Raw genomic sequence first — 57,018 nt, 5'->3', positions numbered from 1 at the left:
CGGCTCCCGTGCTCGCCCTTTCCGAGGCCACCGGGGACCACCACGGCGCCGCGGCCGACGACAAGAAGTCCGACGACACCGCCGGGTCGGCCGAGAACGCCTCAGCCGAGACCTCCGCGGCGTCCGACGCGGGCGACTCCGGCGGTACCGACACCACCGCCCGTGTCCTGGGCGTCGTCGGCATCGTGGTCGGCGCGGCGGGCGTCGCCTACGGCGTGCTCGCCGGGCGCCGGCGCACCACCGCCTGAGCCCTCCACCCCTTCGCGGCGCGCACCGGGACCGTCCGCGGTTCCCGCGGCGTCCCGGTGCGCGCCGGAGCACTCACTCTCAGGAACCATCCATCATGCGTAAGAAGACCTTCGCAGCGGCGGCCCTGCTCGCCGCCGCCTCCCTCACCCTTTCTGCCTGCGGCAGCGACGACGGCGCCGACGGCGGCAACCCCGTCGCCCTGGTGTCCGAGGAGGCCGGCTCGCAGAAGGCCGCCACCGTCCTGGACAGGCCCTTCGAGAAGCCGGATCTCGTCCTGACCGATACCCGGGGCAAGAGCTACGACTTCCGTGAGGCGACCGCCGGCCGCCCCACCCTCATCTACTTCGGCTACACGCACTGCCCCGACGTCTGCCCGCTGACGATGAACAACCTCGCCGTGGCGAAGAAGCAACTGCCGCAGGACCAGCAGGACGAGCTGCGGATCGTGTTCGTCACCACCGACCCGCAGCGGGACACCTCCGCCGCGCTCGGCTCGTGGCTCAAGGGCATCGATCCCCAGGTCGTCGGTCTGACCGGCGACTTCGACACCATCCAGGCCGGGGCCCGTACCCTCGGCATCTCCATCGACCCGCCGCGCAAGGACGACAACGGCAAGACCGTCTCCGACCACGGCACCCAGGTCATCGCCTTCTCCCCGAAGACCGACGGCGGTTACGTCCTCTACGGCGAGGACGCCACCGTCGAGGACTACACCAAGGACCTCCCGAAGCTCATCAAGGGCGAGAAGCCGTGAGGTGCCCGGCGGTCGCGGCCGTGGTCGTCGCGGGGGCGCTGGCCCTCACCGGATGCGGCGGCTCGGACGGCTCGGGGTCCGGCGACGGCAAGGCACACCTGTCCGTGGACTCCGCCTACATGCCGCAGCCGGTGTCGGACATGGCGGCCGGCTTCCTCACCATCACCAACGACGGTGGCGCCGCGGACCGCCTGACCTCGGTCAGCAGCAAGGCCGCCGGCCAGGTGACCGTCCACGAGACCGTCGACGGCGCCATGCAGGAGGTCGAGGCCCTCGAGATCCCGGCACACGGCGCTCTGGTGCTGGAGAGCGGCGGCAACCATCTGATGTTCGAGCAACTGAAGCGGCAGCCGAAGCAGGGCGAGAACGTCTCCGTCGAGCTGCACTTCGACCGGTCCGACCCCGTCACGGTCGAGATTCCGGTCAAGCCGGCCACGTTCACCCCGAAGACCGGACACTGAGGGAGACACCCCCGTGACCCAGACCATCGCCCCCCGCGTGCGAACCCTGGTGCTGCTGTTCCTGGCCGTCACCGGCGCACTCCTCGCCGGGGCCGCTCCCGCATCCGCGCATGCCGCGCTGACCGGCAGCGACCCCGAGCGGGGGACGGTGGTCGAGACGGCCCCCGCCCAGATCTCGCTCACCTTCTCCGAACAGGTCGCGGTGAGCGACGACGCCGTGCGGGTGCTCGACCCCCGGGGCAAGCGGGTGGACAAGGGCGACCCGGTTAACCCGAGCGGCACGACCTACACCGTGCGGCTGCTCGGCGGGCTGCCCGACGGCACGTACACCGTGGCCTACCAAGTGGTCTCGGCGGACAGTCATCCCGTCGCCGGCGCCTTCACCTTCTCCGTCGGCGCACCCTCAGAGACCTCCGTCTCGGTCTCCGCGCAGGGGCCCGACGGCGGGCTGGTGGGCGTGCTGTACGGCATCGGCCGGTACGTGTCGTACACCGGGTTCGTGGTCCTGGCCGGCGGTGCCGCCTTCGTACTCGCCTGCTGGAGGCGCGGTTCCGGGGTGCGGGCCGTACAGCGGCTGGTCGTGTCCGGCTGGCTGGCGCTCACCGCGTCGACGCTCGGGCTGCTGCTCCTGCGCGGCTCCTACACCACCTCCGGCAAGGTCGGCGACGTCTTCGACCTCTCCCTGCTCGGAGACGTGCTCCAGACCAAGACGGGCGCGGCGCTGGTGTCCCGGCTGCTGCTGCTCGCCGCGGCGGCGCTGTTCATAGCCGTGCTGTTCGGTGCCTACGCCCGCCCGTCGTCCACCACCCTGGACGACGACGGCGCACGTCGGCAGAACGATGCGCGGGAGGCGGAGGAGAAGCGGGAGGCGGAGGAGAAGCGGGATCTGACCTTCGGGCTCGCGATCGGGGGGACGGTCGTGGCAGCCGGCCTCGCGGCGAGCTGGGCGATGTCCGAGCACGCCTCCCAAGGGCTCCAGCCGGGTATCGCCATGCCGGTGGACGTGGTGCATCTGCTGGCCGTCGCCGCCTGGCTCGGCGGGCTCACCACGCTGCTCGTGGCGCTCTTCCGGGCGCCCGCCGAGACGCCGGTCGACCGGGACGCCGTCCAGCGCTTCTCGCGGCTCGCCTTCGGCAGCGTGATCGCGCTGGTCGTCACGGGGATCTACCAGAGCTGGCGGCAGCTCGGCTCCTGGTCGGCCTTCACCGACACCCGGTACGGGCAGTTGCTGCTCCTCAAGATCGGGCTCGTGGCGGTGCTGGTCGGGGTGGCCTCGGTCTCACGGCGGTGGACGGCACGGCTGGCGGAGGTGCCCGCGCAGGTGGCCGAAGCGGGCATGTCCGGGGCCCGGACGTCCGACACCGGGGAATCCGGTGTCCGGAAGGACACGGCCTCTGCCGGACGGACCGCGAAGGCCGCGGGCACTCAGGACACCCGCGACACAGACGGCACAGACGACACAGACGGCACAGGCGACACGGACGGCGCGCAGGACGACGCGCAGGAGACGGAGGCAGCAGGATCCGGGGCCGGAGGGGCAGCCGGTGCGGGGGCCGCCCGGGCCGCCCAGCTCGCCCGTCAGCGGACCGCTGTGGAGACCGCCCGGAAGAAGCGCCTGCGCGATGCCGACCCCCACCGCTCGGGCCTGCGCCGCTCCGTCATGGCCGAGGCCGGCATCGCCGTCGTACTGCTCGCCGTCACCACGGTGCTGACCCAGACCGAACCGGGACGCACGGAGCAGGAGGCCAGGGCGGCCGGTGCCTCCTCGTCCTCGGCAGCCGCGGAGACCGGTCAGGGCACCGGCGCGGTGACGCTGAACATGCCCTTCGACACCGGTGGCGGCGAGAGCGGCAAGGGCGTCGTCACGATCGACCTCGAACCCGCGCGGGTCGGCGACAACGTCATGCACGTCTATGTGGAGGGGACGGACGGACGGCCCGTCGACATCCCCGAGGTGAAGGTCGCCTTCACTCTCTCCGCCCAGGACATCGGGCCGCTCCCCGTCACCCCCGACCGCATCACCACCGGTCACTGGTCCGCAAGCGGGGTACAGCTTCCCCTCGCGGGCGACTGGCAGGTCGAGGTGACCGTGCGCACCTCCGACGTCGACCAGGCGACCGTTTCGAAGAACGCGCAGATCGGCTGAACCACCATGGCAGAACAGTCCGCCTCACAGGTCCGCACTCCAAAGCCGCCTCAGGGTGCCCCGGCCGGCCGGTCCGCCGGGGAAGGCATCTCCCGCCGTCGGCTGCTCGGCACGGCGGGCGCCACCGGGCTCGTCCTCGGGGCGGCGGGTGGCGCCGCCGGATACGCGTCGGCGCCCGCGGGGGCCACTCCGCTGACGTCAGTGGGCGACAAACGGGTGCAGTTTCACGTGAAACATCAGCCCGGCATCACGCAGCCGCTTCAGGCCCGGGGCCATCTGGTCGCCTTCGACCTCGGACCCGGCGCCGGCCGCAAGGAGGCGGCCGCCCTGTTGCGCCGCTGGTCGGACACGGCTCACCGGCTGATGTCGGGGGAACCGAGCGCGCACGGCGACACCGGTGTGGCCCGCGACGCCGGCCCCTCCGCACTGACCCTCACCTTTGGCTTCGGCCACAGCTTCTTCGGGCGCACCGGGCTGGAGAAGCAGCGTCCGGTCGCCCTGGACCCGTTGCCCGACTTCTCCTCCGACCACCTGGACAGGGCGCGCAGCAACGGCGACCTCTGGGTGCAGATCGGCGCCGACGACGCTCTGGTCGCCTTCCACGCCCTGCGCGCGGTCCAGAAGGACGCGGGCTCGGCGGCCAGGGTCCGCTGGCAGATGAACGGCTTCAACCGTTCGCCGGGCGCCACCGCGCACCCCATGACCGCCCGCAACCTGATGGGCCAGGTCGACGGCACCCGTAATCCCAAGCCTGCAGACTCCGACTTCGACCAGCGGATCTTCGTACCTGAACAGGGAGAACCCGCCTGGATGGCGAACGGCTCCTACGCCGTCGTACGGCGTATCCGGATGCTGCTGGACGACTGGGAGAACCTGTCGGTCAAGGAGCAGGAGCATGTGATCGGGCGCCGCAAGTCGGACGGGGCGCCGCTGTCCGGCGGCGGGGAGACCTCCGAGATGGACCTGGAGAAGACCGACGCCCAGGGCAATCTGGTGGTTCCGTTCAACGCCCACGCGAGGATCACGCGGCCCGACCAGAACGGCGGGGCGGCGATGCTCCGCCGCCCGTTCTCGTACCACGACGGCATCGGCCCGGACGGGGTGCCCGACGCGGGTCTGCTGTTCATCTGCTGGCAGGCGGATCCCCTGCGCGGCTTCGTACCGGTGCAGCGCAAGCTGGACCGGGGCGACGCACTGGCGCCGTTCGTCCGCCATGAGGCGAGCGGGCTGTTCGCGGTCCCGGGTGGCGCGGCGGACGGAGAGTATGTGGGGCAGGCGCTCCTGGAGGGATGAGAACGGCCCGGCGTCACCCCTGGACGCTCTCCGGGCGCTGTCGTCGGCGTGGGCCCATTAGGGTGAGGACATGCCAGCGAGCTATGCGTATCTCGGCCCAGAGGGCACCTTCACCGAAGTCGCCCTCCGCACGCTTCCCGAAGCGGCGACGCGTGAGCTGAAGCCTTACGTGTCGGTGCAGTCCGCGCTCGACGCGGTGCGGGTGGGCGAGGCCGAGGCCGCTTTCGTCCCCATCGAGAACTCGGTCGAGGGCGGGATCACCACGACCCTCGACGAACTCGTCGCGGGCGCCCCGCTGATGATCTACCGCGAGGTGCTGCTGTCGATCACCTTCGCACTGCTGGTCCGTCCGGGCACCAAGCTGTCGGACGTCAAGACGGTCACCGCCCATCCGGCCGCCCAGCCGCAGGTGCGCAACTGGCTGAGGACACATCTTCCGGACGCCGTCTGGGAATCGGCCGCCTCGAACGCGGACGGTGCCCGCCTGGTACAGGAGGGCCGGTACGACGCCGCCTTCGCCGGTGAGTTCGCGGCGGCGCGGTACGGCCTGGAGATCCTGGAGAGGGAGATCCACGACGCGGAGAACGCGCAGACCCGGTTCGTCCTGGTGGGCCGTCCGGCCCGGCCGGCCGCGCCCACGGGTGCCGACAAGACCTCCATCGTGCTCTGGCAGCGGGACGATCACCCCGGCGGCCTGCGCGACCTGCTGGGCGAGTTCGCCACCCGGGGGATCAACCTGATGCTGCTCCAGTCCCGCCCGACCGGCGCCGGGATCGGCAATTACTGCTTCTGCATCGACGCGGAGGGCCATATCTCGGACCGCCGGATGGCCGAGGCGCTGACGGGGCTGAAGCGGATCTGCCTTCAGGCGCGGTACCTCGGTTCGTACCCGCGCGCCGATGTAAGGCCGGGGGAGGTACGGCCTCCGTTCCCCGGGACGTCGGACGAGGAGTTCGTGGGAGCGGCGGACTGGGTGGCACGGTGCCAGGACGGCCGGTTCTGAGAGGCTGCGGTGGGACGGGCGAACCCGGTCCTACCTGCTGATTTTCGTTATCCACAGAAGTTATCCACAGGTCTGCTTCTCGACCTGGGGACAAGTCGACACCGAAGCCCCATTCGGTCGACAAATCCCCCTCCTGCCATGATCGTGCACATCGTTCAGCCCCTCACCCTTCGTCCGCTGTTTCCCCTTGGTCAACCCTTTGGGGCGAACCCTTTCCACCCAAAAGTAGGGATGGGCGGGTTTTATCCCGGGATTCCCCGAGGCCGGCGGAGCGTTTCGGAGTGATCAATTCCGAAGTCCACAGATCTTCCCCACACCCTGTGGATAACTTAGACAGGAAGAAGGGTGCCTGTGGACAACCGAGCCCCAAGTGCCGCCCGACGCAAGGGATTCCAGTCAACCGGCAGCTCAGGACTGACCCGTTCCAGGGGGCAGGGTCTCCTCTATTGACCGCACGGAACGCAAGGCGCATTTCCCCCCATAACGGAAGTGATCCGTTCGCTCTCCCCAGTCGGTCGTGGGCCGTCGTCCCGCACCGGTAGCCTTGACCGCGTGATTGACCTTCGCCTGCTTCGTGAGGACCCCGACCGTGTGCGCGCTTCACAGCGTGCCCGTGGAGAGGACGTCGCGCTCGTCGACGCCCTCCTGTCTGCCGACGAACGGCGCAGGTCGTCCGGCGTCCGCTTCGACGAACTGCGCGCCGAGCAGAAAGCGCTCGGCAAGCTCGTCCCCAGGGCGGCAGGCGACGAGAAGGCCGAGCTGCTGAAGAAGGCCGAGCAGCTCAAGGCCGACGTCAGGGCAGCCGACGCCGACCGGGACGCCGCCGCTGCCGAGACCCAGGAGCTGCAGCTCAAGCTGAGCAATCTCGTCCACCCCGACGTGCCCGTCGGCGGCGAGGAGGACTTCGTCACGCTGGAGACGCACGGCGCCCTGCGCGACTTCGGCGCCGAGGGCTTCGAGCCCAGGGACCACCTCGAACTCGGCCAGATCCTCGGCGCCATCGACGTCGAGCGGGGCGCCAAGGTCTCCGGCTCGCGCTTCTACTTCCTGACCGGCGTCGGCGCGCTGCTCGAGCTCGCTCTGGTGAACGCGGCGATGGCGCAGGCCACGGCGGCCGGCTTCACACCGATGCTGACGCCCGCGCTGGTCCGCCCCCAGTCCATGGCGGGCACCGGCTTCCTCGGCCAGGCCTCGCAGGACGTCTACCACCTCGAGAAGGACGACCTGTATCTGGTCGGAACGTCCGAGGTGGCGCTGGCCGCCTACCACATGGACGAGATCATCGACGCCGACCGGCTGCCGCTGCGCTACGCGGGCTTCTCGCCCTGCTTCCGCCGCGAGGCCGGCTCGCACGGCAAGGACACCCGGGGCATCTTCCGCGTGCACCAGTTCGACAAGGTCGAGATGTTCTCGTATGTCGCCCCCGAGGACTCGCAGGCGGAGCACCAGCGGCTGCTGGAGTGGGAGAAGCAGTGGCTGACCTCGCTGGAGCTGCCGTTCCGCGTGATCGACGTGGCCTCGGGCGACCTGGGCTCCTCGGCGGCGCGTAAGTACGACTGCGAGGCGTGGATCCCGACCCAGGGCAAGTACCGCGAGCTGACCTCGACCTCCGACTGCACCGAGTTCCAGTCGCGCCGGCTGTCCATCCGGGTGCGCGAGGACAAGAAGGTGCGGCCGCTGGCCACGCTCAACGGCACGCTGTGCGCCGTACCGCGCACCATCGTGGCGATCCTGGAGAACCACCAGCAGGCCGACGGCTCGGTCCGTGTGCCGGAGGTGCTGCGTCCGTACCTGGGCGGCCGGGAGCTTCTGGAACCGGTCGCCAAGTGAGCGCGGCGTTCCCCTACCGGCTCATCGCCACCGATCTCGACGGCACGCTGCTGCGGGACGACCACTCGGTCTCCCCGCGCACCCGTGACGCGCTCGCCGCGGCCACCGCGGCGGGCGCCGCGCACATCGTCGTCACCGGACGCGCGGTGCCCTGGACCCGCCCCATACTCGACGACCTCGGCTACACCGGGCTCGCCGTCTGCGGCCAGGGCGCGCAGGTGTACGACGCCGGAGCACACCGCCTGCTGACCTCGGTGACGCTGGACCGGCAGTTGGCCGCGGTGGCGCTGGCCAAGATCGAGGCGGAGGTCGGCCCGCTGCGCCTGGCGGCCAGCCGTGACGGCCTGGACGGCGAGGTGCTGGTCGGGCCCGGTTACGAGATCGTGGGCGCGCTGCCCGCGACACCGTTCACGGACGCCTCGGACCTGTGGACGGCGCCGCTGAACAAGCTGTACATCCAGCATCCGGACCTGACGTCCGACGAGCTCGCCGAGGCGGCCACCCGCACCGCGGGCGGTTTCGTCACGGTCACCATGGCGGGTGAGGGCATCGTCGAACTGCTCCCGCTCGGGCTGTCCAAGGCGACGGGGCTGTCGCTGGCGGCCCGCCGGATCGGCGCGAAGGCCCCGGAGACGATCGCCTTCGGCGACATGCCCAACGACCTCCCGATGTTCGCCTGGGCGGGACACGGCGTGGCCATGGCCAACGCCCACCGGGAACTGCGGGCGGTGGCCGACGAGGTGACGGCCTCCAACGAGGAGGACGGCATCGCGGTGGTCGTGGAGCGACTGCTGGGCTGAACTGACACCCGGCGTTCGGCGTTCGGCGTTCGGCGTTCGGCGTTCGGCGTTCGGCGTTCGGCGTTCGGCGGAGGATGCACGGATCGAACGTGCGCGGGCTTTCCGGGCCCGACCACGGCTTGAGTCAAGCCAGTGCCTTACCACTCGGCCAATCCTCCGGGTGGGCGGCCCACGCGACAGATGCGCGTGCTCGAAGCGGCCGCCCCGGGCAGCTCCCGTACGGGCGTACTCGACGGAGCGGCAGGGCTACTCCGGAGTCCGCCGCGGGCTGCCCTGAAGGGAGCTGGACGTACTGCCGTGCATGGGCATCGCCCCGCTCCTCTCCCGGCGCGTGGTCGCCGGACGTTCCCGGCGATGCGGACATCACCACTCTGCCCGCCGGGCGCACGGGACGCCACCGAATAAAACGGGCGGCGCCGCTGTGCTGTCAGCGGCGCCGCCCTCCGCGTCGGCGGAACGTGCCCAGGGTGTGGGCTCCCCGTCAGGAGCGGACGGTGCTCACTCCTCGCCGGCGAGCGTCAGCGAGCGCAGCTTCTGACCGGCGTACCAGGTGGCCAGCACGGTGACGACGGCGAGCAGCACCGTCGCGGTCGTCAGACCCACGTCCGAGGTGACCAGGTCGTTGCCGGAGACCTTCTGCGCCACGGACAGCGACCACTGCTGGACGCTCAGCGTGCGCGCGCCGGGCACCAGGGAGCCGAACAGCGCCTCCCAGACCAGCGCGTAGACCAGGCCGAACACCACCGCGTGCCGCGAGACCGTGCCGAGCAGCAGGAAGAGCGCCGCGTACGCGATGGAGGCGACCAGCGCGGCCACCGTGTAGGCGACGGCCACCTGCTGGCCGTTGCCGTTCAGGATGAAGCCCGCGATCAGCGTCGGCACCGCCGAGAACACCATGGTGACGGCGACGGCGACGATCAGCTTGGTGTAGATGATCGTGGGCCGCTTGATCGGCTTCGACAGCAGGTACACCACCGAACCGTCGTCGATCTCGGGGCCGATCGCGCCGGTGCCCGCGATGACACCGATGATCGGCACCATCGTGGCCAGCGCCAGCCCGCCCAGCACATCGGCGGCGGTCTGGTCGTCGGCGCCGGCGAGGGCGCGCACCGCCAGGGAGATCGCGATCAGCAGCAGGGGCAGCGCCCCCAGGATGAGGGCCCGGCGCCGGCCGAGCAGGGCCCGGTAGGTGAGCCGGGCGACTGTGGGGTCGTACATCAGGGGCCTCCTACGCCGCGACGAGATACGAGAAGACGGACTCGAGGGACTCGTCGGACGGCGAGACCGTGAGCAGCCGGATGCCGTGCTCACGCGCGACCTTCGGCAGCAGGGACGTGAAGCGGCCGAAGTCGACGGCCTGGATGCGCAGGGCGCCCTCCGCCACGTCCACCTCGATGCCCGAGGTCGACGGGTCGGCGATCAGTGCGGCCGCGAGCGCACGGTCGTCGCTGGACCGCACCAGATAGCGGTGCGGCCGGTCCGTCATCAGGCGGCGGATCCGGCGGAAGTCGCCACTCGCCGCGTGCCGGCCGGCGACGACCACCTCGATGTGCCAGGCGAGCTGCTCGACCTCTTCGAGGATGTGGGACGAGAAGAGCACGGTACGGCTCTCGTCGCCCATGCGCCGCAGCAGGTCCATCAGCTGCATGCGCTGGCGCGGGTCCATGCCGTTGAAGGGCTCGTCCAGCAGGAGCAGCGACGGCTCGTGGACCAGCGCGGAGGCCATCTTCACGCGCTGCCGCATGCCCTTGGAGTACGTGGCGATCTTCCGGTCCTGCGCGTACTCCATCTCGACCGTGGCCAGCGCCCGCTGGGCGGCCTTGGCGCCCAGGCCGTGCAGTTCCGCGTTGGCGACGACGAACTCGCGGCCGGTCAGGAAGTCGTACATCGCCTCGCGCTCGGGGACGATGCCGATGTGCTTGTAGATGGCCTCGTTGCGCCACACCTGCTGTCCGTCGAGGGTGACGGAGCCGGTGGAGGGGGCGAGGAAGCCGGCCATCATGTTGATGAGCGTGGACTTTCCGGCGCCGTTGGGGCCGAGCAGGCCGGTGACGCCGGGTCCGATGGTCATGGTGATGTCGTTGACGGCGACCACGTTGCCGAACCAGCGGGAGACGTGGTCGATGCTGAGCGTGGTCACAGGCCCACCTTCTTGTAGCGGCGCACCAGGAGGCCGTAACTGGCGGCGATCAGGCCGAGGGTGAACAGGACGTAGACGACGCCCTCGGCGTTGCCCGGGCCCACCCCTCCGGGGAAGGCGGAGTTCGCGCCCAGGAAGGCGGACTGCACTCCGTCGATGAGGGTGATGGGCGAGAAGAGGCCGATCCAGGTGATGGCGGCGTCGTCGCTGCTCTGGACCTGCGCGATCGCCTGGAGGGTGGAGACCGCGCCGTAGGAGATGGTGAGTACGGCGATCACGGCCGCGATACCGAAGCCGCGGCGCGGGGTGACCGACGCGATGACCAGGCCGATCCCGGCGAAGAGCAGCGAGAGCAGAGCCACGGAGACGAGTCCCTGTGCGAATCCCTTGGTCTGGTCGGCGAAGTCGAGCTTGGCCAGCAGTGCGCCGACGTACAGCACCAGCAGGGGAGCGGCGGTGAGGATGAACAGGGCCGAGGCCAGCGCGGCGAACTTGGCGCGTACGTAGTCGGCGGTCTCGATCGGCCGCGAGAAGTACAGCGGTACGGTCTTGAAGCGCAGGTCGCGCGAGACCGACTGGGGCGCCTGCGAAGCCACGTACAGGCTGATGACGGCCTGCATGACGATCGCGTAGCGCGTGTAGTCCAGGGGGAGGTCGTTGGCCTTGGTGGCGACCGCGACGGCCACCATGATGGCGGCGGGTACGCACATCACCACGAACAGCAGCATCGGCAGCACCTTGGTCTTCACCGAACGGCCGAGGCCGTAGGAGCCGCGCAGGGACTGCGAGTAGAGCGACAGCCGCGCGTAGCCGCGTCCCAGGCGGGGGCCGTCGTAGGAGCGGTAGCCGATGTTGTGGATACGGGTGTCACCCGGTGCAGTGGCTGGTGTCTGCATGGACTGCTCAGCTGCCATGGCCGACCGCCTCCTTCCGCTGCTCGTCGCGCTGCTCGTCACTGTCGGTGAAGACCTCGGAGATGTGGTGCCGGCGCTGCTCCATGCGCACCAGGCCGAGGCCCAGGTCCGCGATGATGTCGCGGACCAGGTCGTACGTCTCCTCGCCCTGTGCGGTGAGCAGCAGGACGTGTCCGGCGCCCGGCAGCCCGCTGCCGTCCTTCACGCTCACCCCGCGCTCACGGAGCGCGTCGCGCACCGCGCGGGTGCCGTCCGGGTGCTCGTCTGTGTCGGTGACCTCGATGGCGAGGGTCGTGGTGGTCTGGGTGAAGTCGGTGGTGGAACTGGAGCGCAGCAGCTTGCCGCCGTCGACGACGACGACGTGGTCGCAGGTGCGCTCGAGTTCGCCCAGCAGGTGGGAGGTGACCAGGACGGAGATGCCGAAGTCGGTGTAGATCCTGCGGATCAGACCGAGCATCTCGTCGCGGCCGACCGGGTCGAGGCCGTTGGTCGGCTCGTCCAGGAAGACCAGCTGGGGGTCGTGCACCAGGGCCTGCGCGAGTTTCACGCGCTGCTTCATGCCGGTGGAGTAGCCGCCCATGGGGCGGTAGCGCTCCTCGTACAGGCCGACATGGCGCAGGGTGTCCGCGGTGCGCTCCCGCGCGGCGGTGGCCGGCAGGCCGGACATGCGCGCCATGTGGACGACGAACTCGGTGGCCGAGACGTCCGGTGGCAGGCAGTCGTGTTCCGGCATGTAGCCGACCCGCTCGCGGATGGCGGGGCCGTTGGTGACGACATCGAGTCCGAGCACTTCGGCTCGGCCCTCGGTGGCGGGGGACAGACCCAGAAGGATCTTGATCAGTGTGGACTTGCCGGCTCCATTGGCTCCGACGAGTCCGGTCACACCGGGCCCGACGTCCACGGAGAGCCGGTCAAGAGCGGTCACCCTGGGGAACCGCTTGCTCAGGCTTTCGGTCGCGATCACAGTCACATCCATGACGGTAGTGAGCCGTACCACTTGAGTCGTCAGCCCGGAGAGCCGTCTTGTGGTCCCCCTGGAGTCGTACGGGCCCGTAGGGGAAGCCCTGCCTGAGAGCTATACACAGGGCCGGGGCGCCGTTGACGCGTCCTCCGCCGACTGCCACATTCGCCGGTGTGACGCGAATGAGTGGTGCGCGGGAGCGCCGGGTGCGTGCGGGCGGGGTCGAGCTGTGTGTGGCCGAGCTGGGTGATCCCGGCCGGCCGACCGTCGTCCTGGTGCACGGCTATCCCGACAGCAAGGAGGTGTGGTCCGAGGTGGCGCCGCGGCTCGCGGAGCGCTTCCACGTCGTGGCGTACGACGTCCGGGGCCACGGCCGGTCCACGGCACCGCGTCCGCTGCGCGGCGGCTTCACCCTGGAGAAACTGACGGACGACTTCCTGGCCGTCGTGGACGCGGTGAGTCCGGACCGGCCGGTGCATCTGGTGGGGCACGACTGGGGCTCGGTGCAGTCCTGGGAGTTCGTGACGGTCGGGCGCGCCGAAGGACGGATCGCCTCCTTCACCTCGGTGTCGGGACCCTCGCTCGACCACTTCGGACACTGGATCGACCGCAGGGTGAAGCGGCCCACCCCGCGCCGGGTCGGCCAGGTGCTGGGACAGGGCGCGAAGTCCTGGTACATCTACCTGCTGCACACACCCGTGCTGCCGGAATTGGCCTGGCGCGGGCCGCTCGGCAGGGCGTGGCCGCGGATCCTCGAGCATCTCGAGAAGGTGCCCGGCGACGGCTACCCGACCCGCTCCCTGCCGTCGGACGCGGCACACGGCGCCTGGCTCTACCGGGACAACGTGCGCCGTCGGCTGCGCGACCCGCGCGCCGACGCCTACGCGCACGCGCCGGTGCAGCTCATCACGCCCCTGGACGACGTGTTCCTCTCGGAGCGGCTCTACGAGGATCTGGAGCAGTGGGTGCCGCGGCTGACCCGGCGGACGCTGCCGGCCAAACACTGGGTGCCGCGCAGCCGCCCGGACCGGCTGGCGATGTGGATCTCCGACTTCGCGACGTCCGTGGAGAGCGGCCGGCCGGAGACGAGGGCACGGGGCCGGTACGCCGACCGGTTCGGCGGGCGGCTGGTCCTGGTGACCGGAGCGGGCAGCGGCATCGGACGGGCCACCGCGCTCGCGTTCGCCGAGGCGGGCGCGCGCGTGCTGGCGGTGGACCGGGACACGGAGGCCGCGGCCCGCACGGCCGGGGAGGCGCAACGCCGCGGTGCGGTGGAGGCCTGGGCGGAGACGGTGGACGTGTCCGACGCGCAGGCCATGGAGAAGCTCGCGGAGCGGGTGACCGCCGAACACGGGGTGGTGGACATCCTGGTGAACAACGCGGGCATCGGACTCGGCGGCTCCTTCTTCCACACCACCACGGAGGACTGGGAGAAGGTCCTCGACGTCAATCTGTGGGGAGTGATCCACGGCTGCCGGCTCTTCGGACGACGGATGGCCGACCGGGCGCAGGGCGGCCACATCGTGAACGTCGCCTCGGCGGCCGCGTTCCAGCCCTCCAGGGCGCTGCCCGCCTACAGCACGTCGAAGGCCGCGGTGCTGATGCTGAGCGAGTGCCTGCGCGCGGAGCTGGCGGGACAGGGGATCGGCGTGACGGCGATGTGCCCGGGATTCGTCAACACCGCCATCACCTCCACCGCGCGCTTCGCGGGCGCGGACGCCGAGGAGGAGCGGCACCTGCGGAAGCGGACGGCACGCCTGTACGGGCTGCGGAACTACCCGCCGGAGAAGGTCGCCGCAGCGGTCCTGCGAGCGGTGGTGCGCGACGAGGCGGTGGTACCGGTCACCCCGGAGGCCCGCACGGCGTACGCGCTGGCGCGGTGGATGCCCGGGATGCTGCGCAGGATCGCGCGGGTGAAACCGCCGGTGTGAGGCGGCGGGATACGCCGGGGCGGGCGGGGCGCGGGCTGCGGGTGCGGGTGCGGGTGCGGGTGCGGGCCCATTGTCCACAGCGTCTGCCCCTTGGCCTGTGGATAACCACACTTGGCTGTGGATCAAACCCGCTCGACAAAATCGATCGCGTGATGTGTGCTGCGCCCGGCAGTCTGAGCGGATGGACGAAAGACGCACCGTCAAGGTGTCGAAGTACCTCGCCAAGCATCTGCGCCATCAGCCCGAGAGGATCGGGCTCACGCTGGACGAGGGTGGCTGGGTCGAGATCGAGGCGCTGATCGCCGCGGCTTCCGCGCACGGCTTCCGGTTGACCCGGGAGGAACTGGACCACGTCGTCGCCGCCAACGACAAGCAGCGCTTCGCCGTCGAGGGCACCCGGATCCGCGCCAGCCAGGGCCACAGCGTCGCCATCGACCTCGGTCTGCCGACGGCCGCCCCACCGCCGTACCTGTACCACGGCACCGTCGCCCGGACCCTGGGGGCGATCCGGGCCGAAGGGCTGCGGCCCATGAACCGCCACGCCGTGCATCTCTCCGCCGACCGTGAGACGGCCACCCGCGTCGGCGCCCGCCGGGGACGGCCGGTCGTGCTGTCCGTGGACGCGGGCGCGATGCACCGCGACGGCCATGTCTTCCAGATCAGCGCGAACGGCGTATGGCTGATCCCAGCCGTACCGAGCCGTTACCTGCGCTTCCCCGACAGCCGCTGACTCCGCGTGATCGGCCGCCGGGACCACCTCCCCGGCGTCAGGGCCGCCGTCACCACCCGCCGGGTCATCGCCGACCACGGACGTGAGATCACGGTCACCCCTGGCCGTCATCGCTGATCCGGCCGCGCACCCGACCGCGGCGGCGTCCTGTGCCACCCCGGCTGAGCGCACGGCGCGCGCGTGGGCCGGCGTTTCACGTGAAACCTCCGGCGGCGCATAGGCTCGACGCCATGAGCCTGCGTCTGAGCACCGTGATCCTCCCCTATCGCCGCTGGCACGAAGGCAGCCGTTCGGCCTGGATCCGTGCCGAGGAACTCGGTTTCCACACGGGGTACACCTACGACCATCTGTCCTGGCGCAGCTTCCGGGACGGACCGTGGTTCGGCGCTGTCCCGACTCTCACCGCCGCCGCGGGGGTCACCGACCGGATGCGTCTGGGCACCCTCGTGACCTCACCGAACTTCCGGCACCCGGTCACCCTCGCCAAGGAGCTCGTCACCCTCGACGACCTCTCCGGCGGGCGGGTCACGCTGGGCATCGGAGCGGGCGGTACCGGATTCGACGCCACCGCGCTCGGCCAGGAGCCGTGGACCCCGCGCGAGCGTGCCGACCGTTTCGCCGAGTTCGTACCGCTGCTGGACCGGTTGCTCAGCGAGGACTCGGTGTCGTACGAGGGCGACTTCTACGCGGCCCACGAGGCGCGCAACATCCCGGGCTGTGTCCAGCGGCCCCGACTGCCGTTCGCGGTGGCGGCGACCGGGCCGCGCGGACTGAGGCTCGCGGCGCGTCACGGTCAGGCCTGGGTGACCACGGGTGACCCGAGGCTCTACGAGAACGGCACGCCCGAACAGTCGGTTCAGGCCATTCGCGGCCAGGCGGAGAAGCTGGCCGACGCCTGCGCCGAACTCGGACGGGACGTGACCGGCCTGGACAGGATCCTGCTCACCGGTTTCACCCCGGACCGGGCCCGTCCGCTGGAGTCCCTGGACGCCTTCGTCGATTTCGCGGGCCGCCACGCCGAGCTGGGGTTCACCGAGATCGCGGTCCACTGGCCCATTCCGGACTCGGACTTCGCCGCGGACCAGAAGGTCTTCGAACGCATCGCCATGGAGGCCCCGGCGCAGCTGCGCTGACCCACGAGCGGGGCAAGGACCGCTGGTGGGGGGCGGTAACCACTCAGATGTGCGGAGTGCCGCACGGTCGTGCGGGCATATGCGGGACAATGGCCGGGTGACCTCAGCGACCCGACAGCCCGAGACCCCGGCAGCCGCCACTCCACCGCGGCTCATCGCCACCGACCTCGACGGCACGCTGCTGCGTGACGACAAGTCCGTGTCCCCGCGTACCGTCGCCGCGCTGGCCGCCGCCGAGGAGGCGGGCGTCGAGGTCTTCTTCGTCACCGGCCGCCCGGCCCGCTGGATGGACGTGGTCAGCGACCATGTCCACGGGCACGGTCTGGCCATCTGCGGCAACGGCGCGGCCGTCGTCGACCTGCACGGCGGCCCCGGCGACCACCGCTTCGTGAAGGTGCGCGAGCTGCCCCGCCAGAACGCGCTGGACGCGGTACAGCTGCTGCGGGATGCCGCGCCCGGAACCGTGTACGCCGTCGAGCAGACCTACGGCTTCCACCAGGAGCCCGCATACCCGAAGCTGCACATGGAGATCCCGGACACGCTCGCCCCCGCCGAGGAGCTGCTGGCCCCGGACTCCCGCACCGCCGTCGAGCCCGTGCTCAAGATCCTCGCCTACCACCCCGAGCTCGCTCCCGACGCGTTCCTCACCACGGCCCGGATTGCCATCGGGGACCGCGCCAACGTCACCCGCTCCAGCCCCAGCGCCCTGCTGGAGATCAGCGGTCCCGCGGTGTCCAAGGCCAGCACGCTCGCCCTGTGCTGCGCCGAGCGGGGCATCTCGCACGAGGAGGTCGTCGCGTTCGGTGACATGCCGAACGACGTCGAGATGCTGACCTGGGCGGGCCGCTCCTACGCCATGGGCAACGCGCACCCGGACGTGCTCGCCGCCGCCTCGGGCAGCACGGTCGCCAACAACGACGACGGTGTGGCCGTGGTGATCGAGCGGCTGCTGAGCGGGGGTCTCTAGCCGCTCACAGCGACACCCCGTGCCGGGCCAGCCAGGGCACGGGACTCACCGCCGACCCCATCTCCGGAGTGACCCGCACCTCGAAGTGCAGATGTGGCCCCGTGGAGTTGCCGCTGGTGCCGGACTGACCGATCCACTGCCCGGGGGAGACCCGCTCGCCCTGGTCCACGGCGACGGCGGCGAGATGGGCGTACTGGGTGTAGTACCCGCCCGCGTGCTGGACGACGACCTCGATGCCGAAGGCCCCGCCGCAGGACACCTTCACCACCTTGCCGGTACCCACCGCCCGTACCGGCGTGCCGATCGGCACCGCGAAATCCTGCCCGGTGTGCCGGGACGCCCACCGTGTGCCACCGCTGCCGTAGGAGGCGGACAGCTCGTAGGTCTCCACGGGTGCCACCCAGCCGCTGGTGAACCGTGTATCCGGCTGGTCCAGCCGGACCGCGCCGCGGCAGGCACCGGCCGCGACCGAGGCGTCCGCCTGCCCCTGGAGTTTCCACCGCGCCGATTCGAGCTTCGCCTCGATACCGTCCTTCAGATCGGCGAGTTCCGCGTTCCGCTTCTCCAGCTTCTTCCACGCCGCCGCGGCCCTGGCCTCGTTCCTGGCCAGCCGGGCCTCGGCCCGCTCGCTCCGGCCGATCGCCTTGTCCAGCGACACCTCGGCCTGCCGCACCACCCGCTGACCGCGCATCAGCTGCTCGGGGTCGTCCGCGAGCAGCATGTGCGCGGTGAGCGGCAGCCCGCCGCCGTCCCGGTACTGGGAACTGGCGATCCGGCCGAGGTCCTCGTGCAGGCCGGCCATGTCCCGCCGCTCCCGGTCGAGCCGCTCTTCCAGTTCGTGCGCCCTGTTCCGCTGCCTCTCCGCCTCGCGGCGCCCTGCCTCGTACCGTTCGGTCGCCGTGGCCGCTTCCTCGTACAGCCGTGCCACCTCCGCGCTGACGCCGGAGGCGGAGCCGTGACCGGGCGCGTGGGGCCCGTCACCGTCGGCGGGCCGGGCGGCGAGCACGGCGAGCGCACACAACGGCACGGCGACGAGCAGCGGATGGCGGCGGGTGAAGCGCATGAACGCGATCCTGGCCCCGCCCGGCCGCCCGGTCCTGTTCACGTCGTGCACATGGGGGAGCACGGCCCCCGGACGGGCCATGGGTACCGCCGAACAGCGGTATGGGCCTCCCGTCCTGACACCATGTCACGCTGCGGCTCGTCCCGTCGGCCCAGGCACTAACGGGGCGACACCAGCAGATCCGTCTCCTCCTCCCGCCGTGCCATCATGCGCAACGGGCCGTCCATGGAGACGAGTTCCGTGTATGGCCCCCGCTGCACCACCCGACCCGCGTCCAGGACGACGACCTCGTCGACCGACTCCAGACCGGCCAGCCGATGGGTGATGAGCAGCGTCGTGCGTCCCTCGGTGGCGGCCAGCAGATCGGCGGTGAGCTCGTCGGCGGTCGCCAGGTCAAGGTGTTCCGCCGGTTCGTCCAGCACCAGGACGGGGAAGTCCGCGAGGAGCACCCGAGCCAGTGCCAGCCGCTGCCGCTGCCCGCCGGACAGCCGTGCGCCGTGCTCACCGACGAGCGTGTCGAGCCCGTCGGGCAGTTGGCCGACCCAGTCCAGCAGCCGGGCCCGGCCGAGTGCGTGGCGCAGTTCCTCCTCGGTCGCGCTCTTCCTGGCGAGGAGCAGGTTCTCCCGTAGGGAGCTGTTGAAGAGATGCGCGTCCTGGGCGCACAGTCCCACCAGCCGCCGGACGTCGTCGCCGTCCAGAGCGCGGGCGTCCACACCGGCCAGCGTGTACGAGCCCGCGCCCGGGTCCAGGAACCGCAGCAGCACCTGGGCGAGCGTCGTCTTGCCCGATCCGGAGTGGCCGACGACCGCGATACGGCGGCCACGTTCCAGGGTGAGGTCCAGCCCTGCGAGCGCGTCCTGTTCCTGGCCGGTGTGCCGGGCGGTCAGCCCCTTGACCACCAGCGGGAACGGCGAGACGGGCGTCTGCCGGGGCGACTCCGGCTCCCGTACGGGCACCGGGGCGTCGAGCACCTCGTACACCCGCTCGGCGCTGCGACGCACCCTCTGCCGGTACTGCACGGCGAGCGGCATGCCCAGGACGGCCTCGAAGGCGGCCAGCGGGGTGAGGATCACCACGGCCAGCGCCACTCCGCCGAGCCGGCCGGTGGCCACCGCCTCGGCACCCACGAGCGCGGCGGCCGCGACGGTCAGCCCCGAGATCAGCGCGGTGAGCCCGTCACCGAGTGCGGTGGCGGTCGAGGTGCGCGAGGCGATCCGGGTGAGCGTGTCGTCCGCCCGGCGCGCCTCGGCGGCCCGCTCGGGCAGGGCGCCGGCGACCGTCAGCTCCGCGGTCCCGGTGAGCAGATCGGTCACCCGGGTCGAAAGGATGCCCCGGGCCGGTGCCAGCCTGCGTTCCGCCCGGCGGGCGACGGTACCGGTCAGCAGGGGCACCCCGACGCCCGCCGCCAGCAGCCCGGCCGCGAGCACGGCACCCGCCTCGGGCAGCAGCCACGCCGTGAAGCCGACGGACAGGGCGGAGACGACGGCGGCCGCGCCGGCCGGCAGCAGCCAGCGCAGCCAGTAGTCCTGGAGCGCGTCCACGTCCGAGACCAGCCGGGCCAGCAGATCGCCCCGGCGGGCGCCGCGCAGTCCGGCGGGCGCCAGCCGCTCCAGCCGCCGGTACACGGCGACCCGGGTGTCGGCCAGCATGCGCAGAACGGCGTCGTGCGACACGAGCCGCTCGGCATAGCGGAACACGGCCCGGCCGATACCGAAGGCCCGGGTCGCCGTCACGGCCACCATCAGATACAGCACGGGCGGCTGTTGGGACGCCCGCGAGATGAGCCATCCCGAGGTCGCCATGAGTCCGACCGCGCTGCCCAGGGCGAGGGTGCCCAACAGCAGCGCGAGGGTGATCCTCCCCCGCCGGGCGCCGGACAGGCCGCGGACGCGGGCGAGGACACCGCCCTGGACGGGTTCCGGGTCCCCGGACCCCGCGGGAGCGCTGTCCGGTACGGGACGGGTGCCGGCGGCCCCCGCGGGGCCGGGCGTCCGGGGTGCGGACTCCTCGTGTCCTGCGGTGGAGGCCGGTTCCTCGAGCCGTACCACCCGGTCCGCCACGGCCAGCAGAGCCGGACGGTGCACCACCAGCAGCACGGTTCGTCCTGCCGTCAGCCGCCGTACCGCCGACACGATCTCCGCCTCGGTGGCGCCGTCCAATGCGGCCGTCGGCTCGTCGAGCAGAAGGACGGGCCGGTCGGCGAGGAACGCCCGGGCCAGCGCCAGGCGCTGCCGCTGACCGGCGGACAACCCCGCTCCGTCCTCGCCCAGCACGGTTTCCGCGCCCTCCGGCAGCACGTCCACGAACGTCAGGGCCTCCGCGTCCCGCAGGGCACGCCGCACGGCGTCGTCGTCCGCGCCGGGCCGGGCCAGCCGTACGTTCTCCGCGATCGTCCCGGCGAACAGATGCGGCCGCTGCGGCACCCAGGCGACGCGGCCGTGCCACTCGGCGAGGTCCAGTCCGGCGAGATCGGCACCCCCGATCCGCACCCGCCCCCCGGTGGGCCGGACAAAGCCGAGCAGCGCGTTCAGCAGCGTCGACTTGCCCGCCCCGCTCGGTCCGACGAGCGCGACCGTCTCGCCGGGCTCGACGGTGAAGGACACGTCCGTCACGGCGTCCGCGGACCGGCCGCGGTAGCGGACCGTCACCTCCTCGAAGGAGACGGCACCCGCCGGTACCGCGCCCTTCCCGGGCTCGGGGACGGGTGTCTCCAGCACGGAGAAGATCTCCTCGGCCGCTCCGAGGCCCTCCGCGGCCGCGTGGTACTGGGCCCCCGCCTGTCGCAACGGCAGGTAGGCCTCGGGCGCCAGGATCAGAACGAGCAGGCCGGTGTAGAGGTCCATGTCGCCGTACACGAGCCGCATCCCGATCGTCACGGCGACCAGTGCCACCGAGAGCGTGGCGAGCAGTTCCAGCGCGAAGGAGGAGATGAAGGCGATCCGCAGCGTCCGCATGGTCGCCCGCCGGTACTCCGCGGTGATCTGCCGGATCGACTCCGCCTGGGCCTTGGCCCGCCCGAACACCTTCAGCGTCGGCAGTCCGGCGACGACGTCCAGGAAGTGGCCGGACAGCCGGGAGAGCATCAGCCACTGACGGTCCATCCGGGACTGGGTGACCCAGCCGATCAGCACCATGAAGACTGGGATGAGCGGCAGAGTCCCCACGATGATCGCCGCCGAGACCCACTCCTCGGTGACGATCCGTGCCAGCACCGCCACCGGTACGACCACGGCGAGCCCCAACTGGGGGAGGTAACGCGAGAAGTAGCCGTCGAGGGCGTCGACTCCCCGGGTCGCCAGGGTGACCAGTGATCCGGTGCGCTGTCCGCCCAGCCACTCCGGCCCCAGTGCCGCCGCCCGCTCCAGCAGGCGGCCCCTCAGCTCCGATTTCACCGCGGCGCTCGCCCGGTGGGCGGCCAGCTCGGTGAGCCAGCCGACCAGACCTCGGCCGGCAGCGACGACGGCGAGCAGCAGCAGGGGAGCGCCGAGGTCGCCGGCGGACAGGCCGTCCTCGAAGGCGCCCACCACGATCTCGGCGATGAGCATGGCCTGGGCGATGACCAGCACCGCACCGACGGCCCCGAGTCCGACGACCGCCACCAGGAAGCCTCGGGTGGCGCGGGCGTACCGGAGCAGTCGTGGATCGATTGGTTTCACGTGAAACACACCTCAGTGCACGGGATCGGCGATGTGCTGGGTACCGATCCGCTTGCGGAACACCCAGTACGTCCAGCCCTGGTAGACCACCACCACCGGAGTGGCGATCACCGCGAGCCAGGTCATGATCTTCAGGGTGTAGGGGCTGGAGGAGGCGTTGGTGACGGTGAGGTTCCAGTCCGCGTCGAGCGTGGACGGCATGACGTTCGGGAACAGCGTCAGGAAGAGCATCGCCACGGCTGCCACGATGGTGACGCCGGACAGGGCGAACGACCATCCCTCGCGTCCGGCCTGATTCGCCAGCAGGGCGGCGACCAGCGAGGCGACCGCCACGGCCAGCGCGACCAGGCTGCTGCCGTCACCGTTGTCGGCCTGCGTCCAGAGCAGGAACGCCGACGCCAGCGCAGCGGTGACGAGTCCCACCCGCAGGGCCAGCTTCCGTGCCCGTTCCCGGATCTCGCCCACCGTCTTCAGGGCCGTGAACACCGTGCCGTGGAAGGTGAACAGGGTCAGGGTGACCAGCCCGCCCAGCAGGGCGTAGGGGTTGAGCAGGTCCCAGACGGTACCCACGTACTCGAAATCCGCGTCGATCTTCACGCCGTGCACGATGTTGCCGAAGGCCACGCCCCACAGGAATGCCGGGAGGAGCGAGGTCCAGAAGATCGCCGTCTCCCAGTTGCGCTGCCAGTTCTCCTCCGGCCGCTTCGCCCGGTACTCGAAGGCGACACCTCGGACGATCAGGCAGACGAGGATGAGCAGCAGGGGCAGGTAGAAGCCGGAGAAGAGCGTGGCGTACCACTCGGGGAAGGCGGCGAAGGTCGCGCCGCCGGCCGTGAGCAGCCACACCTCGTTGCCGTCCCAGACGGGGCCGATGGTGTTGATCAGCACTCGTTTTTCGGTGCGGTCCCGGGCGAGCAGCCGGGTGAGGATCCCCACCCCGAAGTCGAAGCCCTCCAGGAAGAAGTAGCCGGTCCACAGGACGGCGATCAGGACGAACCAGACGTCGTGCAGTTCCATGACTGTGCGGCTCCCTCGGCCTAGTACGAGAAGGCCATCGGCTTGTCGGCGTCACGTATGTCGCCGCCGAGCTTCGTGGGCGGGTTGAGATCGGACTCGCTGAGTTCGGGCGGCCCGGCCTTGACGTACTTGGCGAGCAGCCTGACCTCGATGACGGCCAGGACGGCGTAGAGCAGGGTGAAGACGGACATCGAGGTGATGACCTCGGCGGTGGACACTCCGGGGGAGACCGCGTCCTCGGTCCGCATCACGCCGTAGACGACCCAGGGCTGACGGCCCATCTCGGTGAAGATCCAGCCCCAGGCGTTGGCGATCAGCGGGAACGCCATGGTCCACACGGCCAGCAGCCAGTACAGCCGGGCCGGCCGGGGCCCGAGCGGGTTCTTGAGCAGGACCAGGCGCGGCACCTCGTCCTCCCCGGTGCGGTGGGCGGCCGGCAGCAGGAACTTCTTCCGGGTGAGCCAGAGCCCCAGCAGACCGAGCGAGAAGGACGCCATGCCGAAGCCGATCATCCAGCGGAAGCCCCAGTAGGCGACCGGCACGATGGGCTTGTAGTCACCGGGGCCGAACTTCTCCTGCAGGGCCTCGTTGGTGTCGTTGATGCCGGGCACATACGACTCGAAGTCGCTGTGCGCGAGGAAGGACAGCAGTCCGGGGATCTCCAGGGCAACCTCGTTGTGCCCCTTGTCGACGTCCCCGTAGGCGAACAGGGAGAAGGGTGCGGGTTCCTCGCCGTCCCACAGGGCCTCGGCGGCGGCCATCTTCATCGGCTGCTGCTCGTACATGACCTTGCCGAGGGTGTCGCCGCTGATCGCGGTGAACAGACCGCCGACCGCCAGGGTGACCAGGCCGAGGCGGAGCGATGTCCGCATCACCGCGATGTGCTTCTTGCGCATGAGGTGGAAGGCGGCGATGCCCACCATGAAGGCGCCACCGGTCAGGAAGGCCGCCGAGAAGCTGTGGAACACCTGGTTGAGCGTGGTGTTCTGGGTGAGCACCAGCCAGAAGTCGGTGAGCTCGGCGCGGCCCTTCTCCTCGTTGATCCGGTAGCCGACCGGGTGCTGCATCCAGGAGTTGGCGGCGAGGATGAAGTACGCCGACAGCAGGGTGCCGATCGAGACCATCCAGATACAGGCCAGGTGGATCTTCTTGGGCAGCTTGTCCCAGCCGAATATCCACAGGCCGATGAAGGTGGACTCGAAGAAGAAGGCGATCAGGGCCTCGAACGCGAGCGGGGCACCGAACACGTCACCGACGAACCGCGAGTAGTCGGACCAGTTCATGCCGAACTGGAACTCCTGCACGATGCCGGTGACCACGCCCATCGCGATGTTGATCAGGAAGAGCTTGCCCCAGAACTTCGTCGCTCTGAGGTACTTCTCCTTGTCCGTCCGCACCCAGGCGGTCTGCAGCCCCGCGACAAGGGCCGCCAGCGAGATCGTCAGGGGGACGAAGAGGAAGTGGTAGACGGTGGTGATACCGAACTGCCATCGCGCCAGGGTCTCCGGCGCCAGAGCCAGCTCCACGTCGTCGCTCCTTACTCAGCGGCGGTCACGGCGACCGCTTGATCCCGTTCCTCCCCCACAACTCGGAAAAACGGGATGCGCTTGTGAACGCGTTCACATTCACAAGCAATTATGACCTACCGATTTTCCGACCTGGAAGGGGGGTCCTGTGTGATGTCGGCCCCTCCGACGACTGCCGTTCCGGCACACACGGAGGCGGCCGGCGGAAGACCGCCGACCGCCTGGACGTACGCGCGGGCCGGAGCCCTCCCGCACGGGTCAGAGCTCCTTGCGGAAGTTCCCCGTCACCTTCAGGAAGATGTCGTTGGCCTCGGTCTCCCCGATCGTGACCCGCACACCCTCCCCGGCGAACGGCCGGACGACCACACCCGCCTGCTCGCACGCCCGCGCGAACGGCATCGTGTGCTCCCCCAGACGCAGCCACACGAAGTTGGCCTGGGTCTCCGGCACCGTCCAGCCCTGGGCCCGCAGCGCGTCCGTCACCCGGTTGCGCTCACACACCAGTGAGCCGACCCGGCCGATCAGCTCGTCCTCGGCCCGCAGCGAGGCGACCGCCGCGTCCTGCGCGATCTGGCTCACCCCGAACGGCACCGCTGTCTTGCGCAGTGCCGCGGCCACGGGCTCGTGGGCGATGGCGAAGCCGACCCGCAGCCCCGCCAGACCGTACGCCTTGGAGAAGGTCCGCAGGACGCAGACGTTGGGCCGCTCACGGTAGATCTCGACGCCGTCCGGCACCTCGGTGTCCCGGATGAACTCGCGATAGGCCTCGTCGAGCACCACCAGGACGTCACCGGGCACCCGGTCGAGGAAACGCTCCAGCCCGGCCCGCCGCACCACCGTGCCGGTGGGGTTGTTCGGGTTGCAGACGAAGATGAGCCGGGTCCGGTCGGTGATCGCGTCGGCCATCGCGTCCAGATCGTGCACATCGCCCGGCGTCAGCGGCACCTGCACCGACGTGGCACCGCTGATCTGCGTGATGATCGGATACGCCTCGAAGGAGCGCCACGCGTAGATCACCTCATCACCGGGGCCGGAGGTCGCCTGCAACAGCTGCTGGGCGACACCGACCGAACCGGTACCGGTGGCCACGTGGGACGCGGGCACGCCGAACCGCTCGGACAGCTCTGCCATCAGGGCCGTACAGGCCATGTCCGGGTAGCGGTTGAAAGCGGCGGCCGAGGCGGCCACGGTCTCCATCACACCCGGCAGCGGCGGGTACGGGTTCTCGTTGGAGGACAGCTTGTACGCCACCGGGCCGCCGGCCGCCGCCGGCTTGCCCGGCTTGTACGTGGGGATCCCCTCCAGCTCGGCGCGCAGCCTGGGGCTCGTCTCGGTCACCGCAGTCCTCCTCGTGAAGACCGGCGGCCCATGACCGCCGCCGACATCCAATACTGCTCACCTTATGAGGATTCGGCGTCGCTGCGTAGAGGAGCGGCGGGGGCACCCATGGTTGAGCGCGAGAGGCACACACGCCCGGCCCGTCACAGCAGCAACAGGGGCAACATCACCCGAAGGGGTAGGAACGGCGCACGCACCGGGGGCGCGCCCTACATATATCTACGCGCCGGTGGTTCACGCCGTGGCGCGCATCCCCCGTGCAGGTGAGTTGAGACCTCTTCGCAACATCGCACCCTCGGCAGGCCCGCACGCGTCGACACGTCAGATCTTGCCATTGGAACGTTCAACACCCTTTATTTCTCATGGGATTACCTCTTAATGATCATGCAGAAACGTGCCTGTCAATGCGTGCATATGCGTCCGCCCTACCCCACCACATGAGCCCTACTATCGGCTCGCCATGACAGCAGCAGGGAAGCACCAGGTGAGCCGCGCGGAAACCTCACGCCGAGGCAACCGGCCGGGTCGAGCGGGCATCAGGGACGTGGCCGCCGCCGCCGGAGTCTCCATCACGACCGTCTCCGACGCCCTCAACGGCAAGGGCCGGCTCCCGGACGTCACCCGGCGCCACGTCCGCGAAGTGGCCGACAGACTGGGGTACCGCCCCTCGGCCGCCGCCCGTACGCTCCGCACCGGGAAGTCCGGACTCATCGGCCTGACCGTGACGACGTACGGGGATGAACCTTTCACCTTCACCGAGTTCGCGTACTTCGCCGAGATGGCGCGCGCCGCCACCTCCGCCGCGCTCGACCGCGGCTACGCCCTCGTCATCCTGCCCGCGACCTCCCGCCACGACGTGTGGTCCAACGTCGCCCTGGACGGCACCGTCGTCATCGACCCCTCCGACCAGGATCCGGTGGTCAGCGAGCTGGTCCGCCAGGGCTTACCGGTCGTCTCCGACGGACGCCCGGCCGGTTCCCTGCCGGTCACGGCCTGGGTCGACAACGATCACGAGGCCGCCGTCCTCGGCATCCTCGACCACCTCGCCGACGCGGGCGCCCGCCGGATCGGTCTGCTCACCGGCACGACCACGGACACCTACACCCACCTGTCGACCACCGCGTATCTGCGCTGGTGCGAGCGGGTGGGCCAGGATCCGGTGTACGAGGCCTACCCGGCGCACGATCCGTGCGCGGGCGCCGTCGCCGCCGACCGGCTGCTCGCCCGTCCCGATCGTCCCGACGCCGTGTACGGCCTGTTCGACCCGAACGGCACCGATCTGCTCGCCGCCGCCCGCCGGTACGGCCTGCGCGTGCCCGAAGACCTGCTGCTCGTCTGCTGCAGCGAGTCCACCGTCTACGCCAACACCGAACCGCCGGTCACCACGCTCTCCCTCAAGCCTCGCCGTATCGGCACGGCGGTGATCCAGTTGCTCATCGACGCCATCGAGGGGGGCGCCGCGGACCGGCCGGTGGAGCAGGTCATACCGACCGAACTGATCGTGCGCACCTCCTCGCAGCGCCGCCCGCCCCGGACGACGGTCAGCCCGCCGAGGTCTCCGAAGGGCACGTGAGACCGGGGCTCCGGGTGACGTCGTACGGCACCCGGGGAGCGGAAAGGCTCGCGGATGCCTGCTCGCGGAGGAACGGGTCCAGGGCGGCTCCGGCGGACGGGCCGGCCGCATGGGGAGAAACCGGTCCGCGCGGGAACACGGGGACCTACGCGCGCCGGCAGTGCGGCCGTCTGCGGCTACGTGCGGCACAGCGCAGGGCCGGTCGGGGCGCGGACGGGCGCCTCCGGCGACGGGGCGCGGCGAGGTGGCGCGTGGTGGGGCGCGGCAAGCTGCAGCGTGGCGGGCGCGGCAAGGTGGGGCGCGCGACGGGGGCGGTCGGTCCGACGGGCGAAGGCGCGCGACGACGATCGCCCGGCCGCGGGGGGCGCTCCCCCAGGGGCGGCACCCCCGCGGCCGGGCGGGTGACCAAGACAACCCCGGCCGGAGGCGGGCGGGTGACGAAGACGGACATCGCACGGAGACCGGGCGACCACAGAACGGCGCAAAGGGGACGAAGAGTGCGTCGAACCGGAGTCTTGCTCCGATTCACCACCCCTGGGTCATCACACAGCGCGATCCGCATTCCTATGATGGGCCCACGACACCGCGGGCCGCTGCGACCAGGCAGTCCGACGCGGTGCAGACGCGGCGCGATGGTGGAGGGGTCGATGACTCAGGGGGCCGGTCAGGGACCCGCGGTGGAGCGGACGGCGACGTTGCGCGACTTCCGGGTGCCCGCTTACGTCCACGAGACCGGTCCGTATGCCCAGAGCGCGCACCCCGGTGACACCGCCCCGCCCGCCGAGGAGGCGTACCCGGAGGGGTACACACCCACCCAGCGGGACCTCCCCGTCATCAACCGGGGCGACACTGTTCAGGTGACCGTCGAGCCCGTGCCCGCCCCCATGCAGCAGCCCACCACCGGCAAGGGCCCGCTGTACGTGGTCGGCGACGTCCACGGCTACCTCGACGAACTGCTGGCCGCCCTCCAGGAACAGGGCCTCGTCGACTCGGCAGGCACGTGGTGCGCCGGCACCGCGCGGCTGTGGTTCCTCGGCGACTTCACCGACCGCGGTCCGGACGGCATCGGCGTCATCGACCTCGTGATGCGGCTGTCCGCCGAGGCCGCCGCCGCCGGCGGCTACTGCAAGGCCCTCATGGGCAACCACGAGCTGCTGCTGCTCGGGGCCAAGCGGTTCAACGACACCCCCGTCAACTCCGGGGCCGGCACCGCCACCTTCCAGGCGGCCTGGCTGCTCAACGGCGGCCAGAAGACCGACATGGACCGCCTCCAGGACCACCACCTGCAGTGGATGGCCCGCCTGGACGCCGTGGAGGAGGTCGACGGCCATCTGCTGCTCCACTCCGACACCACCGCCTACCTCGACTACGGCCGCTCCATCGAAGAGGTCAACGACACCGTCCGCGAGACGATCACCCGCAACGACGCCGACGAGGTCTGGGACCTGTTCCGCAAGTTCACCAAGCGGTTCTCCTTCCGTGACGAGGGCGGCGCCGACGCGGTGCGCTCCCTGCTGGATACGTACGGCGGCACCCGGGTCGTTCACGGCCACAGCCCCATTCCGTACCTGCTGGGCGAAGTCGGCTCCGAGGACGGCGAGGATGACGGCGGTCCCGTGGTCGCCGGACCGCACGTCTACGCCGACGGTCTCGCCATCGCCATGGACGGCGGGGTCACCATGGCCGGAAAACTGCTGGTCCAGAAGCTGCCGCTGAACGACTGAGCGTTCCACGAGCCGCTCTCCGGCGATCCGTGGCCGCACCACGCGGACGGCGAATTCGGTAAACCCCCTGTCACCGCGTGCCGTCACCGCTCTACCATCGGCTTATCCGTAGCAGGCTCCCCTCCGTTTCTGCCCGACGGCTCGTCAGCATGCCGAGCCCCAAGCCCTACGGAGCATCGGGGGATGCACATGAACAGCGTTCCGCAGCACCTGATGAGCGAGGACCGCCAGGAATACGAGCGGGTTCTCGATGAGGCGCTGCGCTCCGCACCACACAACCCGCAACTGGCCGCTCTCGGACAGCGGCTCAACTCGGAACAACTGCGCACGATGGCGCTGAACGCGAGCGCCATCATCACCGCGGCCGCGGGGACCGAGTACCAGCACTATGTGAAGATCCGTGAGGAACTGCGCCGGCCACCGTCCGCGTCGGCCGTCCGTGACTCCGGCTCCGCCGAGCCGGGAACGGGCTCGGCGGGGCTCGCCGCCACCATGGGCGAGGTCGTGGAGACGGCCGGGGCCGGCGCGGTGGCCGTGGTCGCCGTCCTGGCTCCCGTGCTGGCCGGAACCGCCGCCGCGATCTTCCTGCTGGTCGGCGCCGTCTTGCGGATGGTCCAGCCCGATGCCGCGTTCGCCCGGACCATGCTCACCACGGGATGGGTGTTCGGCGCGGTGACGGCGGTCGCCATCCTCGTCGCCGCCGTGGGGCTGCTGATCACCGCGCTGCGCAACAAGCCCTCCGCGCTCGGCGGCGTGTACCGCGAACTCGACGAGGAGGTCACTGCCGCCAGGGACGCCTGGCGGGACGCCCTGCTGGAGCGGGGGATCCTGCCGTTCCTGCGGGACGCCCTCACCGATCCGGCGGCCGCCGCCGCGCTGCAGCACACGGCCCCGCCCGCACCGACCAACCGGATGCCGCACCTCGGATACGGCCGGCCGGGATTCTCCAGCCCCGGTGAGGGCAGTGCGCGCGGCACCCGGCCGAGCTACTCCAGTCCGGACTACTCCAGCCCGGACTTCGGGGGCCCGGAGCATCCGCCGGAGTAGGCAGGACAGCCGGAGGGACGGGTGGGATCCCGAGAGGCCGGTTCGTCGTCGGACCGGCCCTCAGAGGATGCCCGCACGCCCCGCGGCCGTGATCCACAGGGGGAACTCGGAGAGGAGCCGGTCGTACAACTCGGCGTCGGGGACGGTGGTGATGTCGTCCACCGCGAAGAAGCCGACGTTGTCGACACGGCGTCCGGGCAGCGTGTCGAACCGTTCCAGCACGCCGTAGTCGGACCTGCCCAGGCCGACGAACTGCCAGAAGACGGGCTCCTCCACAGCCTCGCGGAGCTCGCGTTCGATCTCCTTGTTGCGGTAGACGCCGCCGTCGGAGAAGAACAGCACGAGTGTCGGAGCGGACGCCCGATGCTCCCGCACGAACGCGCGCACCTCGGAGATGACCTTCTGCTCCTCGTTCTGGATACCGACGTCCCGCATGTCGACCTGGCTGGGGTCCAGTCCCTTCTTCCGCCCGCGCCGGAACAGGCTCATCTCCCCCACCCGCACATGCAGCCGCAGCCAGTCGGGAAGTTCACCGAGCCGCAGATCCGGCAACCGGGCCGGGCTCGAGGCGAAGGTCCAGGCCTGCATCTCCCCGTCGTCGTCCAGTTGCGCCGCCACCGCGGCCATCCGTTCGACGACATCGGTCACGATGCCTCTGGAGTACAGCGGGGACATGGACCCGGAGGCGTCCAGCACAAGGATGACGCGCGCCGTGACCCCGGCGGCCCCGTGCTTGCGCAGACTGACCGCCACCTGCTCCTTGCGCAGCGACAGCCGCTTGCGCATGTCGACGGGCAGCCTTTCCTCGCCCTTGGTGAGCCGGGGGGTGGCCGCCGGCGCCGCGGCGGGCGGGGAGGACGGGACGGTGGGCGGAGGGGGAGACACGGGCGGCGGCGCCACCGGGGCCGCGGCCGGGGCGGCCGCCGGGACGGGATCGTCCACGGTGATGCCGAAGTCCGTCGCCAGCCCGGCCAGCCCTGCCGCGTACCCCTGTCCGACCGCGCGGAACTTCCACCGTCCCTGCCGCCGGTACAACTCACCGCCGATGAACGCGGTCTCGGTCCCCGCGTCCATGTCGAACCGTGCGATCTCGGCTCCCGACCCGGCGTCGAGCAGCCGGAGTACCAGGCCCGGCACCTGGCCGAACGTCCCGCCATCGGCCGACGCGCACAGCGCGATCCGCTCGACGGCCGGTTCGACCGCACCCAGCTCCACCTCGACGGTGTCGGTCGCGGTACCGGTGGCGCTCCGCTTCCCGAGGTGGGTCACGGCACCCGTCGCATGCCGCGGCTGGTTGTAGAAGACGAAGTCCCCGTCGTCCCGCACCCGCCCGGCCTCCGTGAGCAGAAGCGCCGAGGCATCGATGTCCGGCACCCCGGCCCCGGCCGTCCATGCGAGCTCAGCACGCACCACGCGGGCTTCGACGGGAAGATTGGACCCTTTGCTCATCGGACTAGCTGTCATGGGGCCAGTCTGCCCACCCGGCCCGCCGGAGGTGAGGGGGACCCGCCCGGAGCAGGCCGGTCCCGCTCGCATCCCTTCGGGCCCGCCCGCGGGAGCGGCACCACCACAGGCACCGCTGCCGCGCCGGACACTCAGTCCGCGATCGGCAGGTACACCCGGTTCCCGCTCGCCGCGAACTCCTCCGACTTCTGCGCCATGCCCCGCTCGATCTCGGCCCGGCTGCCCCCGTGTTCACGGCGGATGTTCTGGGAGATCTTCATCGAGCAGAATTTCGGACCGCACATCGAGCAGAAATGGGCCGTCTTGGCGGGCTCCGCCGGGAGGGTCTCGTCGTGGAACGCGCGGGCCGTGTCCGGGTCCAGGGCGAGGTTGAACTGGTCCTCCCACCGGAACTCGAAGCGGGCGTCGGAGAGCGCGTCGTCCCATTCCTGGGCACCGGGGTGCCCCTTGGCGAGGTCGGCGGCGTGGGCGGCGATCTTGTAGGTGATGACGCCGGTCTTGACGTCGTCGCGGTTGGGCAGGCCCAGATGTTCCTTGGGCGTGACGTAGCAAAGCATCGCCGTGCCCCACCAAGCGATCATCGCGGCACCGATACCGGAGGTGATGTGGTCGTACGCCGGCGCGACGTCGGTGGTCAGCGGGCCGAGCGTATAGAACGGGGCTTCCTCGCAGATCTCCTGCTGGAGGTCGATGTTCTCCTTGATCTTGTGCATCGGGACATGGCCCGGCCCTTCGATCATGGTCTGCACGTGGAGACGCTTCGCGATCGTGTTGAGTTCGCCGAGCGTGCGCAACTCCGCGAACTGCGCCTCGTCGTTGGCGTCCGCGATGGAGCCGGGCCGCAGTCCGTCACCGAGCGAGTAGGTGACGTCGTAGGCGGCGAGAATCTCGCAGAGTTCCTCGAAGTTCTCGTACAGGAACGACTCCTTGTGATGCGCCAGGCACCACGCGGCCATGATGGAGCCGCCCCGGGAGACGATTCCCGTCTTGCGGTTGGCGGTGAGTGGCACGAACGGGAGGCGCACACCCGCGTGGACCGTCATGTAGTCCACGCCCTGCTCGGCCTGTTCGATGACTGTGTCCTTGTAGATCTCCCAGGTCAGCTCCTCGGCCCGGCCGTCGACCTTCTCCAGGGCCTGGTACAGCGGCACCGTGCCGATCGGGACGGGGGAGTTGCGCAGTACCCATTCACGGGTGGTGTGGATGTTGCGGCCGGTGGAGAGGTCCATGACCGTGTCGGCGCCCCAGCGGGTCGCCCATGTCATCTTCTCCACTTCTTCCTCGATCGAGGAGGTCACCGCCGAGTTGCCGATATTGGCGTTGACCTTCACCAGGAACCGCTTGCCGATGATCATCGGCTCGATCTCCGGGTGGTTGACGTTCGCGGGCAGCACCGCTCGGCCCGCCGCGATCTCCTCGCGGACCACCTCGGGCGAGACGTTCTCCCGGATCGCCACGAACTCCATCTCGGGGGTGACCTCACCACGGCGCGCGTACGCCAGCTGTGTGACCGCCTGCCCCGGGCGGCCCCGGCGCGGCAGGCGTGGGCGCCCGGGGAAGACGGCGTCCAGGTTGCGCAGGCCTCCGCGCGGAGCGGTGTGCTTGATGCCGTCGTCCTCGGGACGGACGGGCCGGCCCGCGTACTCCTCGGTGTCGCCGCGGGCGACGATCCAGTTCTCCCGCAGGGGTGCCAGCCCCCTGCGCACATCGGTGTCGACGAGCGGATCGGTGTACGGGCCGGATGTGTCGTACAGCGTGACCGACTCCCCGTTGGTGAGGTGCACCTGGCGGACCGGCACCCGCAGATCGGGGCGGGTGCCTCCGACGTACGCCTTGTGCCAGCCGATGGACTTCCCGGCCTCCCCGTTCCCCGACGTCTCCGTCGGGTTCTGGCTGGAGGCAGGCGTGCGTGCGTCCTTGTTGGTCATGAGACCTACTCCCTACGCCGGCATTACCCGGTAACAGGTTCGGCGGTCGACGCAGCGGTTTTCGTCTGCCGACGTTCCGTGTGAAACATCACTCGACTTCGGTGATGTTTCATGTGAAACATCGCTGGGACGAAGGTCAGCGCCCTCTCAGCCCGGTGCTCCGAGCTCCCGCGTGTACAAAAGGTGTCACCACGCTAGCGTCCTTTCTGGCGCGGTGAACAGAGGGCCCGCTCGCTTCTTGCGATGATCGGGCGGTGACCCCGACTCAGCCTCCCCCGTACCCACCGCCCGAACCCCCCCGTGACCCCGGCGCCGGAAGCGGACAGGGGCACGGGCACAGTCACAGCCACGGACCGGCGGCGCCCGTCTCCCAGCATCTGCGCAAGGTCATCGCGGCGATCCTGATTCCGTTCGCCGCGGCGGTGCTGATCGGGCTGGCGGTGCTGTGGCCGGGCGGCGCCCCGGCGCACGAACGCACCGGTGTCGGTTTCGACCGCCAGACACAGCACGCCACGGTCACCAAGGTGGTCGAGGTGAGCTGCCAGTCCGTGAACGCCTCCGGAGGCGTGCCGACCGGTGACACCTCCACGGCCGAGGGGTCCTCCGCCCAGCAACAGGCGGACGGCCGTTGCAAGAAGGCGACGATCCGGGTCGACACCGGCGACGACAAGGGCCGTACGTTCAACGAGATCGTGCAGCCGGATCAGACCCGACAGCTGGAACAGGGTCAGGAGGTCGTGGTCGCCTACGAGCCCTCCGCGCCCGAGGACCTTCAGTACTCCGTCACCGACGTGAACCGGCGGCTCCCTCTGGCGCTGCTCGCCGGCATCTTCGCGCTCGCCGTCGTGGCTGTGGGACGACTGCGCGGGGTCATGGCGCTCGTCGCCCTGGCGGTCAGCTTCCTGGTGCTGAACTTCTTCATCCTGCCGGCCATCCTGCAGGGGTCGAACCCGCTGGTCGTGGCCGTGGTGGGAGCGAGCGCGATCATGTTGCTCGCCCTCTATCTGTGCCACGGGCTGTCTGCACGCACCTCGGTGGCGGTGCTCGGCACCCTCATCTCACTGCTGCTGATCGGCGTTCTGGGGTCGGTGTTCATCGGCTGGGCCGCGCTCACCGGAAACACGGACGACAACACCGGTTTGATTCACGGGCTGTATCCCGGGATCGACATGAGCGGCCTGCTGCTGGCCGGCGTGATCATCGGTTCGCTCGGTGTTCTCGACGACGTGACGGTCACCCAGACGTCCGCGGTCTGGGAGCTGCACGAGGCCAATCCGTCGATGGGCCGGCGCGGGTTGTACCGCGCGGGCATCCGTATCGGCCGCGATCACATCGCGTCCGTGGTCAACACCCTGGTCCTCGCTTACGCCGGCGCCGCGCTGCCCCTGCTGCTGCTCTTCTCCATCGCTCAGAGCAGTGTGGGGACGGTGGCCAACAGTGAGCTGGTCGCGGAGGAGATCGTACGTACCCTCATCGGCTCGATCGGCCTGGTCGCCTCGGTGCCGGTCACCACGGTGCTCGCCGCACTGGTGGTCTCGGCCGACCGTCCGTCGGCGGGAGACCACGAGGGGCAGGGGCAGGAAGAGGGGCGGGGGCGCACGCAGGAACGCGGACAGGTGCCGGAGGCCCGCTCGGCCCCGGGGCGCGGTGGACGGGGCAAGCGCCGTAAGCGGTGAGATCCGTGTGGCGGAACGGGTGCTGAAGCGTTCCGCCACACCGGCCCACCCGACTGGCGCAACGCTTCAGCCGGCACTCTGCTCCGCCAGGATCCGGTCCAGCGCGTCGTCGAGGTGGGCGTCGAAATCGGCGAGCGCCCCCTCCTGGCCCAGCGGCACCAGCTTGTCGGTGCGGTCGAGGAAGGCCACAAGCGGCGCGGTCGACGACCGGAAGAGCGCCTGGTCGCTGCCGACCTGAAGCCGGATCAGCACCTCGCCCAACATGTCGGGGTCGACCGGTGAGACCCGTACGTCCCCCTCACCGCACGGCCGGCCGACACCGTCAATCAGCAACTCCCTGCCGAAGGCCCAGGTCACCGGCGCGTCCCCGGGCAGATGAAAGGTCAGCCGCACGGCGTAGGGATCACCGGTGTCGTAGCGCAGCTCCACCGGGATGCGGAAGGAAAGCTCCTCCGACACGAGGAAGCTCATCATGACCTCTGCCTGTACCGATTCGCGCATCGCCTACCCCGTCATTCGCCGCGGACTGGCCGGGCATGGATCCTGACACCAGATGAAATCTTGCTGAACGTACACACCAGATCACAAGGAGTGAGTTTTCAGATACTGATAGACAGCGTCAGTGAATCCAGCAGGCGCCCCAGTTCGGCCTGCAGAAGACGGGCCGCGGGGATGAGCCGGTCGGCCTGATGTGCGGGCAGGGAGATGGCCACCGATGCCGCCGCCCCACCGAGAGTGATCGGAATGGCGGCACACACCGTCCCCAGAGCATATTCCTGACGCTCTGTCACCAGTGCCATGCGTGGCGTACGGTCCAGCCGTCGGAGCAGGCTGTGATCGTCGCGGACGGTGTAGGGCGTGACCGGGCACACCGGATGGCGGCTCAGATGGTCACGACGGGCCTCGCTGTCGAGCTGGGAGAGGAGAGACTGCCCAATGGCGTGAGCATGGCCGGTCTCCCGGAAGTCGGCCCACTCCTCCACCGCGGGGTTGCCCGGGGTGTCGGAGACACAGACGACCTCGATCTCGCCCTCGCGGTACACCGCGTAATACACGGGGACGCCGATCGCGTCACGCCAGCGGGCGAGAGTGTCGACGACCTTGCTGCGACGTTTCTGCTGCGCTCCGCTGCCGCTGAGCAGCTCGGCCGCCTCCCCCAGGAAGAACAGCCCTTTGTCGCGGCGCAGATAGCCCTCGTGCACCAGGGTGCGCAGCAGGTGGTACGTGGTGGGGAGCGCCAGCCCGGTCTCACGGGCCAGTTGTTTGGCGGGCGCCCCGCACGCGTGCCCGGCGACGGTCTCCAGCAGGCGCATGGCCCGCTGCACGGAGCCGATGAGGGTCGCGGTGGGCGCGGTGGGCGCCGGGGAGCGGGGCTGCGGGGGGACCGCGGCCAGAGGGGCTGAGGCGGTACCAGTCGTGGCCAAGGGGCACTCCCGAAACGCGAGGGGGCAGCCCGTGCGGGGAACACGGGTGGGGGGTCGCCGCTCGCGGGGATCGTCCCCGCGTCGAGTTCCGGACTCTAACGGGCTGTCACCGCACCCGGACGGCCCGTGGGCGAAACTTCCCCCGCGCGAGGGAACCGGTGATTCCTGTTACCGCCTCACCGGTCCCCCTCAGCTCACCAGTCGCTGCGCGACGAGGAACTCGTCATGAACTTGCGTACGACGTAGATCAGCCCGCCGACCAGTGCCACGAACACCAGCAGCTTGAAGAGCAGTCCGATCACGAACCCGACCACGCTCGCGATCAGCCCGCCGAACACCACCAGAGCGATGACCGGCACCGCGATCCACTTCACCCACCACGGCAGTCCCGCGAAAATCTCCCGCATCGCCCTTGTCCTTGTCTCTCCGCCCGCCGAGTGCCGGGTCGTGTCACATGATGTCCTGCATCCGATGCTAGAGCGGCGGAGGGGCCGCCGGGGGCCTCGTACCCCTTGTCCTCCCCTGACCGATCCCCTAGGGAACCCTGAGGGCCCGGCTCAGCTCTCGGGGGGAGAGAACACCACCAGGACCCGCAGATCCTCGCTGATGTGGTGGAACTTGTGGGCCACGCCGGCCGGTACGTACACGACGCTGCCCCGCGCCACCTGGGTGGTCTCCATACCGACGGTGATCGACGCCCGGCCGCTGACGACGAAGTACACCTCGTCCTGCTGGTGCGGCTGCTGAGGGTCCTGGACGCCTGCGTCGAGGGCGTAGAGACCCACTGACATGTTCCGCTCCCGCAGGAACTGCAGGTAGGCCCCGTCGTTGGCGGCGCGCTCCGCCTCCAGTTCGTCCAGCCGGAATGCCTTCATCTCCTGGTTACGCCCCTACCTCACTGCTCAAGCCCGATCGTGTCTGTCACGATCAGACACATGATGAATTTCCTAGTCAAGACGATCGCCAACGCGGGTGCCCTCGCGGTAGCGGTGTGGCTGCTCGCCGACATCACCCTGACCGGGGACAGCACGGGCAAGGAGATCGGCACCCTGATCCTGGTCGCCCTGATCTTCGGCCTGGTGAATTTCCTGGTCAAGCCGGTCGTGAAGCTCCTCAGCCTCCCCCTGCTCATTCTGACCCTGGGGCTGTTCACCCTGGTCGTGAACGCCCTGATGCTGCTGCTCACCTCCTGGCTCGCCGACAAGCTGGACCTGAGCTTCCACGTGGAGGGCTTCTGGACGGCCGTACTGGGCGGCCTGATCATCTCCGTCGTCTCCTGGGCGCTCAACGTCGTCCTGCCCGACAAGGACTGAGCACGATTACCTACCGGACCTGTTTCGTCTGTACCGGCAACATCTGCCGTTCGCCCATGGCCGGGTCCGTGTTCCGCGCGCGGGTGGCGGCGGCCGGGCTCGGCAGTCCGGTCGAGGTGGACAGCGCCGGTACGGACGGCCGGCACGAGGGCGAGGGCGCCGACCCCCGCGCGCAGACCGTTCTGCGGGCGAACGGCTACGACGCCGGCCACACGGCGCGGCGGTTCGCTCCCTCCTGGTTCGCCCGCCTCGACCTCGTCATCGCGCTCGACGCCGGGCACTACACGCGGCTGCGGCGCCTCGCCCCCGCGCAACGGGACGCGGACAAGGTGCGTCGCTTGCGTTCGTACGACCCGGCCGCCGGCGACGACCTCGACGTACCGGATCCCTACTACGGGGACATCGACGGTTTCGACGAGGTTCTTGAGATGGTGGAGGCGGCGAGCACCGTTCTGCTCGAGGCGGTACGCACGGACCTGGAAGGACAGGCGGCATGAACGATTCGACGACGGGCGCGGGCCACGGCCCGCTCCGGCCCGGCGGAGCGGGTGACGGGACCCGGGTGGTGCGCGCCGGGCTGCCCGAGCCGGTCAAGCACGAGCCGACCCTGCCCGGCCCCGTGTTCGCGGCCCACTTCCATCTGCCGGGCGACCCCACCGGCCCGTACACCTACGGCCGGGACGAGAACCCCACCTGGACCCTGCTGGAACGGGCCATCGTCGGACTGGAGGCCCCCGGACGCGACGATGCCGAGGCTCTGGTGTTCGCCTCGGGCATGGCCGCGATCTCGTCGGTGCTCTTCTCCCAGCTGCGCGCCGGGGACGCGGTCGTCCTGCCGGACGACGGTTACCAGGCACTGCCCCTGGTGCGAGCTCAGCTGGAGACGTTCGGCATCGAGGTGCGCACCGCGCCCACCGGCGGCGACGCCCAGCTCGAGATCCTCGACGGCGCGAAGCTGCTGTGGATCGAGACGCCCTCGAATCCGGGGCTGGACGTGTGCGACGTACGGCGTCTCGCCGAGGCGGCACACGCCCAGGGCACCCTGGTCGCCGTCGACAACACCCTCGCGACGCCACTCGGCCAGCGTCCGCTCGAGCTCGGCGCGGACTTCTCGGTGGCCAGCGGCACCAAGCAGCTCACCGGGCACGGCGATGTGCTCCTGGGGTACGTCACCGGACGCGATGCCGACGCCATGGCCGCAGTCCGGCGCTGGCGCAAGATCGCCGGGGCGATCCCCGGGCCCATGGAGGCCTGGCTCGCACACCGTTCGATCGCCACACTCCAGTTGCGTGTCGACCGGCAGAACGCCACCGCGCTGGCACTGGCCCGGGCGCTGCGCGAGCGGCCGGAGGTGACGGGACTGCGCTACCCGGGGCTGCCCGACGACCCCTCGTACGCGATGGCCTCGCAGCAGATGCGGCGCTACGGGTGCGTGGTGTCCTTCACATTGCCCTCGCGCGCGCGTGCGGACCGTTTCCTCGACGCGCTGCGGCTCGTGGACGACGCCACCAGCTTCGGCGGGGTACGGTCCACGGCGGAACGGCGCGGGCGCTGGGGCGGGGACGCGGTGCCGGAAGGCTTCATCCGCTTCTCCGTGGGGGCCGAGGACCCGGAGGACCTGGTGGCCGACGTCCTGCGCGCTCTGACCGATTCGGGCACCTGACCAGCCATACCGGCGGCGTCGAACGTCGGCCGGTGCACCGCGGCGGACGGTCCGAACCTCCCCCCTCGTGGCTCGGACCGCCCGCGGTTCCCCGCGCGAAGAACCGCGGAGCCAAGGCTAGTTGACTGAGTGTCAGTGTCCAATCACAGTAGCGACAGCGACCTATCGACATTTTTATAGTTGGCCACGTCCGGACGCGCAGCCGAGGCCGACCGAGGAGGGTGTGCCGTGGACCTGGCCTTGCTGCGGACCTTTGTGACCGTGCACCGGGCCGGTTCCTTCACCCGTGCCGCCGCTCTGCTGGGCCTCTCCCAGCCGGCCGTCACCTCTCAGATAAGAACGCTGGAACGGCAGCTGGGACGTCCTCTCTTTCTGCGCCGGGCGCGCGGTGTGACGCCGACGACCATCGGGGACGAGCTGGCCCACAGGGCCGCACCGCATCTCGACGCCCTGGTGGAGATAGCCGAGTTCGGGCCTGCGGACGGCTCCTTCTCACGGACACTGCATCTGGCCGGCCCTCCGGAGTTCACCGCCGAGCGGGCGCTGCCCTCGCTCACCGAACTGGCCCGGGAGGACGGCCGGGGTTTCGCCCTGCGCGCCTCCTTCGGAACCGCCGAGGAAACCCTGGAAGGGCTTGCCGCCGGACATCACGATCTGGCCATCAGCACGGCCCGTCCACGCGGTGCCCTGCTCTCGTCGACTGCGCTCTGCGACGAGGAGCACGTCCTGGTCGCCGCCCCGCGTTGGGCCGAGCGGAGCGGATCCGGCACGCACCACAGGGCCGGCCCGTCCGCCCTGGAACGGATCCCGGTGGTCGAGGTGCACGAGTCGCTGCCGTTCGTCGCCCGCTACTGGGCGTCCGTCTTCGACTCCCGTCCGGCCGCCCCGGGCACCGTCATCGTCCCGGATCTACGCGCGGTGCTGTCCTGCGCCACCGCAGGCGCGGGGCTGGCAGTACTGCCGCGTTACCTGTGTACGGGAGCGCTCGAGCGCGGGGAGGTGGTCACCTTGCATGAACCGGCGGTGCCCCCGCTGCGCACCTACTTCCTGGTGATCCGCACGGGCACACTGGCACTGCCGCACATCGCGCGGGCCCACGCGCGGCTGGTGCAGGCGGCGACCGACTGGTGCTGAGCCGCGAGGCGGGGAGCACACTGCCCGAAACCGGTCCGTGTGATCGCACGATGTTTCACGTGGAACCAGTCGGGCCACATTGTCCCCATGACCGTCCGACCCGTGGTCAAGCGCACCGCACGAGCCGTTCTGCTGGACGGCGAGCATCTGGTTCTCATCAAGCGCACCAAACCTGGCATGGATCCGTACTGGCTCACTCCGGGCGGCGGTGTGGAACCGGAGGACTCGACCGTCGTGGACGCCCTGCACCGGGAGGTGTACGAGGAGCTCGGCGCGAAGATCACCGATGTGGTGCCCTGTTTCGTCGACACCGTGGAGCACATCGGCGAGGACGGCGGCGCCACCGGCGTCAAGGTGCAGCACTTCTTCGTCTGCCGTCTGGAATCCATGGACCCGTCCCTGCGGCACGGTCCAGAGGTCGACGAACCCGTCGGTGAGTACGAGATCGTCCGGGTGCCGTTCACCCGTGTCGGTATCGCCTCCGTCCACCTCGTACCGCTGTCGCTGCGGCACTACCTGGACGGCAACATCGAAGGTGTGCGCGCCATGCACGCCCCCGACCTGGGCTGACCCCGACGCTTCCCGCATGGCTGAAAGCCCGTGCGGGTCTGCCCAAACAGGTGGACGCCGAAGCCCCCTGTCGGACAGCCTGACCTGCGTGTCGACACCTTCCCTTGACTCATCGCCCATCCGCCGACTGACGCTCCGCGATCTCACCGCCTGCGCCGACTTGTCCGAGGACCGGGGGTGGCCACGAGAGGAGCACAAGTGGGGTCTCCTCCTCGCGGCCGGGAAGGGGTACGGCATCGACGACCCCGGCGGTGGTCTGGTGACCGCCTGCATCATCACCGAGTACGGGCCACAGCGGCAGCCCGCTTTCGCGGCCATCGGCATGGTCCTGGTCGCACGACGGCATGCGCGCCGGGGGGTGGGACGCCGGCTGACGCGTCATGTCGTCGCGGCGATGGGGACGACTCCGCTCACCCTGCATGCCACCCCGTCCGGCAGACCGCTCTACGAGGAGTTCGGCTTCAAGGTCACCGGCCGGGCAGAGATGCTGCGGGGTCGCCTTCTCCCGCCGGCTACGCGGCAGGCGGTCGCCACCCGTGCCGCGACGGCGGGCGACCTTCCCGCGATCCTCCGGCTCGACGAGGAGGTCTTCGGAGCGGACCGCACGCACATCGTGACCCGGCTGCCCGCCTTCGCCGATCAGCTGCGCGTCGCCGAGGAGTCCGGACAGCTCATCGGATACGCGGCCGCCTGGCCCAACATGGAGACTCATGTCGTGGGCCCGCTGATCGCCCGTGACACCGCGACCGCGCAGGCGCTGCTCGCCTCCCTCGCCGAGCACACCGACCGGCCCCTGCGCACCGACATCGACGTATGGCACGAGGAACTGCTGGGCTGGGCGAAGGATCATGGACTGTCGTCCGTCGCGTTCAACGACGTCATGACGTACGGGGTCACGGAGCTGCCCGGGGACCGGAGCCGCCGGTTCGCCCCGGTGACGGTCGCGGCGGGCTGACACCCACCGAAGCGGTGGCGCCGGGACCTGAGGAGACTCAGTACCGGCGCCGCCGTGTGTCACGAGGCAGGGCGTCAGGCGATGGCCTCCATCGCCGCCGTGGCGAAGGCGGGGTCCTGCTCCGGCGCGCCGCCACCGACGCCGATCGCGCCGATGGGCCGTCCGTCGCGCCGGATGGGCACACCACCGGCGGTGAACAGCAGCGGCCGGTCGAGTGCGGGCAGGGTGTGGAAAAGGCCTCCGGGCCGTACGGCGTCCACGAGTCCGGCGGTGGACGCGTGCGGTTGGAGCGTGGTGTACGCCTTGCGGGTGCTGGTCTCACCGGAGATCATCACCGCGCGGTCGTCCCGGCGGGACGGGAGGTGAGCAAGTGGCCGCCGGCGTCGAGCACGGTGACGCCGACCGTGACTCCGGCCGCCTCGGCGGCCTCACGGACGGACACCAATGTCACCGAGGCCGGTCTCGAGCCCCTGGACGAGGCACGGCCGACCGATGACACCGCCCTGCGCGAGGCCCTCGAGCAGGGGGCGAGAAACCCGGAACTGGTGCCGCTGGGGCCCCGGAAACCCTGAAGGCCCCGGTCCCCGCATAGGCTGCCGTCATGGGAGATCTTGAGATACGCGCCGCGGTCGCCGGTGACATCCCGGCGATCGTCGGCATGCTCGCCGACGACCCCCTGGGCGCCCAGCGTGAGTCACCGGACGACGCCACTCCCTATCTGACCGCTATGGAACGGATCGAAGCCGACCCGAACCAGCACCTGGTCGTGGCGGTCCGCGAGGAACGCGTCGTCGGTACGCTGCAGCTCACGATCGTTCCAGGACTGTCCCGCCGCGGCTCGACCAGGTCGATCATCGAAGGGGTCCGCGTCCACGCGGACGAGCGCGGCACCGGCCTGGGTACCCTGCTGATCGAGTGGGCCATCGGCACATCCCGCCGGGAGGGATGCCGACTGGTTCAGCTGACATCCGACAACACCCGCACCGATGCCCACCGCTTCTATGAGCGGCTCGGCTTCACGGCCTCCCACCTGGGCTTCAAGCTACCGCTGTGACACGACGCCCCGGGTCCTGGTTTCACGTGAAACAGGGCCTGGCCCCGACTCCCCCGGCGACCGGGTGGGGCTAGCCGATACCCCGCCACCCCTCGGTATCCGCTCCGCCGGGTACGCCGGCCCTCTCCTCATAGGGCCGGCGCGTGAACACGAACGATCCCAGGTCGAGATGACGCACCGTTCCGTCCGGCCGTCGTACGGCCTTCAGGACCTCACCGGCGTAGTAACCCTCCAGCCCCCTCCATGTCCCGTCCCCGTTCGAACGGAAACGTGAGCGCCGGCCGTTGCCGGACAGCGGCTCCAGCGAGACGAAGCCGTCGGCCGAGAGGCGCAGCGCGAAGGCGTGCGTCCCCCAGTACCACTGGCCCACCAGTTCCAGCACCGTCGGATCGGCCTCCCGCAACGGCTGCCAGGGAGCCGGGATACGCGGTTCCGCCTCTGCGACGATCCGGACGAGATCCGCGGCGACCGTGTACGGCGCGGGCCCCGATGTGCAGTTGGTGAGGACGACCGCGCTCACGTCGTCGGCCACGCTGACGGTCAGACAGGCAAGAAAACCCGGAAGCGACCCGGTGTGTCCGATGAGAGCACGTCCGTGCTGGTGACGAAGCTCAACGCCCAGGCAGTACGCGTAGCCGTCGGCCACGTCCGCCGCCTCGACCGGTGTCGCCGGGGTGATCATCTCCCACAGGGACTCGGCGCTCAGTACTCGCTCGTCCCCCCGGGCCAGGAAGGCCGCGAAACGCGACAGGTCACCGGCGGTGGACCACAGTTGCCCTGCGGGTGCCATCACCCCGAGATCCTCCAGGGGCTCGGGCATCATCACATCCGCCCACGGGTGCACCGCCCAGCCATCCGCATGCGGCGCCTCCGGTCTTCCACTCGTGCGATGCAGGCCCAGCGGTTCGAGCACTTCCCGCCTGAGGACTGCTTCCCACGGAGCACCGCGGAGCTTCTCGACCAGGGCGCCCAGCACGGCGTATCCCGGGTTCGAGTAATGGAACCGCCGTCCCCTTGCGTGTACCTGCGGCTGTTCGCCCAGTACATCGGCGAGCCCGGGCCGCAGGGAACCCGGGGTCCGCTCCCACCAGGGGCCTGGAGTCTCGGCGGCCAGGCCACCACTGTGCGAGAGCAGCTCGGCGATCGTCGCCTCACCCACCCCCGTGCCCGGAAGGTGTCGGTCCAGCGGATCGGAGAGGTCCAGCATTCCCGCGTCACGCAGCCGGAGCACCAGGACCGCGGTGAAGGTCTTGGTGATCGAACCGATCCGGTACTGCACGTTCTCGTCCGAGGTCTGTCCGCCCATCCCGGCTCGTGCCCCGGTCCACACCGTCTTGCCGCCCCGCGCCACGGCCGCGACCAGGGAGGGGGCACGCCCCGTGCTCTGGGCTACGGCGATCCGGTGCAGCAGGGCGCGTCGGGTTCCGGGCAGCAGTTCTTCCTCAGGCGTCGTCATGCGCTCAGTCCAGCACGGTGGCCGGACCAGGCGCCGCGGTGACGGGCAGGTTCCCGCGGCACGTGTCGGGCATCGATCCCGCAACCAGCGGATCCGCTCACTGCCTCACGCCGTGTCGGTACGTGGACCGGCGCTCGGAGCAGGACGGGTGGCCTCCCACGCCGCCTCGATCATGGGGAAGATCTCGTCCAGGGCGGCCTGGGGGTCGGCCGCTTCGCGGGCCAGTGAGTAGGCGTCGATCACGAACCGCGCGATGGTGCGGGCGGCGGTCTCGCTCCGGGTCAGACCGGAATCGGCGGCGATGACCGTGGCCAGGGCATCCGCGTGGCGCAGGCGGATCGACTCCTCGTACTTCCGCAGGGCGGGAGAGGCGTCGATCATGCGCCAGATCGGGGCGGCGCTTTCCGCGGTGCAATGCCGCACCAGGGCCAGAATCTCGCGGCGCAGCGCGGGGATGAGCGGCTCGTGCGGCGCCCGGCCGGTGACCGCCCGCGTGAGGCGCTGCTCGAAGTCCTCGTCCTGCTCGAACACCAGGGCCTCTTTCGAGGCGAAGTGGGAGAAGAGCGTGGTGACGGCCACGTCGGCCTCGGCGGCTACGTCCCGGATGCCCACCGCGTCGTAGCCGCGTTCCAGGAAGAGGCGCAGCGCGGTGTCGGCGATCTTCTGGCGGGTCGCGGCCTTCTTGCGCTCACGGCGTCCGGACTCCACGGTCATGAACGCAGACTACCAGGTACGAAAGAATAACTGTAAGGAAAAGCTATCGGTTAGTGTTATGTTCGGCGGCATGAAGAAGGTGAGCTTCGCCGAGTTCGGCGGTCCGGACGTTCTGCAACTCGTTGACGCCGAGGAGCCCCACGCGGGCCCCGGCCACATACGCATCGCCGTACGGGCGGCGGGCGTGAATCCCGTCGACTGGAGAATCCGTGAAGGCCAGATCCTGGGGGCCCATCCGGTCGAGCTGCCCTCCGGGCTCGGGCTCGACGCCGCCGGGGTGGTGGACGAGGTCGGCGAGGGCGTCGTGGGGGTCGAGGTCGGTGACCGGGTGTTCGGCGAGGGCTCCAGCACCTACGCCGAGACCGCCGTGCTGTCGGCCTGGGCCCGGATGCCGTCGGAGCTGACGTTCGAGGAGGCGGCGGGGTACCCCTCCGTGATGGAGACCGCGCTGCGCGTCATCGGTGAGACCGGTGTGCGGCGGGGCCAGACTCTTCTGGTCAGCGGCGCGGCCGGGGGAGTCGGATCGGCGGTGCTGCAGATCGCCCGCGACCGCGGCATCACGGTGATCGGCACGGCCGGTGCCGCGAACCAGGGGTATCTGCGCGGTCTCGGTGCCCTCGCCACCACCTACGGCGAGGGCTGGGCTGAGCGGGTCCGGCGGCTCGGTACCGTCGACGCGGCTCTCGATCTGGCCGGTTCGGGTGTGATCCGCGAGCTGGTCGAGCTGACCGGGAATCCGGAGAAGGTCGTCTCCATCGCCGATCTCGGTGCGCCGGAGTTCGGTGCCCGGTTCTCCGGTACGGCCGGCAGCATGCCCGCGGCGCTCGCACAGGCCATCGACATGATCTCGTGGGGCCGACTCCACATCCCGGTCGCGAAATCGTACGCGCTCGCCGAGGCCGCGGCGGCCCACATCGACAGCCAAGCCGGTCACACGCGCGGGCGCCGGGTCCTGGTCATCTGAGCCGCATCCCGCGCGGCCACACGGCACGGCAGGCCGCACGCCCCGTACCGCGCCTGCCGGGGCCCGCCTGAAGTGGTACGCCACGCACCACGCGCGGGATCCCGAGCCGGCCCGCGCACCTCATGGGCGCTGCCGGAACCCGACCTGGATCCGACGGCGCCCCTGACGTGGCGCACTCCCCTGACCTGCGCGTCTCACGGACAGGCCGTCATGTGCCAAGATCGAATGAGACGGTGCCACGGGATCTGAGAACCCACATGACGGGTCAGGTCTGTGCCATGTCGACGAAGCGCGAGTAGTGGCCCTGGAAGGCGACGGTGATCGTCGCCGTCGGACCGTTTCGGTGCTTCGCCACGATCAGATCGGCCTCACCCGCGCGTGGGGACTCCTTCTCGTAGGCGTCCTCTCGGTGCAGCAGGATCACCATGTCGGCGTCCTGCTCGATAGAGCCCGACTCACGCAGGTCCGAGACCATCGGCTTCTTGTCGGTGCGCTGCTCGGGGCCACGGTTGAGCTGGGAGAGCGCGATCACCGGTACCTCGAGTTCCTTGGCGAGGAGCTTGAGGTTACGGGACATGTCCGAGACCTCCTGCTGGCGGCTCTCGGCGCGCTTGGAGCCGCCGGACTGCATCAGCTGGAGGTAGTCGATGACGACCAGCTTCAGATCGTTGCGCTGCTTCAGGCGACGGCACTTGGCACGGATCTCCATCATCGACAGGTTCGGGGAGTCATCGATGTAGAGGGGCGCCGCCGAGACGTCCGGCATCCGGCGCGCCAGACGCGTCCAGTCCTCGTCGGTCATCGTGCCGGAACGCATGTGATGCAGGGCGACACGGGCCTCGGCGGACAGCAGACGCATCGCGATCTCGTTGCGCCCCATCTCGAGCGAGAAGATGACACTGGGCAGGTTGTTCCTGATGGACGCGGCCCGGGCGAAGTCCAGGGCGAGCGTCGACTTGCCCATCGCGGGGCGCGCGGCGATGACGATCATCTGCCCGGGGTGCAGCCCGTTGGTGAGCGAGTCGAAGTCGGTGAACCCGGTGGGTACTCCGGTCATCTCGCCGCTGCGCGATCCGATCGCCTCGATCTCGTCGAGGGCGCCCTCCATGATGTCGCCGAGCGGCAGGTAGTCCTCGCTGGTGCGCTGTTCGGTGACGGCGTAGATCTCCGCCTGCGCGCGGTTGACGATCTCGTCCACGTCGTCGTCGGCCGCGTATCCCATCTGGGTGATGCGCGTACCCGCTTCGACGAGACGGCGCAGTACGGCACGCTCGTGCACGATCTCCGCGTAGTACGCCGCGTTCGCCGCCGTGGGAACCGTCTGGACGAGGGTGTGCAGATACGAGGCCCCGCCGACCTTGGTGATCTCGCCGCGCTTGGTCAGTTCCGCGGCGATCGTGATCGGGTCGGCCGGCTCGCCCTTGGCATAGACATCGAGGATGGCGGTGTAGACGGTCTCGTGGGCCGGCTTGTAGAAGTCATGGCCCTTGAGGATCTCGACCACGTCGGCGATGGCGTCCTTGGACAACAGCATGCCGCCCAGGACGGACTGCTCGGCATCGAGGTCCTGTGGCGGCACTCTCTCGAACGCGGAGCCTCCGCCGTCCCACCCGTCGCTGTCCCGGCCGCGGTCGTGCTGCTCGTCGCGGCCCTGGCCGCGGTCGTCGCGACGGCGGGAAGCGGGCAGACGATCACTGGGACCGGTGTCGGCCCACGGGTCGTCCAAGGGCTCGGAAATGCTCACCGAGCCACCTCCTCCCGTCCGCCGAGCGGACCTCGCCGCGCCATTCTGTTCTACGGCACGGCACTGACAAATAGGACGCCCGACTCCGTTTGTCGCGCGCCGGTTTTGTGGCGTTTGTGAAACCGGTGGACGGAGCGGGCGCCGGACCACCGTAGGCCCGTCGGCACCGTCAGCCAATCTGGTTATCCACAGGCCATGTGGACGACCGGCCCAATGCTGTGGAGAACTGCACAAAACCTGTGCACGAGCCGGTGGACAGCCCTGTGAACAAGCTCCGACCTCCTCGCCACATGCGCTGTTGACCTGCGGCTTTGCCGTCCACCGGTTGTGCAGAAGAAAAACTTCCCCGGTCGGATCAAGATCCAGGCCCACGGTGTACCCAAGCACACACCCTGCGCGATGAAGTAAGGGTCATAATGGCTTTGCATCTCTTACCTGTGGACGGATAGATTGGTGCACATGACACAGGCCCCCGCCCGCCCCGGAGCCGCTCGACGACAGCATGACCGAGAGATCATCATGCTGGCCGTGCCGGCCTTCGGGGCCCTCGTCGCCGAGCCGCTGTTCGTCATGGCCGACAGCGCTATCGTCGGCCATCTCGGCACGGCACAGCTCGCGGGTCTCGGCATCGCCTCGGCTCTGCTCGTGACCGCCGTCAGCGTCTTCGTCTTCCTGGCCTATGCCACGACAGCAGCCGTCGCCCGCCGGGTCGGGGCCGGCGACCTGGCCTCGGCCATTCGCCAGGGCATGGACGGCATCTGGCTGGCGCTGCTCCTCGGCGCCGCCGTTGTCGCCGTCGTCCTGCCCACGGCGCCCGCCGTCGTGGACCTCTTCGGCGCCTCCGACACAGCGGCCCCCTACGCGATCACGTACCTGCGAATCTCCACCTTCGGCATACCGGCGATGCTCGTCGTACTCGCCGCGACCGGAGTCCTGCGTGGCCTTCAGGACACCAGAACCCCTCTGTACGTCGCCATCGGGGGCTTCCTCGCCAACGGGTTCCTCAACGTCGCACTGGTCTACGGCGCCGGCCTCGGCATCGCCGGCTCCGCCTGGGGCACCGTCATCGCGCAGTGGGGCATGGCCGCTGTCTATCTGGCCGTGGTGCTCCGCGGAGCGCGCAGACACGGGGCATCGCTGCGCCCGGACGCCGCCGGAATCAGGGCCTCGGCCCAGGCGGGTGCGCCTCTGCTGGTACGCACCCTCTCCCTCCGGGCCATTCTGATGATCGCGACAGCCGTCGCCGCACGCCTGGGCGACTCCGATATCGCGGCGCACCAGATCATCCTTTCCTTGTGGAGCCTGCTCGCGTTCGCGCTGGATGCCATCGCCATCGCAGGGCAGGCCATCATCGGGCGCTATCTGGGAGCCGGCGATGCCCAAGGGGCACGCGAGGTGTGCCGTCGCATGGTCCAGTGGGGGATGGCGTCGGGTGTCGTCCTCGGTGCACTGGTGATCCTCGCCCGGCCCGTGTTTCTTCCTCTGTTCACCAGCGACGCCACGGTCAAGGACGCGGCTCTGCCGGCGCTGGTGATCGTGGCGCTGTCCCAGCCGATCTGCGGCATCGTCTTCGTTCTGGACGGGGTACTGATGGGTGCCGGCGACGGACCGTATTTGGCCTGGGCGATGCTGTTGACCCTCGCGGTGTTCGCTCCGGTCGCCCTGTTGGTTCCTGCCCTCGGAGGTGGGCTCACCGCACTGTGGGCGACGATGACGCTCATGATGAGCGTGCGCATGTTGACCCTGTGGCTCCGTACCCGCTCGGGCCGCTGGGTCGTCACGGGCGCCGCGCGCTGACCGTTTCACGTGAAACAAGGCCATGGGGGCCGCACCCAGAAGGGTGCGGCCCCCATGTACTCACTGGATCACTGCGTCAGCAAGCGTGGCATTCAGCCGGCGACGACCTCGAGGTTGACCTTGGCGGCCACCTCGGGGTGCAGACGCACGGACGTCTCATGGGCGCCCAGCGTCTTGATCGGCGCGCCCAGCTCGATGCGGCGCTTGTCGACCTCGGGACCACCGGCAGCCTTGATCGCGGAAGCGATGTCGGCCGGGGTGACGGAGCCGAAGAGACGACCGGCGTCGCCGGAGCGAACGGCCAGACGAACCTTGACGCCCTCGAGCTGGGCCTTCACCTGGTTGGCCTGCTCGATGGTCTGGATCTCGTGGATCTTGCGAGCACGACGGATCTGCTCGACGTCCTTCTCGCCACCCTTGGTCCAGCGGATCGCGAGCTTCCGCGGAACCAGGTAGTTGCGAGCGTAACCGTCCTTGACGTCGACGACGTCGCCCGCGGCACCGAGGCCGGAGACCTCGTGGGTGAGGATGATCTTCATCTGTCGGTCACCCTTCCCTTATCGCGCGGTGGACGTGTAGGGCAGCAGCGCCATCTCACGGCTGTTCTTGACGGCCGTGGCGACATCACGCTGGTGCTGCGTGCAGTTGCCGGTCACGCGGCGGGCACGGATCTTGCCGCGGTCGGAAATGAACTTCCGCAGCATGTTCGTGTCCTTGTAGTCCACGTACGTGACCTTGTCCTTGCAGAATGCGCAGACCTTCTTCTTAGGCTTGCGCACAGGCGGCTTCGCCATGATGTTTCTCCTGTGTGATCAAGAAGTGTGGGTACGGCCCACCTAGAAGGGGGGCTCGTCCGAGTAGCCGCCGCCGCTGCCACTGCCGCTGCCGCCGGAGCCACCGCCCCAGCCCCCGCCGCCACCCTGCTGGCCACCGGCGGGAGCGCCGGTCGCCCATGGGTCGTCCGCGGGAGCGCCGCCGCCCTGCTGGCCGCCGCCGGGGCCGCCGCCCCAGCCGCCGCTACCCTGGGCGCCACCGCCCTGCGGGCCGCCGCCCTGGCCGCCGCCATAGCCACTCTGGCCACCGCGGCCGGTGGTCTTCGTGACCTTGGCCGTGGCGTTGCGCAGACTGGCGCCGACTTCCTCGACGTCCAGCTCATAGACCGTGCGCTTGACGCCCTCACGGTCCTCGTAGGACCGCTGCTTCAGCCGGCCCTGCACGATGACGCGCATGCCTCGCTGGAGCGACTCGGCGACGTTCTCCGCCGCCTGACGCCAGACCGAGCAGGTCAGGAACAGGCTCTCGCCGTCCTTCCACTCGTTCGTCTGACGGTCGAAGGTGCGGGGGGTCGACGCGACACGGAACTTCGCGACGGCCGCACCGGACGGGGTGAAGCGCAGCTCGGGGTCGTCGACAAGATTGCCGACGACCGTGATGACGGTCTCGCCTGCCATGGGGGAACCTCTCGGCGGGTTTGCTGCTGGCTGCTTGTCCTGCTACTCGGATCCCGGGATCAGCTGAGCGGAAAAGCTCAGTGGGTCTCGGGACGGAGGACCTTGGTCCGGAGGACCGACTCGTTCAGGTTCATCTGGCGGTCGAGCTCCTTGACGACCGCAGGCTCGGCCTGCAGGTCGATGACCGAGTAGATGCCCTCGGGCTTCTTCTTGATCTCGTACGAGAGACGACGACGGCCCCAGGTGTCGACCTTCTCGACCTTTCCGCCGCCATCACGGACGACGGAGAGGAAGTTCTCGATCAGCGGGGAGACTGCACGCTCCTCGAGATCGGGGTCGAGGATGACCATCACCTCGTAGTGACGCATGTGGAACCCACCTCCTTTGGACTCAGCGGCCACGGTCGTTCCGTGGCAGGAGGGTCGTGATGCGTTGCGCAACGATGTCCGTCAGTAAAACAGCCGCCACTGACATCGAGTCGGGCAGCGGTTACCGGACCGGCGGGGACGGACCGTGGTCCTGCCCTGCTCGTGTCCGGATTCTGTCCGGACAGACACCGGTGCAGACGCTACAGAGTACCCGCACAGCGGCTTCCGGTTGAAATCCGGCCGTGAGGAGCGTCAATCTGTACACATCGGGTGTGTACGGCGCTACGATCCGCCGACTCTCGCAGGAGGTGCCCATGGCACAGGCATTGCGACCCAACACCGCCGGAGGCCTGTTCGCCACGGACGGCAAGCCTCATCCGCTCCAGGACACGCTGCTCGCTGTGACCCTGGTGCTGGGTATCACGTCCTTCACCACGGCGATGTTCCACCATCTGCACCTGATCAGCTCCTGGACCGGTCTGGTGGGGATCCTCATCGGCGCGTACGGCCAGTGGATCTCCGTGACGACGCGCGAGCGCTTCGGCCTCGTCCTGGGGCTCGGTGCCTCGGCGGTCGGGTTCTTTCTGGGCATGGCACACGGCGGACTCTTCGGCTGACTCCTCGACCGGCACCGGGCACCACGCGTCCCACCACACCGTCGAACGCCCCGTCCGGCCGCCGGCCGGGGTGAAGGTCCGTGCGCCCAACCGGGGCGCCCCCTGGGCGCAGTAGGCTTCGCGCGAGAGCCGGAGCCCCTGAACCCATGGGGACACACCAGCCCGAGGAGCGCCCCGAATGAGCCTGACCCTGAGGACCATCAGCCGTGAGCAGCATCTGGCCTACATCCAGAGTCTGCCGTCGGCTAGTCACATGCAGGTCCCGGCCTGGGCTGATGTCAAAGCGGAATGGCGCTCGGAGAGCCTCGGCTGGTTCGACGACCGGACCGGTGAGCTGGTCGGGGCCGGTCTCGTTCTCTACCGGCAGCTTCCCAAGATCAAGCGGTATCTCGCCTACCTGCCCGAGGGCCCGGTCATCAACTGGTTCTCGCCGAATCTTCAGGAGTGGATCGAGCCCATGCTCGCGCACCTGAAGCAGCAGGGTGCCTTCTCCGTGAAGATGGGTCCGCCGGTGATCATCCGGCGCTGGGAGGCCTCGACCATCAAGAGGGGTATCCAGGACCAGGACGTGAAGCGGTTGCGCGATCTGGAGGCCGACTTCATCGAGCCCCGTGCCTTCGAGGTCGCCGACAAACTGCGCCGCATGGGGTGGCAGCAGGGAGAGGACGGCGGCGCCGGCTTCGGCGACGTCCAGCCGCGCTACGTCTACCAGGTGCCGCTGGCCAACCGCTCCCTGGAAGAGGTCCACAAGAACTTCAACCAGTTGTGGCGCCGCAACATCAAGAAGGCGGAGAAGGCCGACGTCGAGGTCGTCCAGGGCGGTTACAACGACCTGCCCGAGTGGCAGCGGCTCTACGAGATCACGGCCGTGCGCGACCACTTCCGGCCCCGCCCGCTGTCGTACTTCCAGCGTATGTGGACGGCCCTCAACACCGAGGACCCCAACCGCATGCGGCTGTACTTCGCCCGGCACAACGGCGTGAACCTGTCCGCGGCGACGATGCTGATCGTCGGCGGACACGTCTGGTACTCCTACGGCGCCTCCGACAACATCGGCCGTGAGGTCAGGCCCTCGAACGCGATGCAGTGGCGGATGCTGCGGGACGCCTACGCGCTCGGCGCCACCGTCTACGACCTGCGGGGCATCTCCGACTCGCTGGACGAGACCGACCACCTCTTCGGGTTGATCCAGTTCAAGGTGGGCACGGGCGGCCAGGCCGCCGAGTACCTCGGCGAGTGGGACTTCCCGCTGAACAAGCTGCTCCACAAGGCGCTCGACATGTACATGTCGCGGCGCTGACGGGTTCTTCGTCACGGTCTTCGTCTTCGCAGCCCCGACGGCTTCGTTGGCTCCCATACCTTTGATACACCGCAGCCACGAGAAAGGTTCCAGGTCCGGCCATGGCGCTCACGCTCTACGTCGACACCGCGCGCTGGCGGGCGCATCACAAGCACGTGCAGGAGCAGTTCCCGGGGCTGGTCCCGGTCTGCAAGGGCAACGGCTACGGCTTCGGCCACGAGCGTCTCGCCGAGGAAGCCACCCGGCTGGGCTCGGACGTCCTCGCCGTCGGCACGACGTACGAGGCCGCCCGGATCAAGGACTGGTTCGGTGGTGACCTGCTGGTACTGACGCCGTACCGGCGGGGGGAGGAACCGGTGCCGCTGCCCGACCGGGTCATCCGCTCGGTGTCGTCGGTCGACGGCGTGTACGGCCTGGTCGGTGCCCGTGTGGTCATCGAGGTCATGTCCTCGATGAGGCGTCATGGCATCAGCGAGCAGGACCTGGCCCAACTGCACTCCGCCATAGAGAACGTGCGGCTGGAGGGCTTCGCCATCCATCTGCCCCTGGACCGTACCGACGGCTCGGACGCCGTCGAGGAGGTCATCGGCTGGATGGACCGCCTCCGGGCTGCCCGCCTCCCCCTGCACACGATGTTCGTGAGTCACCTCAAGGCCGACGAACTGGTCCGGCTGCAACAGCAGTTCCCGCAGACCCGTTTCCGCGCCCGGATCGGCACCCGGCTGTGGCTGGGCGACCACGAGGCGACCGAGTACCGGGGCGCGGTCCTGGACGTGACACGCGTCGCCAAGGGGGACCGGTTCGGCTACCGGCAGCAGAAGGCGGCCTCCGACGGCTACCTGGTGGTCGTGGCGGGCGGTACGTCCCACGGAGTGGGCCTGGAGGCGCCCAAGGCCCTGCACGGGGTCATGCCGCGCGCCAAGGGCGTCGCCCGGGCCGGCCTCGCCACGGTCAACCGGAACCTCGCGCCCTTCGTCTGGGGTGGCAGGCAGCGCTGGTTCGCCGAGCCGCCGCACATGCAGGTGTCGATTCTCTTCGTGCCCTCGGACGCCCCGGAGCCGCAGGTCGGCGAGGAACTGGTGGCCCATCTCCGGCACACCACGACGCAGTATGACCGGCTGGTCGACCGCTGACGGCGAGAAGGCCGGGCACGGATCTCCCGTGCCCGGCCTTTCTCTGCCCCGCATCCGCCCTGTATGCGCCCCGACGGGGCGTCCCATGGCGCCAGTTCGCTCAGAGCGAACCGCCTGTGGCTCCCGTTCTGCCCCACTCGACCCTGGGCCCTTCGAACTGGACCGCGTGCCGTGCGGGACGGTCCGCGGGGCCGAGTACGAAGACGTCCTCGGCTCCGTCGAGCACACCGCCCGAAGGGTCGTCGTCACCGGACCGGCGCACCGGGTCCCGTTCCGGCATCAGGATGTCGCGTACGACCATGGCACACAGATAGAGCGTCCCCAGCAGATGCATGCCGATGACCCAGTGGTAGCCGTCGACGGGCAGGCCCTTGTGAGCATCACCGCTGGTCGTGTAGGCGAGGTACATCCAGATGCCCACGAAGTACGCCACCTCGCCGGCCTGCCAGATGAGGAAGTCCCGCCACTTCGGCCGGGCGAGGGCCGCCAGCGGTACCAGCCACAGGACGTACTGCGGTGAGTAGACCTTGTTGGTGAGAACGAACGCCGCGACGATCAGGAACGCGAGCTGGGCGAAGCGCGGCCGACGGGGAGCGGTGAGCGCCAGTGCCGCGACGCCCCCGCAGCACAGCAGCATCAGCAATGTGGCAAGCGTGTTGACGGTGTCGGTGCTCAGCGGGTCGTCCGAGTTCTGCGCCAGGATCAGCCAGAAGGATCCGAAGTCCACGCCCCGTTCCTGGCTGAACGTGTAGAACTTCGACCAGCCGTCGAAGGCAAACAGCATCACGGGGCCGTTCACGACCAGCCAGGCGACCGCCGCTCCGGCGAGGGCTGTTCCGTACTGCCGCCATCGGCCCGCGCGCCAGCACAGCACCAGCAGCGGGCCGAGCAGCAGCACGGGATAGAGCTTGGCGGCCGTGGCAAGACCCAGGAGGACGCCGAAGGCGAGGGAACGTCCTCGGGACCACATCAACATCGCGGCGGCCGTCAGAGCGACCGCCAGCAGGTCCCAGTTGATGGTCGCGGTCAGCGCGACGGCCGGGGCGAGCGCGATCAGCAGACCGTCCCAGGGACGCCGGGCGTGCGTACGCGTCACACAGACGGCGATGACGGCCGCGCAGGCCATGAGCATCCCTGCGTTGACCATCCAGTACCACTGCTCCTGGTCCTGGATGCTGCCGCTGCCGGGAGTGAGCCAGGAAGCGACCTCCATGAACACGCCGGTCAGCACCGGATACTCGAGGTACTCCATGTCCCCGGGGAGCTGGTCGAAGTACGGCACCAGCCCGTCGGCGAAGCCGCGCCCCTGATAGAGGTGCGGAATGTCCGAGTAACAGGCGTGTGTGTACTGGGAGCTGGCGCCGAAGAACCAGGCGCCGTTGTAGCACGGCGCCTTCTGCACCAGGCCGAGCGCGAACATACCGATCGCCACGAGCGCGATCACCCGCACCGGGGTCCACCAGGACCTTCCGGTCAGGGCGCGTCGCCCGAGCGGCCCGCCGATCAGCTCACTGCCGGCAGCGGCGACCCGGTCCTCCTCGGTAGGCAGCACCGGCTCCGGCTCGTGGACGCTCGCTTGCGTCGATTCTCCACTGGGCATGCCGCACATCCTGCCGTACCTGGCCGGCGATACGCCGAGGGCCGCCGTACCCGGTGGGTACGGCGGCCCGTGTTTCACGTGAAACACCCAGTTCAGGCGAGAGGGCGGTCAGCCGGCCGGGCCTCCGAAGAAGCCGCCGCCGCCACCGTTGCCATTGCCCCTGCTGCCCCCCGGGTCCTCACTTTCCGTGGGATCGGGCGAGGAGCTCGCGCCTCCGTCCGTGCCGCCGTTGTCCTCCCCACCCGGGCCGGTGCCGCCCGTCTCCTCTTCCTCGTCCTCACAGCGGAAGTCGAAGGGACCACAGGTCTCCGTCTGCGTGGGCGGCGGCGGGGTGGTGGGCGTCTCGCTCTTCGTGGGCGGCGGCGGGGTCGAAGGAGTCGACTCCTCGGTCTGCGTGGCGCTCGGGGTCGGGGGGGGGGGGCCCCCCCCCCCCGACC

Annotated in this window: 51 protein-coding genes, 1 tRNA gene, 2 pseudogenes and 1 riboswitch (1 of these 55 only partly in view); of the genes and pseudogenes, 29 read left to right on the top strand and 25 right to left on the bottom strand. The window is 69.9% G+C overall.

What is annotated here, in order from left to right:
- From HTV45_RS29040 to HTV45_RS29005, 8 genes are all read left to right on the top strand, one after another.
- Positions 1 to 248: the 3' end of a YcnI family protein gene (locus HTV45_RS29040; protein ID WP_215208866.1), read on the top strand. It extends 505 nt beyond the left edge of the window; only the last 248 of its 753 coding nucleotides appear in the window; the start codon falls outside the window, past its left edge; the stop codon is at positions 246 to 248.
- A gap of 95 nt (positions 249 to 343) precedes the next feature.
- The gene (locus HTV45_RS29035; RefSeq protein ID WP_215208865.1) at positions 344 to 1,003 is read left to right on the top strand and encodes an SCO family protein; all 660 of its coding nucleotides are present in this window, start codon (positions 344 to 346) and stop codon (positions 1,001 to 1,003) included.
- The gene (locus HTV45_RS29030) at positions 1,000 to 1,464 is read left to right on the top strand and encodes a copper chaperone PCu(A)C (protein ID WP_215208864.1); all 465 of its coding nucleotides are present in this window, start codon (positions 1,000 to 1,002) and stop codon (positions 1,462 to 1,464) included. Before HTV45_RS29035 ends, HTV45_RS29030 begins: the two co-directional genes overlap by 4 nt.
- 13 nt (positions 1,465 to 1,477) lie before the next feature.
- On the top strand, positions 1,478 to 3,610 hold the full coding sequence (locus HTV45_RS29025) for a copper resistance protein CopC (RefSeq protein ID WP_215208863.1): 2,133 nt from the start codon (positions 1,478 to 1,480) through the stop codon (positions 3,608 to 3,610).
- Positions 3,611 to 3,616: 6 nt separating this feature from the next.
- Positions 3,617 to 4,903 carry an iron uptake transporter deferrochelatase/peroxidase subunit gene (efeB, locus tag HTV45_RS29020; RefSeq protein WP_215208862.1) on the top strand — a complete coding sequence of 429 codons (1,287 nt, stop codon included), beginning with the start codon at positions 3,617 to 3,619 and terminating at the stop codon, positions 4,901 to 4,903.
- Positions 4,904 to 4,973: 70 nt separating this feature from the next.
- Positions 4,974 to 5,906, top strand: coding sequence for a prephenate dehydratase (gene pheA, locus HTV45_RS29015; RefSeq protein WP_215208861.1), 933 nt, complete (start codon positions 4,974 to 4,976; stop codon positions 5,904 to 5,906).
- 552 nt (positions 5,907 to 6,458) lie between these two features.
- Positions 6,459 to 7,736 carry a serine--tRNA ligase gene (serS, locus tag HTV45_RS29010; RefSeq protein WP_215208860.1) on the top strand — a complete coding sequence of 426 codons (1,278 nt, stop codon included), beginning with the start codon at positions 6,459 to 6,461 and terminating at the stop codon, positions 7,734 to 7,736.
- Positions 7,733 to 8,536, top strand: coding sequence for an HAD family hydrolase (locus tag HTV45_RS29005; RefSeq protein ID WP_215208859.1), 804 nt, complete (start codon positions 7,733 to 7,735; stop codon positions 8,534 to 8,536). The genes serS and HTV45_RS29005 overlap by 4 nt, the downstream gene beginning before the upstream one ends.
- Before the next feature lie 68 nt (positions 8,537 to 8,604).
- Here HTV45_RS29005 and HTV45_RS29000 read toward each other — a convergent pair.
- From HTV45_RS29000 to HTV45_RS28980, 5 genes are all read right to left on the bottom strand, one after another.
- A tRNA-OTHER gene (locus tag HTV45_RS29000) sits at positions 8,605 to 8,694 on the bottom strand.
- 340 nt (positions 8,695 to 9,034) lie between these two features.
- The gene (locus HTV45_RS28995; RefSeq protein WP_215208858.1) at positions 9,035 to 9,754 is read right to left on the bottom strand and encodes an ABC transporter permease subunit; all 720 of its coding nucleotides are present in this window, start codon (positions 9,752 to 9,754) and stop codon (positions 9,035 to 9,037) included.
- A 10-nt stretch (positions 9,755 to 9,764) separates the two neighbouring features.
- Positions 9,765 to 10,676 carry an ABC transporter ATP-binding protein gene (locus tag HTV45_RS28990; RefSeq protein ID WP_215208857.1) on the bottom strand — a complete coding sequence of 304 codons (912 nt, stop codon included), beginning with the start codon at positions 10,674 to 10,676 and terminating at the stop codon, positions 9,765 to 9,767.
- A complete protein-coding gene (locus tag HTV45_RS28985; protein ID WP_215208856.1) occupies positions 10,673 to 11,590 on the bottom strand; it encodes an ABC transporter permease in 918 nt (305 codons plus the stop codon). The genes HTV45_RS28990 and HTV45_RS28985 overlap by 4 nt, the downstream gene beginning before the upstream one ends.
- Positions 11,580 to 12,554: an ABC transporter ATP-binding protein gene (locus HTV45_RS28980; RefSeq protein ID WP_215208871.1), complete on the bottom strand. Its 975-nt coding sequence runs from the start codon at positions 12,552 to 12,554 to the stop codon at positions 11,580 to 11,582. Before HTV45_RS28980 ends, HTV45_RS28985 begins: the two co-directional genes overlap by 11 nt.
- 170 nt (positions 12,555 to 12,724) lie before the next feature.
- On the opposite strand from HTV45_RS28980, the gene HTV45_RS28975 reads away from it, so the two are divergent.
- The 4 genes from HTV45_RS28975 to HTV45_RS28960 all read left to right on the top strand — a co-directional run bounded on the left by HTV45_RS28975 (position 12,725) and on the right by HTV45_RS28960 (position 17,312).
- A complete protein-coding gene (locus HTV45_RS28975) occupies positions 12,725 to 14,482 on the top strand; it encodes an SDR family oxidoreductase (RefSeq protein WP_215208855.1) in 1,758 nt (585 codons plus the stop codon).
- A gap of 181 nt (positions 14,483 to 14,663) precedes the next feature.
- On the top strand, positions 14,664 to 15,212 hold the full coding sequence (locus HTV45_RS28970; RefSeq protein ID WP_215208854.1) for an RNA 2'-phosphotransferase: 549 nt from the start codon (positions 14,664 to 14,666) through the stop codon (positions 15,210 to 15,212).
- Positions 15,213 to 15,442: 230 nt separating this feature from the next.
- Positions 15,443 to 16,345, top strand: a complete 903-nt coding sequence (locus HTV45_RS28965; RefSeq protein ID WP_215208853.1) for an LLM class flavin-dependent oxidoreductase — start codon at positions 15,443 to 15,445, stop codon at positions 16,343 to 16,345.
- Between the two features lie 79 nt (positions 16,346 to 16,424).
- Complete coding sequence (locus HTV45_RS28960) at positions 16,425 to 17,312, top strand: HAD family hydrolase (protein ID WP_215208852.1); 888 nt, start codon at positions 16,425 to 16,427, stop codon at positions 17,310 to 17,312.
- Between the two features lie 4 nt (positions 17,313 to 17,316).
- Here HTV45_RS28960 and HTV45_RS28955 read toward each other — a convergent pair whose 3' ends face one another.
- The 5 genes from HTV45_RS28955 to hisC all read right to left on the bottom strand — a co-directional run bounded on the left by HTV45_RS28955 (position 17,317) and on the right by hisC (position 25,912).
- Positions 17,317 to 18,375, bottom strand: coding sequence for a M23 family metallopeptidase (locus tag HTV45_RS28955; RefSeq protein WP_215208851.1), 1,059 nt, complete (start codon positions 18,373 to 18,375; stop codon positions 17,317 to 17,319).
- A gap of 158 nt (positions 18,376 to 18,533) precedes the next feature.
- On the bottom strand, positions 18,534 to 22,031 hold the full coding sequence (gene cydD, locus HTV45_RS28950; RefSeq protein WP_215208850.1) for a thiol reductant ABC exporter subunit CydD: 3,498 nt from the start codon (positions 22,029 to 22,031) through the stop codon (positions 18,534 to 18,536).
- Between the two features lie 12 nt (positions 22,032 to 22,043).
- Positions 22,044 to 23,048, bottom strand: coding sequence for a cytochrome d ubiquinol oxidase subunit II (gene cydB, locus HTV45_RS28945; RefSeq protein ID WP_215208849.1), 1,005 nt, complete (start codon positions 23,046 to 23,048; stop codon positions 22,044 to 22,046).
- A gap of 20 nt (positions 23,049 to 23,068) precedes the next feature.
- Complete coding sequence (locus HTV45_RS28940; protein ID WP_215208848.1) at positions 23,069 to 24,574, bottom strand: cytochrome ubiquinol oxidase subunit I; 1,506 nt, start codon at positions 24,572 to 24,574, stop codon at positions 23,069 to 23,071.
- A 258-nt stretch (positions 24,575 to 24,832) separates the two neighbouring features.
- The gene (gene hisC, locus HTV45_RS28935; protein ID WP_215208847.1) at positions 24,833 to 25,912 is read right to left on the bottom strand and encodes a histidinol-phosphate transaminase; all 1,080 of its coding nucleotides are present in this window, start codon (positions 25,910 to 25,912) and stop codon (positions 24,833 to 24,835) included.
- Between the two features lie 460 nt (positions 25,913 to 26,372).
- On the opposite strand from hisC, the gene HTV45_RS28930 reads away from it, so the two are divergent.
- The 3 genes from HTV45_RS28930 (at position 26,373) to HTV45_RS28920 (ending at position 30,256) form a co-directional block, all read left to right on the top strand.
- Positions 26,373 to 27,485, top strand: coding sequence for a LacI family DNA-binding transcriptional regulator (locus HTV45_RS28930; RefSeq protein WP_215208846.1), 1,113 nt, complete (start codon positions 26,373 to 26,375; stop codon positions 27,483 to 27,485).
- 632 nt (positions 27,486 to 28,117) lie between these two features.
- The gene (locus HTV45_RS28925; RefSeq protein ID WP_251692954.1) at positions 28,118 to 29,209 is read left to right on the top strand and encodes a metallophosphoesterase; all 1,092 of its coding nucleotides are present in this window, start codon (positions 28,118 to 28,120) and stop codon (positions 29,207 to 29,209) included.
- A gap of 183 nt (positions 29,210 to 29,392) precedes the next feature.
- The gene (locus tag HTV45_RS28920) at positions 29,393 to 30,256 is read left to right on the top strand and encodes a hypothetical protein (protein ID WP_215208844.1); all 864 of its coding nucleotides are present in this window, start codon (positions 29,393 to 29,395) and stop codon (positions 30,254 to 30,256) included.
- Between the two features lie 60 nt (positions 30,257 to 30,316).
- On the opposite strand, the gene HTV45_RS28915 is transcribed toward HTV45_RS28920, so the two are convergent.
- The gene (locus HTV45_RS28915; RefSeq protein WP_215208843.1) at positions 30,317 to 31,720 is read right to left on the bottom strand and encodes a VWA domain-containing protein; all 1,404 of its coding nucleotides are present in this window, start codon (positions 31,718 to 31,720) and stop codon (positions 30,317 to 30,319) included.
- Positions 31,721 to 31,851: 131 nt separating this feature from the next.
- Positions 31,852 to 33,648, bottom strand: coding sequence for a phosphomethylpyrimidine synthase ThiC (thiC, locus tag HTV45_RS28910; protein ID WP_251692952.1), 1,797 nt, complete (start codon positions 33,646 to 33,648; stop codon positions 31,852 to 31,854).
- Positions 33,641 to 33,830: riboswitch (TPP riboswitch) on the bottom strand. (Overlaps the previous gene by 8 nt.)
- 72 nt (positions 33,831 to 33,902) lie before the next feature.
- Between thiC and HTV45_RS28905 the strand changes: the two genes are divergently transcribed.
- Positions 33,903 to 35,324: a YibE/F family protein gene (locus HTV45_RS28905; RefSeq protein WP_215208842.1), complete on the top strand. Its 1,422-nt coding sequence runs from the start codon at positions 33,903 to 33,905 to the stop codon at positions 35,322 to 35,324.
- Positions 35,325 to 35,390: 66 nt separating this feature from the next.
- Here HTV45_RS28905 and HTV45_RS28900 read toward each other — a convergent pair whose 3' ends face one another.
- The 4 genes from HTV45_RS28900 to HTV45_RS28885 all read right to left on the bottom strand — a co-directional run bounded on the left by HTV45_RS28900 (position 35,391) and on the right by HTV45_RS28885 (position 37,623).
- Positions 35,391 to 35,825: an SsgA family sporulation/cell division regulator gene (locus tag HTV45_RS28900; RefSeq protein ID WP_215208841.1), complete on the bottom strand. Its 435-nt coding sequence runs from the start codon at positions 35,823 to 35,825 to the stop codon at positions 35,391 to 35,393.
- Between the two features lie 98 nt (positions 35,826 to 35,923).
- The gene (locus HTV45_RS28895; protein ID WP_285899700.1) at positions 35,924 to 36,718 is read right to left on the bottom strand and encodes an IclR family transcriptional regulator; all 795 of its coding nucleotides are present in this window, start codon (positions 36,716 to 36,718) and stop codon (positions 35,924 to 35,926) included.
- Positions 36,719 to 36,942: 224 nt separating this feature from the next.
- Positions 36,943 to 37,155, bottom strand: a complete 213-nt coding sequence (locus HTV45_RS28890; RefSeq protein ID WP_215208840.1) for a DUF5326 family protein — start codon at positions 37,153 to 37,155, stop codon at positions 36,943 to 36,945.
- A 150-nt stretch (positions 37,156 to 37,305) separates the two neighbouring features.
- Positions 37,306 to 37,623 (bottom strand): cupin domain-containing protein, encoded by a 318-nt coding sequence (locus HTV45_RS28885; protein ID WP_215208839.1) that lies wholly within the window; start codon positions 37,621 to 37,623, stop codon positions 37,306 to 37,308.
- A gap of 60 nt (positions 37,624 to 37,683) precedes the next feature.
- Between HTV45_RS28885 and HTV45_RS28880 the strand changes: the two genes are divergently transcribed.
- The 6 genes from HTV45_RS28880 (at position 37,684) to HTV45_RS28855 (ending at position 42,383) form a co-directional block, all read left to right on the top strand.
- Positions 37,684 to 38,061, top strand: coding sequence for a phage holin family protein (locus tag HTV45_RS28880; RefSeq protein WP_215208838.1), 378 nt, complete (start codon positions 37,684 to 37,686; stop codon positions 38,059 to 38,061).
- Between the two features lie 5 nt (positions 38,062 to 38,066).
- On the top strand, positions 38,067 to 38,558 hold the full coding sequence (locus tag HTV45_RS28875; protein ID WP_215208868.1) for a low molecular weight protein-tyrosine-phosphatase: 492 nt from the start codon (positions 38,067 to 38,069) through the stop codon (positions 38,556 to 38,558).
- Complete coding sequence (locus HTV45_RS28870; protein WP_215208837.1) at positions 38,555 to 39,724, top strand: cystathionine gamma-lyase; 1,170 nt, start codon at positions 38,555 to 38,557, stop codon at positions 39,722 to 39,724. Before HTV45_RS28875 ends, HTV45_RS28870 begins: the two co-directional genes overlap by 4 nt.
- 228 nt (positions 39,725 to 39,952) lie before the next feature.
- Positions 39,953 to 40,858 carry a LysR family transcriptional regulator gene (locus tag HTV45_RS28865; protein WP_215208836.1) on the top strand — a complete coding sequence of 302 codons (906 nt, stop codon included), beginning with the start codon at positions 39,953 to 39,955 and terminating at the stop codon, positions 40,856 to 40,858.
- An 87-nt stretch (positions 40,859 to 40,945) separates the two neighbouring features.
- Entirely contained in the window at positions 40,946 to 41,428 is a 483-nt protein-coding gene (locus tag HTV45_RS28860) for an NUDIX domain-containing protein (RefSeq protein ID WP_215208835.1), read from the top strand.
- A gap of 88 nt (positions 41,429 to 41,516) precedes the next feature.
- Complete coding sequence (locus HTV45_RS28855) at positions 41,517 to 42,383, top strand: GNAT family N-acetyltransferase (RefSeq protein WP_215208834.1); 867 nt, start codon at positions 41,517 to 41,519, stop codon at positions 42,381 to 42,383.
- Positions 42,384 to 42,457: 74 nt separating this feature from the next.
- Here the strand turns inward: HTV45_RS28855 and HTV45_RS28850 are convergent.
- A pseudogene (locus HTV45_RS28850) lies at positions 42,458 to 42,834 on the bottom strand (heme-binding protein).
- Here HTV45_RS28850 and HTV45_RS28845 point away from each other — a divergent pair.
- Both HTV45_RS28845 and HTV45_RS28840 read left to right on the top strand, forming a co-directional pair.
- Positions 42,824 to 42,975, top strand: a pseudogene (locus tag HTV45_RS28845) (MarR family transcriptional regulator); the annotation flags it as partial. The pseudogenes HTV45_RS28850 and HTV45_RS28845 sit on opposite strands and share 11 nt — an antisense overlap.
- Before the next feature lie 9 nt (positions 42,976 to 42,984).
- A complete protein-coding gene (locus HTV45_RS28840) occupies positions 42,985 to 43,437 on the top strand; it encodes a GNAT family N-acetyltransferase (RefSeq protein WP_215208833.1) in 453 nt (150 codons plus the stop codon).
- 70 nt (positions 43,438 to 43,507) lie between these two features.
- On the opposite strand, the gene HTV45_RS28835 is transcribed toward HTV45_RS28840, so the two are convergent.
- Entirely contained in the window at positions 43,508 to 44,893 is a 1,386-nt protein-coding gene (locus HTV45_RS28835; RefSeq protein WP_215208832.1) for a serine hydrolase, read from the bottom strand.
- A gap of 105 nt (positions 44,894 to 44,998) precedes the next feature.
- The gene (locus HTV45_RS28830; RefSeq protein ID WP_215208831.1) at positions 44,999 to 45,607 is read right to left on the bottom strand and encodes a TetR/AcrR family transcriptional regulator; all 609 of its coding nucleotides are present in this window, start codon (positions 45,605 to 45,607) and stop codon (positions 44,999 to 45,001) included.
- A 70-nt stretch (positions 45,608 to 45,677) separates the two neighbouring features.
- Here HTV45_RS28830 and HTV45_RS28825 point away from each other — a divergent pair, with 70 nt between their 5' ends.
- Positions 45,678 to 46,571, top strand: coding sequence for an NADP-dependent oxidoreductase (locus HTV45_RS28825; RefSeq protein WP_215208830.1), 894 nt, complete (start codon positions 45,678 to 45,680; stop codon positions 46,569 to 46,571).
- Positions 46,572 to 46,836: 265 nt separating this feature from the next.
- Here HTV45_RS28825 and dnaB read toward each other — a convergent pair whose 3' ends face one another.
- Complete coding sequence (gene dnaB / locus HTV45_RS28820; protein WP_215208829.1) at positions 46,837 to 48,315, bottom strand: replicative DNA helicase; 1,479 nt, start codon at positions 48,313 to 48,315, stop codon at positions 46,837 to 46,839.
- Positions 48,316 to 48,774: 459 nt separating this feature from the next.
- Between dnaB and HTV45_RS28815 the strand changes: the two genes are divergently transcribed.
- Entirely contained in the window at positions 48,775 to 50,112 is a 1,338-nt protein-coding gene (locus HTV45_RS28815; RefSeq protein ID WP_215208828.1) for an MATE family efflux transporter, read from the top strand.
- A gap of 92 nt (positions 50,113 to 50,204) precedes the next feature.
- On the opposite strand, the gene rplI is transcribed toward HTV45_RS28815, so the two are convergent.
- The 4 genes from rplI to rpsF form a co-directional block, all read right to left on the bottom strand.
- Entirely contained in the window at positions 50,205 to 50,651 is a 447-nt protein-coding gene (gene rplI / locus HTV45_RS28810) for a 50S ribosomal protein L9 (protein WP_103545903.1), read from the bottom strand.
- Between the two features lie 18 nt (positions 50,652 to 50,669).
- Positions 50,670 to 50,906, bottom strand: a complete 237-nt coding sequence (rpsR, locus tag HTV45_RS28805; protein WP_003949403.1) for a 30S ribosomal protein S18 — start codon at positions 50,904 to 50,906, stop codon at positions 50,670 to 50,672.
- A gap of 42 nt (positions 50,907 to 50,948) precedes the next feature.
- Positions 50,949 to 51,563 (bottom strand): single-stranded DNA-binding protein, encoded by a 615-nt coding sequence (locus HTV45_RS28800; RefSeq protein WP_215208827.1) that lies wholly within the window; start codon positions 51,561 to 51,563, stop codon positions 50,949 to 50,951.
- Between the two features lie 77 nt (positions 51,564 to 51,640).
- Positions 51,641 to 51,931, bottom strand: a complete 291-nt coding sequence (rpsF, locus tag HTV45_RS28795) for a 30S ribosomal protein S6 (protein WP_004985983.1) — start codon at positions 51,929 to 51,931, stop codon at positions 51,641 to 51,643.
- Positions 51,932 to 52,245: 314 nt separating this feature from the next.
- On the opposite strand from rpsF, the gene HTV45_RS28790 reads away from it, so the two are divergent.
- The 3 genes from HTV45_RS28790 (at position 52,246) to HTV45_RS28780 (ending at position 54,981) form a co-directional block, all read left to right on the top strand.
- Positions 52,246 to 52,548 (top strand): hypothetical protein, encoded by a 303-nt coding sequence (locus tag HTV45_RS28790; RefSeq protein WP_215208826.1) that lies wholly within the window; start codon positions 52,246 to 52,248, stop codon positions 52,546 to 52,548.
- A gap of 178 nt (positions 52,549 to 52,726) precedes the next feature.
- Complete coding sequence (locus tag HTV45_RS28785) at positions 52,727 to 53,848, top strand: peptidoglycan bridge formation glycyltransferase FemA/FemB family protein (protein ID WP_215208825.1); 1,122 nt, start codon at positions 52,727 to 52,729, stop codon at positions 53,846 to 53,848.
- Positions 53,849 to 53,949: 101 nt separating this feature from the next.
- Complete coding sequence (locus HTV45_RS28780; protein WP_215208824.1) at positions 53,950 to 54,981, top strand: alanine racemase; 1,032 nt, start codon at positions 53,950 to 53,952, stop codon at positions 54,979 to 54,981.
- 100 nt (positions 54,982 to 55,081) lie between these two features.
- Here HTV45_RS28780 and HTV45_RS28775 read toward each other — a convergent pair whose 3' ends face one another.
- Positions 55,082 to 56,590 carry a glycosyltransferase family 87 protein gene (locus HTV45_RS28775; protein WP_215208823.1) on the bottom strand — a complete coding sequence of 503 codons (1,509 nt, stop codon included), beginning with the start codon at positions 56,588 to 56,590 and terminating at the stop codon, positions 55,082 to 55,084.
- Positions 56,591 to 57,018 lie beyond the last annotated feature (428 nt).

Source organism: Streptomyces sp. CHD11 (assembly GCF_018638295.1).
In the GTDB taxonomy this organism is placed as follows: domain Bacteria; phylum Actinomycetota; class Actinomycetes; order Streptomycetales; family Streptomycetaceae; genus Streptomyces.
The sequence above is the reverse complement of the archived record's forward strand: the minus strand, read 5'-3'. Positions and strand labels throughout refer to the sequence as shown.

Bases quoted from the DNA above. Each gene is read 5' to 3' on its own strand.
- HTV45_RS29035 (WP_215208865.1), top strand. From the start codon at position 344: ATGCGTAAGAAGACCTTCGCAGCGGCGGCCCTGCTCGCCGCCGCCTCC.
- efeB (WP_215208862.1), top strand. From the start codon at position 3,617: ATGGCAGAACAGTCCGCCTCACAGGTCCGCACTCCAAAGCCGCCTCAG.
- pheA (WP_215208861.1), top strand. From the start codon at position 4,974: ATGCCAGCGAGCTATGCGTATCTCGGCCCAGAGGGCACCTTCACCGAA.
- HTV45_RS28995 (WP_215208858.1), bottom strand. From the start codon at position 9,754: ATGTACGACCCCACAGTCGCCCGGCTCACCTACCGGGCCCTGCTCGGC.
- HTV45_RS28985 (WP_215208856.1), bottom strand. From the start codon at position 11,590: ATGGCAGCTGAGCAGTCCATGCAGACACCAGCCACTGCACCGGGTGAC.
- HTV45_RS28970 (WP_215208854.1), top strand. From the start codon at position 14,664: ATGGACGAAAGACGCACCGTCAAGGTGTCGAAGTACCTCGCCAAGCAT.
- HTV45_RS28965 (WP_215208853.1), top strand. From the start codon at position 15,443: ATGAGCCTGCGTCTGAGCACCGTGATCCTCCCCTATCGCCGCTGGCAC.
- HTV45_RS28960 (WP_215208852.1), top strand. From the start codon at position 16,425: ATGCGGGACAATGGCCGGGTGACCTCAGCGACCCGACAGCCCGAGACC.
- HTV45_RS28955 (WP_215208851.1), bottom strand. From the start codon at position 18,375: ATGCGCTTCACCCGCCGCCATCCGCTGCTCGTCGCCGTGCCGTTGTGT.
- cydB (WP_215208849.1), bottom strand. From the start codon at position 23,048: ATGGAACTGCACGACGTCTGGTTCGTCCTGATCGCCGTCCTGTGGACC.
- HTV45_RS28930 (WP_215208846.1), top strand. From the start codon at position 26,373: ATGACAGCAGCAGGGAAGCACCAGGTGAGCCGCGCGGAAACCTCACGC.
- HTV45_RS28925 (WP_251692954.1), top strand. From the start codon at position 28,118: ATGGTGGAGGGGTCGATGACTCAGGGGGCCGGTCAGGGACCCGCGGTG.
- HTV45_RS28920 (WP_215208844.1), top strand. From the start codon at position 29,393: ATGCACATGAACAGCGTTCCGCAGCACCTGATGAGCGAGGACCGCCAG.
- HTV45_RS28915 (WP_215208843.1), bottom strand. From the start codon at position 31,720: ATGACAGCTAGTCCGATGAGCAAAGGGTCCAATCTTCCCGTCGAAGCC.
- thiC (WP_251692952.1), bottom strand. From the start codon at position 33,648: ATGACCAACAAGGACGCACGCACGCCTGCCTCCAGCCAGAACCCGACG.
- HTV45_RS28900 (WP_215208841.1), bottom strand. From the start codon at position 35,825: ATGCGCGAATCGGTACAGGCAGAGGTCATGATGAGCTTCCTCGTGTCG.
- HTV45_RS28890 (WP_215208840.1), bottom strand. From the start codon at position 37,155: ATGCGGGAGATTTTCGCGGGACTGCCGTGGTGGGTGAAGTGGATCGCG.
- HTV45_RS28885 (WP_215208839.1), bottom strand. From the start codon at position 37,623: ATGAAGGCATTCCGGCTGGACGAACTGGAGGCGGAGCGCGCCGCCAAC.
- HTV45_RS28880 (WP_215208838.1), top strand. From the start codon at position 37,684: ATGATGAATTTCCTAGTCAAGACGATCGCCAACGCGGGTGCCCTCGCG.
- HTV45_RS28870 (WP_215208837.1), top strand. From the start codon at position 38,555: ATGAACGATTCGACGACGGGCGCGGGCCACGGCCCGCTCCGGCCCGGC.
- HTV45_RS28860 (WP_215208835.1), top strand. From the start codon at position 40,946: ATGACCGTCCGACCCGTGGTCAAGCGCACCGCACGAGCCGTTCTGCTG.
- HTV45_RS28840 (WP_215208833.1), top strand. From the start codon at position 42,985: ATGGGAGATCTTGAGATACGCGCCGCGGTCGCCGGTGACATCCCGGCG.
- HTV45_RS28835 (WP_215208832.1), bottom strand. From the start codon at position 44,893: ATGACGACGCCTGAGGAAGAACTGCTGCCCGGAACCCGACGCGCCCTG.
- HTV45_RS28830 (WP_215208831.1), bottom strand. From the start codon at position 45,607: ATGACCGTGGAGTCCGGACGCCGTGAGCGCAAGAAGGCCGCGACCCGC.
- HTV45_RS28825 (WP_215208830.1), top strand. From the start codon at position 45,678: ATGAAGAAGGTGAGCTTCGCCGAGTTCGGCGGTCCGGACGTTCTGCAA.
- HTV45_RS28815 (WP_215208828.1), top strand. From the start codon at position 48,775: ATGACACAGGCCCCCGCCCGCCCCGGAGCCGCTCGACGACAGCATGAC.
- rplI (WP_103545903.1), bottom strand. From the start codon at position 50,651: ATGAAGATCATCCTCACCCACGAGGTCTCCGGCCTCGGTGCCGCGGGC.
- rpsR (WP_003949403.1), bottom strand. From the start codon at position 50,906: ATGGCGAAGCCGCCTGTGCGCAAGCCTAAGAAGAAGGTCTGCGCATTC.
- HTV45_RS28800 (WP_215208827.1), bottom strand. From the start codon at position 51,563: ATGGCAGGCGAGACCGTCATCACGGTCGTCGGCAATCTTGTCGACGAC.
- rpsF (WP_004985983.1), bottom strand. From the start codon at position 51,931: ATGCGTCACTACGAGGTGATGGTCATCCTCGACCCCGATCTCGAGGAG.
- HTV45_RS28790 (WP_215208826.1), top strand. From the start codon at position 52,246: ATGGCACAGGCATTGCGACCCAACACCGCCGGAGGCCTGTTCGCCACG.
- HTV45_RS28785 (WP_215208825.1), top strand. From the start codon at position 52,727: ATGAGCCTGACCCTGAGGACCATCAGCCGTGAGCAGCATCTGGCCTAC.
- HTV45_RS28780 (WP_215208824.1), top strand. From the start codon at position 53,950: ATGGCGCTCACGCTCTACGTCGACACCGCGCGCTGGCGGGCGCATCAC.
- HTV45_RS28775 (WP_215208823.1), bottom strand. From the start codon at position 56,590: ATGTGCGGCATGCCCAGTGGAGAATCGACGCAAGCGAGCGTCCACGAG.